The organism is Inquilinus sp. OTU3971 (genome assembly GCF_038440215.1).
Window position 1 is genome coordinate 1 of record NZ_JASATH010000024.1, and the last position, 55,161, is coordinate 55,161.

At 71.0% G+C, this 55,161-nt stretch carries 53 protein-coding genes and 1 pseudogene (1 of these 54 only partly in view); 31 read left to right on the forward strand and 23 right to left on the reverse strand.

All coding sequences use genetic code 11. The features are described from left to right. Positions 1-290, reverse strand: a pseudogene (locus tag AAHM41_RS08560) (hypothetical protein); the annotation flags it as partial. 133 nt (positions 291-423) lie between these two features. On the opposite strand from AAHM41_RS08560, the gene pip reads away from it, so the two are divergent. Beyond that, positions 424-1,374, forward strand: a complete 951-nt coding sequence (gene pip, locus AAHM41_RS08565) for a prolyl aminopeptidase (protein WP_342236111.1) — start codon at positions 424-426, stop codon at positions 1,372-1,374. Here pip and AAHM41_RS08570 read toward each other — a convergent pair. Next, positions 1,371-2,096, reverse strand: a complete 726-nt coding sequence (locus AAHM41_RS08570) for a HugZ family pyridoxamine 5'-phosphate oxidase (protein WP_342236112.1) — start codon at positions 2,094-2,096, stop codon at positions 1,371-1,373. The genes pip and AAHM41_RS08570 overlap by 4 nt on opposite strands. Before the next feature lie 141 nt (positions 2,097-2,237). Between AAHM41_RS08570 and AAHM41_RS08575 the strand changes: the two genes are divergently transcribed. The 10 genes from AAHM41_RS08575 to AAHM41_RS08620 all read left to right on the forward strand — a co-directional run bounded on the left by AAHM41_RS08575 (position 2,238) and on the right by AAHM41_RS08620 (position 11,930). Further along, positions 2,238-2,936 carry a response regulator transcription factor gene (locus AAHM41_RS08575; RefSeq protein WP_088151853.1) on the forward strand — a complete coding sequence of 233 codons (699 nt, stop codon included), beginning with the start codon at positions 2,238-2,240 and terminating at the stop codon, positions 2,934-2,936. 59 nt (positions 2,937-2,995) lie between these two features. After that, positions 2,996-4,747, forward strand: coding sequence for a stimulus-sensing domain-containing protein (locus tag AAHM41_RS08580; RefSeq protein ID WP_342236113.1), 1,752 nt, complete (start codon positions 2,996-2,998; stop codon positions 4,745-4,747). Positions 4,748-4,788: 41 nt separating this feature from the next. Next, entirely contained in the window at positions 4,789-6,216 is a 1,428-nt protein-coding gene (locus AAHM41_RS08585; RefSeq protein ID WP_342236114.1) for a pre-peptidase C-terminal domain-containing protein, read from the forward strand. 49 nt (positions 6,217-6,265) lie between these two features. Continuing rightward, entirely contained in the window at positions 6,266-6,727 is a 462-nt protein-coding gene (locus tag AAHM41_RS08590) for an HPr kinase/phosphorylase (RefSeq protein ID WP_342236115.1), read from the forward strand. A 264-nt stretch (positions 6,728-6,991) separates the two neighbouring features. Beyond that, positions 6,992-7,873 carry an RNase adapter RapZ gene (gene rapZ, locus AAHM41_RS08595; protein ID WP_342236116.1) on the forward strand — a complete coding sequence of 294 codons (882 nt, stop codon included), beginning with the start codon at positions 6,992-6,994 and terminating at the stop codon, positions 7,871-7,873. A 43-nt stretch (positions 7,874-7,916) separates the two neighbouring features. Beyond that, the gene (locus AAHM41_RS08600; protein ID WP_026869137.1) at positions 7,917-8,327 is read left to right on the forward strand and encodes a PTS sugar transporter subunit IIA; all 411 of its coding nucleotides are present in this window, start codon (positions 7,917-7,919) and stop codon (positions 8,325-8,327) included. Between the two features lie 26 nt (positions 8,328-8,353). Further along, entirely contained in the window at positions 8,354-8,626 is a 273-nt protein-coding gene (locus tag AAHM41_RS08605) for an HPr family phosphocarrier protein (RefSeq protein ID WP_342236117.1), read from the forward strand. 4 nt (positions 8,627-8,630) lie between these two features. Further along, on the forward strand, positions 8,631-10,418 hold the full coding sequence (gene ptsP / locus AAHM41_RS08610; RefSeq protein WP_342236118.1) for a phosphoenolpyruvate--protein phosphotransferase: 1,788 nt from the start codon (positions 8,631-8,633) through the stop codon (positions 10,416-10,418). Between the two features lie 10 nt (positions 10,419-10,428). After that, the gene (locus tag AAHM41_RS08615; protein ID WP_342236119.1) at positions 10,429-11,412 is read left to right on the forward strand and encodes an NAD-dependent epimerase/dehydratase family protein; all 984 of its coding nucleotides are present in this window, start codon (positions 10,429-10,431) and stop codon (positions 11,410-11,412) included. Positions 11,413-11,504: 92 nt separating this feature from the next. Continuing rightward, on the forward strand, positions 11,505-11,930 hold the full coding sequence (locus AAHM41_RS08620; RefSeq protein ID WP_342236120.1) for a hypothetical protein: 426 nt from the start codon (positions 11,505-11,507) through the stop codon (positions 11,928-11,930). Between the two features lie 9 nt (positions 11,931-11,939). Here the strand turns inward: AAHM41_RS08620 and AAHM41_RS08625 are convergent, their stop codons facing one another. Together AAHM41_RS08625 and AAHM41_RS08630 are read right to left on the reverse strand one after the other, a co-directional pair. Continuing rightward, positions 11,940-13,094: an MFS transporter gene (locus AAHM41_RS08625; protein ID WP_342236121.1), complete on the reverse strand. Its 1,155-nt coding sequence runs from the start codon at positions 13,092-13,094 to the stop codon at positions 11,940-11,942. 11 nt (positions 13,095-13,105) lie between these two features. Continuing rightward, positions 13,106-13,873: a DeoR/GlpR family DNA-binding transcription regulator gene (locus tag AAHM41_RS08630; protein ID WP_342236122.1), complete on the reverse strand. Its 768-nt coding sequence runs from the start codon at positions 13,871-13,873 to the stop codon at positions 13,106-13,108. Positions 13,874-14,078: 205 nt separating this feature from the next. On the opposite strand from AAHM41_RS08630, the gene ahcY reads away from it, so the two are divergent. From ahcY to AAHM41_RS08650, 4 genes are all read left to right on the forward strand, one after another. Then, complete coding sequence (gene ahcY / locus AAHM41_RS08635; RefSeq protein WP_342236123.1) at positions 14,079-15,383, forward strand: adenosylhomocysteinase; 1,305 nt, start codon at positions 14,079-14,081, stop codon at positions 15,381-15,383. A 199-nt stretch (positions 15,384-15,582) separates the two neighbouring features. Continuing rightward, entirely contained in the window at positions 15,583-16,680 is a 1,098-nt protein-coding gene (locus AAHM41_RS08640) for a calcium-binding protein (protein ID WP_342236124.1), read from the forward strand. Between the two features lie 49 nt (positions 16,681-16,729). Next, positions 16,730-17,779: a calcium-binding protein gene (locus AAHM41_RS08645; RefSeq protein ID WP_342236125.1), complete on the forward strand. Its 1,050-nt coding sequence runs from the start codon at positions 16,730-16,732 to the stop codon at positions 17,777-17,779. A gap of 198 nt (positions 17,780-17,977) precedes the next feature. After that, positions 17,978-19,030 carry a calcium-binding protein gene (locus tag AAHM41_RS08650; protein ID WP_342236126.1) on the forward strand — a complete coding sequence of 351 codons (1,053 nt, stop codon included), beginning with the start codon at positions 17,978-17,980 and terminating at the stop codon, positions 19,028-19,030. An 11-nt stretch (positions 19,031-19,041) separates the two neighbouring features. Here AAHM41_RS08650 and AAHM41_RS08655 read toward each other — a convergent pair whose 3' ends face one another. The 3 genes from AAHM41_RS08655 to AAHM41_RS08665 all read right to left on the reverse strand — a co-directional run bounded on the left by AAHM41_RS08655 (position 19,042) and on the right by AAHM41_RS08665 (position 21,828). Beyond that, complete coding sequence (locus AAHM41_RS08655) at positions 19,042-20,004, reverse strand: hypothetical protein (protein ID WP_342236127.1); 963 nt, start codon at positions 20,002-20,004, stop codon at positions 19,042-19,044. Positions 20,005-20,081: 77 nt separating this feature from the next. Continuing rightward, on the reverse strand, positions 20,082-21,218 hold the full coding sequence (locus tag AAHM41_RS08660; protein ID WP_342236128.1) for an aminotransferase class I/II-fold pyridoxal phosphate-dependent enzyme: 1,137 nt from the start codon (positions 21,216-21,218) through the stop codon (positions 20,082-20,084). A 10-nt stretch (positions 21,219-21,228) separates the two neighbouring features. Beyond that, positions 21,229-21,828 (reverse strand): helix-turn-helix transcriptional regulator, encoded by a 600-nt coding sequence (locus tag AAHM41_RS08665; protein WP_342236129.1) that lies wholly within the window; start codon positions 21,826-21,828, stop codon positions 21,229-21,231. Positions 21,829-21,960: 132 nt separating this feature from the next. On the opposite strand from AAHM41_RS08665, the gene AAHM41_RS08670 reads away from it, so the two are divergent. Beyond that, positions 21,961-22,566 (forward strand): LysE family translocator, encoded by a 606-nt coding sequence (locus AAHM41_RS08670; protein WP_342236130.1) that lies wholly within the window; start codon positions 21,961-21,963, stop codon positions 22,564-22,566. Here the strand turns inward: AAHM41_RS08670 and AAHM41_RS08675 are convergent. After that, positions 22,558-23,574, reverse strand: coding sequence for an NAD(P)/FAD-dependent oxidoreductase (locus AAHM41_RS08675; RefSeq protein WP_342236131.1), 1,017 nt, complete (start codon positions 23,572-23,574; stop codon positions 22,558-22,560). The two genes, AAHM41_RS08670 and AAHM41_RS08675, sit on opposite strands and share 9 nt — an antisense overlap. 98 nt (positions 23,575-23,672) lie before the next feature. On the opposite strand from AAHM41_RS08675, the gene tsaE reads away from it, so the two are divergent. From tsaE to trxA, 4 genes are all read left to right on the forward strand, one after another. Next, positions 23,673-24,143 (forward strand): tRNA (adenosine(37)-N6)-threonylcarbamoyltransferase complex ATPase subunit type 1 TsaE, encoded by a 471-nt coding sequence (tsaE, locus tag AAHM41_RS08680; RefSeq protein WP_342236132.1) that lies wholly within the window; start codon positions 23,673-23,675, stop codon positions 24,141-24,143. Then, positions 24,140-27,088, forward strand: a complete 2,949-nt coding sequence (gene addB / locus AAHM41_RS08685; RefSeq protein WP_342236133.1) for a double-strand break repair protein AddB — start codon at positions 24,140-24,142, stop codon at positions 27,086-27,088. Before tsaE ends, addB begins: the two co-directional genes overlap by 4 nt. Positions 27,089-27,275: 187 nt before the next feature. After that, entirely contained in the window at positions 27,276-30,731 is a 3,456-nt protein-coding gene (gene addA, locus AAHM41_RS08690) for a double-strand break repair helicase AddA (RefSeq protein ID WP_342236134.1), read from the forward strand. 75 nt (positions 30,732-30,806) lie between these two features. Next, complete coding sequence (trxA, locus tag AAHM41_RS08695) at positions 30,807-31,127, forward strand: thioredoxin TrxA (protein WP_342236135.1); 321 nt, start codon at positions 30,807-30,809, stop codon at positions 31,125-31,127. Positions 31,128-31,172: 45 nt separating this feature from the next. On the opposite strand, the gene AAHM41_RS08700 is transcribed toward trxA, so the two are convergent. Continuing rightward, positions 31,173-32,057 carry a LysR substrate-binding domain-containing protein gene (locus AAHM41_RS08700; RefSeq protein WP_342236136.1) on the reverse strand — a complete coding sequence of 295 codons (885 nt, stop codon included), beginning with the start codon at positions 32,055-32,057 and terminating at the stop codon, positions 31,173-31,175. Between the two features lie 97 nt (positions 32,058-32,154). Between AAHM41_RS08700 and pyrF the strand changes: the two genes are divergently transcribed. Continuing rightward, positions 32,155-32,982 carry an orotidine-5'-phosphate decarboxylase gene (gene pyrF / locus AAHM41_RS08705; protein WP_342236137.1) on the forward strand — a complete coding sequence of 276 codons (828 nt, stop codon included), beginning with the start codon at positions 32,155-32,157 and terminating at the stop codon, positions 32,980-32,982. 216 nt (positions 32,983-33,198) lie between these two features. Continuing rightward, positions 33,199-33,978 carry a class I SAM-dependent methyltransferase gene (locus tag AAHM41_RS08710; protein ID WP_342236138.1) on the forward strand — a complete coding sequence of 260 codons (780 nt, stop codon included), beginning with the start codon at positions 33,199-33,201 and terminating at the stop codon, positions 33,976-33,978. 108 nt (positions 33,979-34,086) lie between these two features. Here AAHM41_RS08710 and AAHM41_RS08715 read toward each other — a convergent pair whose 3' ends face one another. The 3 genes from AAHM41_RS08715 to AAHM41_RS08725 all read right to left on the reverse strand — a co-directional run bounded on the left by AAHM41_RS08715 (position 34,087) and on the right by AAHM41_RS08725 (position 37,130). Beyond that, positions 34,087-34,584, reverse strand: coding sequence for an SH3 domain-containing protein (locus AAHM41_RS08715; protein WP_342236139.1), 498 nt, complete (start codon positions 34,582-34,584; stop codon positions 34,087-34,089). 56 nt (positions 34,585-34,640) lie between these two features. Further along, positions 34,641-35,729 carry a DmpA family aminopeptidase gene (locus AAHM41_RS08720; protein ID WP_342236140.1) on the reverse strand — a complete coding sequence of 363 codons (1,089 nt, stop codon included), beginning with the start codon at positions 35,727-35,729 and terminating at the stop codon, positions 34,641-34,643. 273 nt (positions 35,730-36,002) lie between these two features. Then, positions 36,003-37,130, reverse strand: coding sequence for an iron-containing alcohol dehydrogenase (locus tag AAHM41_RS08725; RefSeq protein WP_342236141.1), 1,128 nt, complete (start codon positions 37,128-37,130; stop codon positions 36,003-36,005). Between the two features lie 128 nt (positions 37,131-37,258). On the opposite strand from AAHM41_RS08725, the gene AAHM41_RS08730 reads away from it, so the two are divergent. Further along, positions 37,259-38,077 (forward strand): hypothetical protein, encoded by an 819-nt coding sequence (locus AAHM41_RS08730; protein WP_342236142.1) that lies wholly within the window; start codon positions 37,259-37,261, stop codon positions 38,075-38,077. A 95-nt stretch (positions 38,078-38,172) separates the two neighbouring features. Further along, positions 38,173-39,405 carry a Zn-dependent hydrolase gene (locus AAHM41_RS08735; protein WP_342236143.1) on the forward strand — a complete coding sequence of 411 codons (1,233 nt, stop codon included), beginning with the start codon at positions 38,173-38,175 and terminating at the stop codon, positions 39,403-39,405. Here the strand turns inward: AAHM41_RS08735 and argB are convergent, their stop codons facing one another. The 6 genes from argB to rpmH form a co-directional block, all read right to left on the reverse strand. After that, entirely contained in the window at positions 39,406-40,320 is a 915-nt protein-coding gene (gene argB, locus AAHM41_RS08740; protein WP_342236144.1) for an acetylglutamate kinase, read from the reverse strand. A 71-nt stretch (positions 40,321-40,391) separates the two neighbouring features. Continuing rightward, positions 40,392-41,081, reverse strand: a complete 690-nt coding sequence (yihA, locus tag AAHM41_RS08745) for a ribosome biogenesis GTP-binding protein YihA/YsxC (RefSeq protein WP_446719437.1) — start codon at positions 41,079-41,081, stop codon at positions 40,392-40,394. Further along, positions 41,078-42,919 carry a membrane protein insertase YidC gene (gene yidC, locus AAHM41_RS08750; protein ID WP_342236145.1) on the reverse strand — a complete coding sequence of 614 codons (1,842 nt, stop codon included), beginning with the start codon at positions 42,917-42,919 and terminating at the stop codon, positions 41,078-41,080. Before yidC ends, yihA begins: the two co-directional genes overlap by 4 nt. Positions 42,920-42,982: 63 nt before the next feature. Beyond that, the gene (gene yidD, locus AAHM41_RS08755; protein WP_342236146.1) at positions 42,983-43,270 is read right to left on the reverse strand and encodes a membrane protein insertion efficiency factor YidD; all 288 of its coding nucleotides are present in this window, start codon (positions 43,268-43,270) and stop codon (positions 42,983-42,985) included. After that, complete coding sequence (gene rnpA, locus AAHM41_RS08760) at positions 43,267-43,692, reverse strand: ribonuclease P protein component (protein ID WP_342236147.1); 426 nt, start codon at positions 43,690-43,692, stop codon at positions 43,267-43,269. The genes yidD and rnpA overlap by 4 nt, the downstream gene beginning before the upstream one ends. A 27-nt stretch (positions 43,693-43,719) precedes the next feature. Continuing rightward, the gene (gene rpmH / locus AAHM41_RS08765; RefSeq protein WP_138887974.1) at positions 43,720-43,854 is read right to left on the reverse strand and encodes a 50S ribosomal protein L34; all 135 of its coding nucleotides are present in this window, start codon (positions 43,852-43,854) and stop codon (positions 43,720-43,722) included. A gap of 146 nt (positions 43,855-44,000) precedes the next feature. Between rpmH and AAHM41_RS08770 the strand changes: the two genes are divergently transcribed. Next, positions 44,001-44,765: a methyltransferase domain-containing protein gene (locus tag AAHM41_RS08770; RefSeq protein WP_342236148.1), complete on the forward strand. Its 765-nt coding sequence runs from the start codon at positions 44,001-44,003 to the stop codon at positions 44,763-44,765. Between the two features lie 27 nt (positions 44,766-44,792). Here AAHM41_RS08770 and AAHM41_RS08775 read toward each other — a convergent pair whose 3' ends face one another. Together AAHM41_RS08775 and AAHM41_RS08780 are read right to left on the reverse strand one after the other, a co-directional pair. Continuing rightward, positions 44,793-45,182: a type II toxin-antitoxin system VapC family toxin gene (locus AAHM41_RS08775; protein ID WP_342236149.1), complete on the reverse strand. Its 390-nt coding sequence runs from the start codon at positions 45,180-45,182 to the stop codon at positions 44,793-44,795. Beyond that, on the reverse strand, positions 45,169-45,444 hold the full coding sequence (locus AAHM41_RS08780; protein ID WP_342236150.1) for an AbrB/MazE/SpoVT family DNA-binding domain-containing protein: 276 nt from the start codon (positions 45,442-45,444) through the stop codon (positions 45,169-45,171). Before AAHM41_RS08780 ends, AAHM41_RS08775 begins: the two co-directional genes overlap by 14 nt. Positions 45,445-45,634: 190 nt before the next feature. On the opposite strand from AAHM41_RS08780, the gene AAHM41_RS08785 reads away from it, so the two are divergent. Then, the gene (locus tag AAHM41_RS08785) at positions 45,635-46,156 is read left to right on the forward strand and encodes a DinB family protein (protein WP_342236151.1); all 522 of its coding nucleotides are present in this window, start codon (positions 45,635-45,637) and stop codon (positions 46,154-46,156) included. 52 nt (positions 46,157-46,208) lie between these two features. On the opposite strand, the gene AAHM41_RS08790 is transcribed toward AAHM41_RS08785, so the two are convergent. Next, positions 46,209-47,468, reverse strand: coding sequence for an ABC transporter substrate-binding protein (locus AAHM41_RS08790; protein ID WP_342236152.1), 1,260 nt, complete (start codon positions 47,466-47,468; stop codon positions 46,209-46,211). 70 nt (positions 47,469-47,538) lie between these two features. Then, on the reverse strand, positions 47,539-48,726 hold the full coding sequence (locus AAHM41_RS08795; protein WP_342236153.1) for a class I SAM-dependent rRNA methyltransferase: 1,188 nt from the start codon (positions 48,724-48,726) through the stop codon (positions 47,539-47,541). Between the two features lie 104 nt (positions 48,727-48,830). Here AAHM41_RS08795 and AAHM41_RS08800 point away from each other — a divergent pair, with 104 nt between their 5' ends. From AAHM41_RS08800 to AAHM41_RS08820, 5 genes are all read left to right on the forward strand, one after another. Continuing rightward, positions 48,831-49,844: a P1 family peptidase gene (locus AAHM41_RS08800; protein ID WP_342236154.1), complete on the forward strand. Its 1,014-nt coding sequence runs from the start codon at positions 48,831-48,833 to the stop codon at positions 49,842-49,844. Positions 49,845-49,934: 90 nt separating this feature from the next. Beyond that, entirely contained in the window at positions 49,935-51,425 is a 1,491-nt protein-coding gene (locus AAHM41_RS08805) for an ABC transporter substrate-binding protein (RefSeq protein ID WP_342236155.1), read from the forward strand. Between the two features lie 229 nt (positions 51,426-51,654). Continuing rightward, positions 51,655-52,602: an ABC transporter permease gene (locus tag AAHM41_RS08810; RefSeq protein WP_342236156.1), complete on the forward strand. Its 948-nt coding sequence runs from the start codon at positions 51,655-51,657 to the stop codon at positions 52,600-52,602. 5 nt (positions 52,603-52,607) lie between these two features. Then, on the forward strand, positions 52,608-53,438 hold the full coding sequence (locus tag AAHM41_RS08815) for an ABC transporter permease (protein ID WP_342236157.1): 831 nt from the start codon (positions 52,608-52,610) through the stop codon (positions 53,436-53,438). A 95-nt stretch (positions 53,439-53,533) separates the two neighbouring features. After that, positions 53,534-54,151, forward strand: a complete 618-nt coding sequence (locus AAHM41_RS08820) for a glutathione S-transferase family protein (protein ID WP_342236158.1) — start codon at positions 53,534-53,536, stop codon at positions 54,149-54,151. On the opposite strand, the gene AAHM41_RS08825 is transcribed toward AAHM41_RS08820, so the two are convergent. Beyond that, a protein-coding gene (locus tag AAHM41_RS08825; protein ID WP_342236159.1) for a M24 family metallopeptidase crosses the window boundary here: on the reverse strand, positions 54,152-55,161 show its 3' portion. 151 nt of this gene lie beyond the right edge of the window; the window shows 1,010 of its 1,161 coding nt (coding positions 152-1,161); its start codon lies off the right edge, out of view — the gene reads right to left on this strand; it ends in the stop codon at positions 54,152-54,154.

Consider the following 55,161-nt stretch of genomic DNA (forward strand, 5'->3'; position numbering starts at 1 on the left):
TGCAGCTGGGCCGGCACCCGGCCGTAACGGTCGGGCGGCGCCAGCCGGGCCAGGCGGACCGAGCGGCCCTGCAGCAGCTCGGCCAGCGCCGCCCGGGCGAAATCGCGCCAGCGGCCGGCGGGGATGTCGAGCGCGCTCAGCCGCACCACCGTGCCGTCGGCCAGGGCGACGGTGCGGCCGTCGGGCACGGAATCGACCGCGACCGGCGGGCCGTGGTCGAGCCCGTCCGCCGGCTGGGCCCGGGCGCCGCCGGCGGCGCAGAGCAGGATCAGGAGAAGCAGAACGCGCATCGGTGCAGCATAGGACAAGCGCCCCGGTTCCTGCTGCGCTCTCGCACCGCAGAGCCTCGCTTCGATCGGCTTTTTGCAATGCGCCGCCGACCCCTTAGAGTGGGGAGCGAGACTCAGCCCGACAGCGAGACCCATGCCGCGCGACCTGATCTTCCCGACCATCGAGCCCTTCGCCACTGGCCTGCTGCCGGTCGACGACCTGCACAGCATCTACTGGGAGCAGTGCGGCAGGCCGGACGGCGTGCCGGTGGTGTTCCTGCATGGCGGTCCCGGCGCCGGCGCCTCGCCGACCCATCGCCGCTTCTTCGACCCCGGCTTCTACCGCATCATCATCTTCGACCAGCGCGGCGCCGGCCGGTCGCGCCCCCTGGGCGAGACCCGGCAGAACACCACCGAGCACCTGGTCGGCGACATGGAGCAGCTGCGCCGCATGCTGGGCATCGAGCGCTGGCACGTCTTCGGCGGCTCCTGGGGCTCGACCCTCGCCCTGGCCTACGCCCAGGCGCATCCGCAGCGCTGCCGGTCGCTGACCCTGCGCGGCATCTTCCTGATGCGGCCGGAGGAGATCGACTGGTTCTTCCATGGCATGGGCACCTTCTTCCCGGAAGCGCATCGCAGCTTCGTCGAGTTCCTGCCGCCGGCCGAGCGCGGCGACCTGACCCGTGCCTATCACCGCCGGCTGACCGACCCCGACCCTGCCGTGCACCTGCCCGCCGCCCGGGCCTGGAGCATCTATGAGGGCTCCTGCTCCACCCTGCTGCCGAACCCGGAGATCGTCGCCTCGGCCGGCGAGGACGCGCATGCGCTGGGCCTGGCCCGGATCGAGGCGCATTACTTCCTGAACAACCTGTTCACCCCGCCGGACCGGCTGCTGCGGCAGGTCGACCGGATCCGCCACATCCCGGCGGCGATCGTGCAGGGCCGCTACGACACGGTGTGCCCGATCACGACGGCGGACGAGCTGCACCGCGCCTGGCCGGAGGCGACTTATGTGGTGGTGCCGGATGCCGGCCATTCGGCGATGGAGCCCGGCATCCGCACCGCTTTGGTCGAGACCATGGAGCGGCTGAAAACCCTGGCCTAATCCGCCAGCCCGCCGCCGCGGGCGTGGCGGACCAGGCGCACCAGCTCCTTCCGCGCCGTCTCGGCATCGGTCACCGGCGCGGCAAAGGCCAGCCGGGCGACCGCGGGGCCGAGGCGCAGATCGGCGCCGTCGGCGTCGATCCCGGTCATCCGCCAGCCGCTGCCGCTGCGGCCGAGCAGCGCCTGGGCGTAGAGATCGATGGCATCGGCATGGTCGTCATTCATATGGCCGATGATGCCGGGCTCGGCCGCGGTCAGCGCCGGCGACGGGGCGACCAGCAGGTCGTCGGCATCGAAGCGGTGGATGGCGCCGAAGCCGGCGACCATGTGGCCGCGTTCGACCCGCACCCGCCACAAGCTGAAATCCGGAAAATCGGCATAGGTCGCGGCATCCGGATGCCGCGCCAGGTAGCGAGCGCGCAGCGCCGGGTCGTCCGCCGGCTCGGCCCGGCCGGAGACGGTCAGGCGCGGCCCGGTCAGCGGCTGGTCGAAGCCGGCCGTGCCGTCGAACAGCAGCGCCACGCGGGAGTCGCGTTCGAGGTTGCCGGTGTGCTCCGCCAGCCGCGAGATCAGCAGCAGCGGCTGCCCGGCCGGGTCGGTCGCGACCAGCACCAGCGAGGCGTAGGGGCCGCCATCGGCGTCCAGCGTTGCCAGGGCGGCGCGGTCCAGGCTGCGCAGCAGGATCCGGGCCTGTCCGGCCGGGGCGAGCTCTGATGGGGTCATCGCGCCGCTACCTCTCTGGTTTTCCTGGAGATTACCTCGTCCGAGTGACATTTCGGCCGCGAATACGCCATATTGGGCGTTCAGCGTCCCCGGCACTGTGACTGTGCCCGCCGGGGGCGGGTGGTGAGAGTGGAGGGGGCCATGGCCCAGACGATCGCGCTGGTCGATGACGATCGCAACATCCTGACGTCGGTCGCGATGTCACTGGAGTCGGAGGGCTATGAGGTGCGCACCTTCTCCGACGGCGACGAGGCGCTGCGCGGGCTGGCGCAGAAGCCGGTCGACCTGGCCGTGCTCGACATCAAGATGCCGCGCATGGACGGGATGGAGCTGCTGGGCCGGCTGCGCAAGACCACCAACATGCCGGTGATCTTCCTGACCTCGAAGGACGACGAGGTCGACGAGCTGCTCGGCCTGCGCATGGGCGCCGACGACTACATCAAGAAGCCGTTCTCCCAGCGCCTGCTGATCGAGCGCATCCGGGCCCTGCTGCGGCGCGAGCAGCTGGCGACGGACACCACCCCGGCCGATCCCGCTGCGGTGGTGACGCGCGGCGACCTGACGCTCGACGGCAACCGCCACGCCTGCCTGTGGCGCGGCGAGACCATCGACCTGACCGTCACCGAGTTCCTGCTGGTCAAGGCGCTGGCCATCCGCCCCGGCCACGTCAAGAGCCGCGACCAGCTGATGGACGCAGCCTATGGCGAGCACATCTACGTCGACGACCGCACCATCGACAGCCACATCAAGCGCATCCGCAAGAAGTTCAAGGCGATCGACACCGAGTTCGGCCACATCGAGACGCTGTACGGCGTCGGCTACCGCTACAAGGAGGCTTGAGCGTACCGGCGGCCGCCCCCTCCGCGGCCGCGGTCCGGAGCTGACCGCCGCATGATGCCATGACGGCCACGTTAAGAGCCTCCCGCGGCCCCGCGCCGCGCCTCGGCGAGCCGGCCGAGGCCAGCCCCGACGCGATCGGCGCCGTCCTCGAGGCCGCCGCGACGGAGCCGGCTGCCGAGCCGATCACCGCCACCCCGGTCGGCGGCCGCACCGTCGACGCGCCGGTCGCGCGCCTGCGCCGGCGCTTCTTCTCCAAGCTCACCGCCCGCGTCCTGGCCGTCAACATGATGGCGCTGATGATGCTGGTCGGCGGCATGCTGTACCTGTCGTCCTACCAGGAGCGGCTGATCGAGAACGAGCTGTCGTCGCTCGATGCCGAGGCCACGATCCTGGCCGCCAACCTGGCCGAGGCGGCGGTGGTCGGCGGCGTCGACACACAGCAGTCGCTGGACCCGGACAATGCCCGCCAGATCGTGCGCCGGGTGTACCAGACCAACGACACCCGGGCCCGGCTGTTCGGCGCCGACGGCAAGCTGGTGGCCGACAGCCGGATGCTGGGCCAGCCCGGCGGCATCATCGAGGTGCGGCCGCTGCTGGCGCCGCAATACAAGGGCTGGCTGCGCGGAATCTGGGACGCGATCTACGACTGGTCGACCGAGTTCGCCGGGCCGCGCAAGCGCTGGCCGACCTATGTCGAGCGCCAGGACCAGCAGGCCAACGACTATGCCAGCGTCCGCGCCGCGCTCAGCGGCGGCGTCGGCCGCCAGATCTGGACCCGCGAGGACGGCAAGCTGATGCTCGGCGTCGCCGTGCCGGTGCAGCGCGTGCGGCTGGTGCTGGGCGCCGTGCTGATGACCCGCGAGGGCGTCAACATCGAAGGCAACCTGCAGACTGTGCGCGAGGAGATCCTGAAGGTCTTCGCCATCGCGCTGGGCGTCACCATCATCCTGTCGCTGTACCTCGCCGGCACCATCACCCGGCCGATCCGCCGGCTGGCCCGGGCGGCGGAGCGGGTGCAGCAGGGCCGCGGCCGCAAGATCGAGATCCCGGACATGAGCGGCCGGCGCGACGAGATCGGCGAGCTGGCCTCGGCGCTCAGGGCCATGACCGCGGCGCTGTGGACCCGGATCGACGCGATCGAGCGCTTCGCCGCCGACGTGTCCCACGAGATCAAGAACCCGCTGACCTCGCTGCGCAGCGCGGTCGAGACCACCGCCCGGATCACCGACCCGGCGCAGCAGCGCCGGCTGATGGCCATCATCCTGGAGGACGTGCAGCGCCTGGACCGGCTGATCACCGACATCTCCGACGCCTCGCGCCTCGATGCCGAGCTGTCGCGGGCCGAGACCGGGACGGTCGATATCGGCCGCATGCTCGGCATGCTGACCGAGCTGTACAAGACCACGCTGGAGGACACCGGCCTCAAGATCAGCCTGAGCCTGCCGCCCGGCTCGGCCCTGACCGTGCCCGGCATCGAGGACCGGCTGGTGCAGGTGTTCCGCAACCTGATCACCAACGCGATCTCGTTCTCGCCGCCCGACGGCGCCATCACCCTGCGCGCCCGGCGCGAGGGCGCCTGGGTGATCGCCACGATCGAGGACGATGGGCCCGGCATCCCGTCCGGCAAGCTGGAGGCGATCTTCGACCGGTTCTACACCGAGCGCCCGGCCGGGGAAAAATTCGGCACCCATTCTGGCCTGGGGCTCAGCATCTCCAAGCAGATCATCACCGCCCATCGCGGCCAGATCTTCGCCGAGAACCGCGAGGGGCGCCCGGGCGCCCGCTTCACGGTGAAGATCCCCGCGAAGTGACGGCCGACATTCACGACATTCCGCATCGAAGGGGGACCCTCATGATATCGTGCCTGCGCGGGCTGCTGCTCGGCAGCGTCTTCATCCTGGCCGCGGCGCCGGCATTCGCCCAGGCGCCGGCGGCCCTTCCGGCACCTCCGGCGGTGCTGGAGGAGATGGACGCGCTGTCCTTCGTCACCTGGGCCAGCGCCTCGGTCCGCGACGCCCCGAACGGCACCGCCGAGCTGAAGGAGACGCTGCCCTTCGGGTCGCAGGTCATCGTCACCGGCCGGCTGGCCGTCGGCGGCTGGGTCCGGGTGCAGACCCCGAACACGCCGGTCGGCTACATGTGGGCGCAGACCCTGGCGCCGATGCGCATCGCCATGCCCGGCGCCGCCGCGGAGGGCACGCCCGGCGTGGCCCCGGCCGACGATTCCGCCGACGACACTGTCGGCACCGCGACGCCGCTCGGCACCGTGGGCTCCTCCCCGCTCGCCGCCGAGGGCCGGGTCTCGAACAGCGACCAGACCGACGTCTACGCCATCACCACCGACGGCTGGACCAACCTCTCGATCGACCTGACCGGCATGACCGGCGACGCCGATATCGAGCTGCGCGACGGCGACGGCGGCACCCTCGGCTCCTCGGCCGCCGGCGGCTCCGACGACGAGCACATCGCCGCGGTGGTCAAGGCCGGCACCTACTATCTCGTCATCACCAGCTATGGCGACGACACGCCGTACCGCCTCTCCGTCTCCGGCACGCCGGGCGAGGAGCCGCCGGCGGATTCGGCCGGGTCCAGCCAATCCGACGCCCGCGACCTCGGCGACGTCACCGGCACCAGCGCCGAGGCCAGCGACTGGGTCGGCCCGGCCGATGCCAGCGACTACTACGCCTTCAAGATCAGCGAGCGGCAGGCTGTCACCATCGGCCTGGCCGGGATGTCGGCCGATGCCGACATCAACCTGGAGGGCGCCGACGGCAGCAACCTGCTGAGCGGAACCAACACCGACACCGATGCCGAGGCGCTGACCGCGACGCTGGATGCCGGCACCTATTATCTGAGCGTCTATCCGGCCGGCAGCGAGGCTACCGAGTACCGGGTGACCGTGGCCGGCGCGCCCGCCGCCCCGCCGCCGCCGGACCATGCCGGCAACACCCCGGAGGAGGCCGGCACGATCGAGCGGGTCGGGCCGCAGGCCGTCACGGTCAAGGACTGGGTCGGCTTCACCGACCGCGACGACTATTGGCGCTTCACCCTGGTCAACCGCGCCGACGTCACCATCCGCCTGACCATGGACCAGGGCGACGCCGATATCGACCTGCTGCGCGCCTCGGACCAGGAGAGCCTGATCAGCGGCGCCGAATCCGGCACCGATCCGGAGGAGCTGCAGTTGCGGCTGGACCCCGGCACCTATCTGCTGCGGGTCTACTCCTACCAGGGCGATACACCCTACACGCTGGAGGCCAAGGCAGTGCCGGCGAAATAACGCGTCTTCTTGTCTGATGATTTGCCGTTGCGATTGACAGGGACCGGGGGTGCCGTCCACCTTCCCACCCGCGATGGCGACGATCCATGCGACCTGCGTCGCAGTCGACGGCCGCGGCGTGCTGCTGCGCGGGCCGTCGGGCAGCGGCAAATCCGACCTGGCCCTCCGGCTGATCGATGCCGGGGGGCGCTTGGTCGCCGACGACCGGGTGCAGCTCTCGCTCGAGGGCGGCGTCGTGGTGGCGCGCCCGCCCGCCGTCCTGGCCGGGCTGATCGAGGCCCGCGGCTTCGGGCCGATCCCGGTGCCGTTCGAGCCGGCCGCCCCGGTGCTGCTGGTCGCCGACCTGAAGCCGGCCGAGGCGATCGAAAGGCTGCCGGAGCCGGCGATCTGCGCCTATCTCGGCATCCGCCTGCCGCTGGTCTCGGTGGCGCCCTTCGAGGCCTCGGCGCCGGTCAAGCTGCGCCTGGCCCTGGCCGCGCTGGTCCTGCCCGCACACCGTCTCGCCCGATGACCACTAGCCTGCATTTCTCAGACCCCTTGTGCCCTGCGCCGGTTCAACATGCCGACAGGGCAGGAGGACGGCGCAGCGCGATGTGGTGCATCGCGCAAGCCGTTCGACGCACCATGTCGGCATGTTCAACCGGCCCGGAGGGTCGCCTTGCGGCGGCCGCCTGCGGGCGCGGGCCGCTCGACCGTATGGCCCGATACGCTCTTCGCGGCCCGCGCCCTCATTCGACTCACCGCAAGGCGACGCAGGGCGCAAGGGGTCTGAGAAATGCAGGCTGATCCCCAAGCGCCGGCGCGTCCCGGCGTCCGCCATCGTCTGGTGCTGGTGACCGGCCTGTCCGGCGCCGGCCATTCCACCACGCTCAAGACCCTCGAGGATCTCGGCCACGAGGCGATCGACAACCTGCCGATCGTGCTGCTCGGCCCGCTGGTCGACCATGCCGATCGGCCGATGGCGGTGACCATCGACACCCGCACCCGCGGTTTCTCGGTCGAGGCGCTGGAGGCCGAGATCGCGGCCCTGCGCGCCCGCGGCGACGTCGACGTCCGGCTGCTGTTCGTCGACGCCGACGACGAGGTGCTGCAGCGCCGCTTCACCGAGACCCGGCGGCGCCACCCGCTGGCGACCGACCGGCCGGTCGCGGACGGCATCCGGCGCGAGCGGCTGGAGCTGTATCCGCTGCGCCTCCTGGCCGACGTCGTGGTCGACACCTCGCTGACCAACCCGCAGGACCTGCGGCGCCTGATCGAGGGGCATTTCGGCCTCGACACCGCGCCCGGCCTGTACGTCACGGTGATGTCGTTCTCGTTCAAGCGCGGCCTGCCGCGCGAGGCCGACCTGGTGTTCGATGTCCGCTTCCTCGACAACCCGCACTGGGTGCCGGACCTGCGGCCGCAGACCGGGCAGGACCCGGCGGTGCAGGCGATGATCCGGCGCGACGCCCAGTTCGACCCGTTCATGACCTCGCTGTTCGGCCTGCTCGAACCGCTGCTGCCGCGCTACAACCGCGAGGGCAAGAGTTACCTCACCATCGCCGTCGGCTGCACCGGCGGCAAACATCGATCGGTGTTCGTGGCGGAAACGCTCGCGGCCTGGCTGGACGGCCAGGGCACTCGACGCGGGCTGGTCCATCGCGACATGCCGACGTAAGGGCTGACAGGAAGGCGTCCGGAACGACATGACCACCCACCCGATGATCGGCATGGTCCTCGTGACCCATGGTCGCCTCGCCGACGAGTTCGTCGCGGCGATGGAGCATGTGGTGGGCGCCCAGCCCCAGGTCGCCACGGTCTGCATCGGGCCCGAGGACGACATGGAGCAGCGCCGGGCCGAGATCATGGACAAGGTGTCCGCGGTCGATGGCGGCCGCGGCGTGGTGCTGCTGACCGACATGTTCGGCGGCACGCCGTCGAACCTGGCGATCTCGATCCTGGACCGCGCCAATGTCGAGGTGATCGCCGGCATCAACCTGCCGATGCTGATCAAGCTGGCCTCGGTGCGCAAGACCGACACCCTGACCGACGCCGTGACCGCCGCCCGCGAGGCCGGCCAGAAATACATCAGCGTGGCCTCGGCCCTGCTGAAGCCGGAAAAGCGCAAATGAGCGGGCCGGTGTCCCCGGACGCTGCCATGGACCGCCTGACGCGCACGGTCACGATCCGCAACCAGCGCGGCCTGCACGCCCGGGCGGCGGCCAAGTTCGTCAAGCTGGTGGCCGAGTTCGACGCCGAGATCTGGGTCGAGCGCAACGGCACCGAGGTCGGCGGCCAGTCGATCATGGGGCTGATGATGCTGGCGGCCGGGCCCGGCACGGACATCGCCATCGCCGCGGCCGGGCGGCAGGGGGCGGAAGCCCTGGCGGCGCTCGTCTCCCTGGTCGAGCGCGGCTTCGACGAGGACTGATCCTATGGCGACCCGGATCGCCGACCTCCCTGAATCGAAGCCCAGCCGGGAGATCGTGCTGAGCGGCCTCGCCGTCTCCGGCGGCGTCGCCATCGGCCCGGCCCATCTGATCGAGAGCGGCTTCGAGCAGGTGCCGGAGTACCGGCTGGAGGAGGCCGACTTGGCTGGCGAGCGCGAGCGCTTCGGCGAGGCGCTGGCCAAGTCGCGGCGCCAGATCAAGAAGCTGAAGGCCAAGGCCCAGGCGCTGCCGGAGCAGGCGGCCGAGGATATCGGCTACCTGCTGGACGCCCATGCTGCGATCCTGTCCGGCTCGCGCCTGTTGCGCGGGGTCGAGACCCGCATCACCGAGGAGCGGGTCAACGCCGAATATGCGGTGCAGTCGGAGATCGGGTCGATCGCCGCCCAGTTCGCGGCGATGGACGACAGCTACCTGGCCAGCCGCATCGACGACATCCGCGAGGTCGGGTCCCGGCTGATCCGCAACCTGACCAAGCGCCAGTTCCAGGCCTTGGCCGGCCTGCCCGAGGGCAGCATCATCCTGGCCGAGGAGATCACCCCCGCCGACACCGCGCTGATGGACCCGCGCCGGGTGATGGGCTTCGCCGCCGCCCTCGGCGGCGCCCAGGGCCACACCGCGGTGATGGCGCGGTCGCTCGGCCTGCCGGCGGTGCTGGGCGTGCCGGGCCTGCTGGCCGGGGTCCGCGCCGGCCAGACCGTGATCGTCGACGGCACCGCCGGACAGGTGATCATCGACCCGACGCCGGAGACCCTGTCCGCCTACCGCATCCGGCGCGACCTGGCGCGGGCCGACCGCAAGCAGCTCGAGGCCCTGATCGGCCTGCCGTCGCGCAGCCGCGACGGCGTCGACGTCACCCTGTCGGCCAATGTCGAGCTGGCGCGCGACGTGGAGGTGGCGACCGAGCTGAACGCCGCCGGGGTCGGCCTGCTGCGCACCGAGTTCATGTTCATGAACCGGGACGATCTGCCGGGCGAGGAGGAGCAGTATTCGATCCTGCGCGGCATGGTCGAGGGCATGGCCGGCAAGACGGTGACGATCCGCACCCTCGACCTCGGCGGCGACAAGATCGCGTCGGCCCTCGGCGGCCGCTTCGCCGAGACTGCCAACCCGTCGCTCGGCCTGCGCGCCATCCGGCTGTCGCTGAAGGAGCCGAAGCTGCTGGAGGCGCAGCTGGCGGCGATCCTGCGGGCCGGCGCGCATGGGCCGATCCGGGTGCTGCTGCCGATGATCACCACCATCGGCGAGGTCCGCGCGGTCAAGGCGGCGCTGGACCGGACGATGCGGCGGCTGAAGCGGCGCCGGGTGCCGGTACCGGCGGCGATGCCGCCGCTCGGGGTGATGATCGAGGTGCCGGGTGCGGCGCTGATCGCCGACGCCCTGGCGCGCGAGGTCGACTTCTTCGCCATCGGCACCAACGACCTGGTGATGTACACGCTGGCCGCCGACCGCGGCGATGAGGCCGTGTCCCATCTCTACGACCCGCTGCACACCTCGGTGCTGCGGCTGGTGCAGTTCACGGTCGAGGCGGCGCTGCGGGCCCGCATCCCGGTCAGCGCCTGCGGCGAGATCGCCGGCGACCCGCGCTTCACCGCGCTCCTGATCGGTCTCGGCATCCGCGACCTGTCGATGGCGCCGCTGCGGCTCTTGGAGGTCAAGCGCCGGATCCTGACGCTGGACAGCGTCGCCGCCGCCCGCCGCGCCCGGATGATGCTGGACCAGACCGATTCCGGCCGGATCGCCGCATTGCTCGACGATTTCAACGAGGGTGGGTAGAGAGCGGCCGATGAAGGTCCTGGTCACCGGCAGTTCCGGCCATCTCGGCGAGGCGCTGGTCCGCAGCCTGCGGGACCGGGGGCATGAGGCCATCGGCCTCGACGTGCTGCCGGGGCCGTTCACGGCCCGGGTCGGCTCGGTCGCCGATCGCGCCGTCGTGCGCCGGGCCATGGCCGGGGCGCAGGCGGTGCTGCACGCCGCCACGCTGCACAAGCCGCATGTCGCCACCCATGGCCGGCAGGACTTCGTCGACACCAACGTCACCGGCACGCTGAATCTGCTGGAGGAGGCGACGGCCGCCGGCATCGGCGCCTTCGTCTTCACCAGCACCACCAGCGTGTTCGGCGACGCGCTGGTGCCGCCCCCGGAGGCCCCGGCCGCCTGGGTGACCGAGGCGGTCGTGCCGGTGCCGAAGAACATCTACGGCGTCACCAAGGCCGCAGCCGAGGATCTGTGCCAGCTGTTCCACCGCAACCAGGGGCTGCCCTGCCTGGTCCTGCGCACTTCGCGCTTCTTCCCCGAGGCCGATGACGACGGCACAAAGCGCGCCGCCTATGCCGACGACAACCTGAAGGCCAACGAATATCTGTTCCGGCGGGTCGACATCGAGGACGTGGTCGACGCCCATCTGCTGGCGTTGGAGAAGGCGCCGGCGATCGGCTTTGGCCGCTACATCGTCAGCGCCACCACGCCGTTCCGGCCGGAGGACCTGGCGGAGTTGCGGCGCGATGCCCTGGCGGTGGTGCGGCGGCGGGTCCCCGGGCACGAGGCCGAATATGCTCGGCGCGGCTGGCGGATGCTGCCGAGCGTCGACCGGGTCTATGTCAACGACCGGGCCCGCGCCGAGCTGGGTTGGCAACCGCGCCACGACTTCCAGGCCGTGATCGAGCGGTTGCAGGCGGGCGGCGGGCTGTGGAGCCCGCTGGCCCGGCTGGTCGGGGCGAAGGGCTACCATGCAGAGACCTTCGCCGAAGGCCCCTACCCGGTGGGCTGATCGGCGAATCGCGAATTACACGCATTCTCTGTATTGCAATACATAATATTTTATACAAAACTGGGCGATGCCGACTCGTCGTGGGAAGTGGCATGCAAGGGATCGTTCATATCACGCCGGCGATCTGGCTCCGGAATGGGGAGCGGTCACTGGTCTGCCTGGGCGATGCCGACGATCTCGCCGACTGGCTGGGGCGAACATGCGCCCTGCTGATGCGGACCGCGACCGTCGGAGACCGCCAGATCCTGGAGCTCGAGGGCTTGCTGGCCCGGGTGGAGGCGGTGATCGACGCCGGCGACCCCTATCTGCCGGCTGAGCTTCGCCGGGACATCGTGGCCACCGTCGCCCGGCTGAACGGCGTGCTGGTGACCGCCGCCGTGCCGGACGACGGCGGATCCGCCCTGGTGTCGCGGACCGCTTCCCCGCCTGCGCCGGGCAGGACCAACGCGGCGCGGCAGCACGGCCATCCGCTGCTGCGGCTGCACAGCGTCACCGCCGCCGGACGGCGAGGGCCGTAGCCAGCCCGGCTAGACCCGCACCGCCCGGGCCGAAGCCGCCGTCGCGACCAGCAGCGCCGCCACGATTCCCAGCGCCGCCGGCAGGCCGAGATGGTCGGCGATGAAGCCGATCGCCGCCGGCCCGACCAGGATGCCGCAATAGCCGAGCGTGGCGATGGTCGAGATCGCCAGCCCGGGCGCCATGCCCGGCACCCGGCCGGCGGCGCTGAACAGCACCGGCACGACATTGGCGGCGCCCACCCCGACCAGGGCGAAGCCGATCAGCCCGGCCGCCGGCCAGGGCACCAGGATCGCCAGCAGGAAGCCGGCCGCCGCCAAAGCGGAGCCGAACCGGACCACGGTCTCGCCGCCGAAGCGGCTGGTGATGCCGTCGCCGGCCAGCCGCATCACCGCCATCGCCACCGCGAACATGGCATAGCCGAGCCCGGCCACGGCCGGGTCCTGGCCGCGGGCCTCATGCAGGAACACGGCGCTCCAGTCCAGCACCGCGCCTTCTGCCTGGAACAGCACGAAGGTCAGCAGGCCGAGCACCAGCACCAGGCCGCGCGGCAGGGTGAAGCGCATCCCGGCCTGGGCGGCGCCGCGCTCCGGCGGCAGCATCGACCCGGCCTGGGCGACCAGCAGCGCCAGCATCACGCCGCTGACCACCAGGGCCACGGTCAGGGGCGACAGGCCGAGGCCGAGCAGCAGGCTGGCGCCGCCGGCGCCGAGCAGCCCGCCGACGCTGAACATGCCGTGGAAGGAGGACATCAGCGGCCGGCCGCCGCGCGCCTCGACCGCCGCGGCCTGGACGTTCATGGCCACGTCCATCGACCCGGTGGCGGCGCCGAACAGGAACAAAGCGAGGCCGAGCATGAGGGCATCCGGCGCCAGGATGATCAGTGGCAGCGACAGGCAGATCACCAGCCCGCCGAGCGCCGTGATCAGCCGGCTGCTGAAACGGGCGGCCAGGAAGCCCGCCAGCGGCATCGCCACCATCGCCCCGGCGCCCATGCCGAGCAAGGCGAGGCCGAGCACGCCGTCGTCGATGCCGAGCCGGGCCTTGGCCAGCGGCACCTGCGGCGCCCAGCTGGCAGTGACGGTGCCGCAGATCAGGAACATGGCGCGGGTGGCGAGGCGCGCGCCGCGAAGATCGGCGATCTTGCCCTCGGCGAAACTGGTCATATCGGCTCCGGTCAGGCGAGGATCAGGGTGAGGCCGGCCTGGCGATAGGCGGCGAGGAGGGCGGCGTCGGCCGACCGTTCGGTGATCAGCGCGTTCAGCCGCCCGACCGGCAGGATCGGGAACGGGGCGGCGGTGCCCAGCTTGTCGGCGGTGACGGCGGCGGCGACCCGGCCGGCGCACGCGACCATGCGGCGCTTCACCAGCGCCTCCTCATGATCCATGCCGCCGAGCCCGGCCTCGACGTCGAGGCTGCACACCCCGAGCAGGCAGAGATCGGCGCGCAGGCCGTCGAGCGCGGCCAGCACCGAGGTGCCGACGGTGGCCTGGTCGGCCTTGTCGACCCGGCCGCCGAGCAGCACCACCTCGACCGCCGGGTGCCGGGTCAGGGCCAGCGCCGCCGGCAGGTTCGGGGTGACGATGGTACAGCGCAGGTCGGGCGGCAGGGCCTCGGCCACCGCCAGCATGGTGGTGCCGCCGTCGAGCAGCACCACCTCGCCCGGGCGGATCAGCCCGGCCGCCACCCGGCCGAGCGCGGCCTTGGCCTCCGGCCGCTCGGTCGCCCGGGTGGCGAAGCTGCCGGTGGCCGGGGTCAGCGGCAGCGCCCCGCCATGGACGCGGCGCACCGCCCCGGCACGGGCGAGGTCGTTGAGGTCGCGCCGGATCGTGTCCTCGGACACGCCGAGCACGGCGCTGGCCGCAGTGGCCAGGATCTTGCCGTCGAGGGCGAGCAGGTCGAGGAGGCGCTTGCGCCGTTCCTCCGGCAGCAGGATGTCGGTCATGGGCGTTGCCTGGTTTTGCCCGATCATGCACGATCAGGCAGAAACGCGCAACAGACGGCAGCGAACTTTCCTAGGCTCCGGTGTCTGCTCCCGCGGCCTCGACCCAGGGACCAAATCAAACATATAAAGATGTCTTTATGCTTGTGGCGGACGGGCCCGGCTGCTACACCCTGCGGCAATTCCGCTTTGCCTCGAGGAGCATCCGATGCCCGACGCCGCCACCTTCACCGACTACAAGGTCAAGGATCTCAGCCTCGCCGATTGGGGCCGCAAGGAGATCGCGATCGCCGAGACCGAGATGCCCGGCCTGATGGCGCTGCGGGCGGAGTTCGGCGCGTCGCAGCCGCTGAAGGGCGCCCGCATCGTCGGCTGCCTGCACATGACCATCCAGACCGCGGTGCTGATCGAGACGCTGACGGCGCTGGGCGCCACGGTGCGCTGGTCGTCCTGCAACATCTTCTCGACCCAGGACCAGGCCGCCGCGGCGGTCGCCGCCGCCGGCGTCCCGGTCTTCGCCTGGAAGGGCGAGACCGAGGAGGAGTTCTGGTGGTGCATCGAGCAGACCCTGCGCGGCCCGGGCGGCTGGACCCCGAACATGATCCTGGACGATGGCGGCGACGTCACCCAGATCATGCACGACAAGTATCCGGAGATGCTGGCCGAGGTTCGCGGCCTGTCCGAGGAGACGACCACGGGCGTGCACCGCCTGTATGAGATGATGAAGAAGGGCACCCTCAAGGTCCCCGCCATCAACGTCAACGACAGCGTCACCAAGTCGAAGTTCGACAACCTGTATGGCTGCCGCGAGAGCCTGGTCGACGGCATCAAGCGCGCCACCGACGTGATGATGGCCGGCAAGGTTGCGGTCGTCGCCGGCTACGGCGATGTCGGCAAGGGCTCGGCCGCCTCGCTGCGCAGCCAGGGCGCCCGGGTCATGGTCACCGAGATCGATCCGATCAACGCCCTGCAGGCGGCGATGGAAGGCTATCAGGTCGTGACAATGGACGAGGCGGCGCCGATCGGGGACATCTTCGTCACCGCGACCGGCAATGTCGACGTCATCACGCTCGACCACATGCGGGCGATGAAGGACCGCGCCATCGTCTGCAACATCGGCCACTTCGACAGCGAGATCCAGATCGACGGCCTCCGCAACTACAAGTGGGAGGAGGTCAAGCCGCAGGTCGACGAGGTGGTGTTCCCGGACGGCAAGCGCCTGATCGTCCTGGCCCAGGGCCGGCTGGTCAACCTGGGCTGCGGCACCGGCCACCCGAGCTTCGTGATGTCGGCCAGCTTCACCAACCAGGTGCTGGCGCAGATCGAGCTGTGGCAGAACCACGCCAACTACGAGCGCAAGGTCTACGTGCTGCCGAAGCACCTCGACGAGAAGGTCGCGGCGCTGCACCTGGACAAGATCGGCGCCAAGCTGACCCAGCTGACGCCAAAGCAGGCCGAGTATATCGGCGTGCCGACGCAGGGCCCGTACAAGCCGGACCACTACCGCTACTGATCACCCCTCCGGGGTTTCGATCGAGACCAGCCCCCGCCCTCCGGCGGGGGCTTTTTCGTTGTGCGTGGGGACACCGGCGGCTGGCCGCTTCCAGACGGTCCCAAAACTCAACATACTTGAGACAAATCCTGAAGCTTTCACATATATTGTCTTATCCGGATAAGTTTTGAAAATCTCATTCCCGATAATCGAGGTAATCATGGCTGCTTTCTCAGGAACTCCCTTCGACGACATCCTGCCGGGGAGCGGCGAGAGCAACGACGGCAACGACGTCATGGTCGGTCTGGAGGGGAACGATCGAATCGATGGAGGTTTGGGCAATGATGTCTGCGACGGCGGTCCAGGGGCCGATATCATCCAAGGCGAAGCCGGCAACGACTCCGTCGAGGGCGGATCCGAGGACGACATCATCTATGGCGGCGGTGGCGATGACGATCTGAGCGGTGGCGCCGGCGCCGACACCCTGATCGGCAATGGCGGCGACGACACCTATACCGTCGATGCCGCTGGCGACACGGTCACTGAGTCTTCGGCCTCGGAGGGCGCCGATACGGTCAGGTCCAGCGTGTCATACACCCTGCCGCAATTCGTCGAGCGGCTGATCCTGATCGGCAGTTGGAACACCAGCGCGACCGGCGGCGGCAATGCCGACACCCTGATCGGCAATGTCGGCGCCAACACACTGACCGGCAATGGCGGGGCCGATTTCCTGTCCGGCGGCAACGGCAACGACGTGCTGCGGGGAGGGGCCGGCGCGGATATCCTCGACGGCGGCAACGGCATCGATGCCGTCACCTACACCGAGACCAGCGGGGTGGGCGTGGTCGTGGATCTCGCCACCGGGTTCGGCTTCCTCGGCGCCCAGGGCGACAGCTACAGCAGCATCGAGAACGTCAACGGCGGCAACGGCGACGACACCATCATCGGCACCTCGGCGGACAATGTGCTGAACGGCTGGTTCGGCAAGGATCAGTTGACTGGCGGCGGCGGGGCCGACCGCTTCGTCTTCTCGGCTGCCGCGGCCACCGCCGCTGCCGACCGGATCACCGATTTCAGCCAAGCCCAGCACGACGTCATCGACTTGTTGCAGATCGATGCCAACGTCGAGGCTGCCGGGGATCAGGCCTTCATCCTGATCGGCAGCGGTCCCTTCACCGGCCAGGCCGGCGAACTGCGCTACGATTTCGGCGGCGGCGGCACCCTCATCGCCGGCGACGTCGACGGCAACGGCAGCTCCGACTTTTACATCCGGCTGGTCGGAACCATCGGCCTGACCGCCGCCGATTTCGCGCTCTAGCCCTGCGGCCCGCCAATACTGAACCCTCATTCCAGCCAGCGAGACAGTCATGACCATATTCACGGGCACCAGCGGCGACGACATCCTGCCGCCGATCGGCCAGAACAACAGCGGCGATGACACATTCTATGGCCTGGCCGGGGCTGACCAGATTTCTGCCGGCATCGGCAACGACATCGTCTATGGCGGCTCCGAGGCCGACGTCATCGACGGCGGCGGCGGCGATGATTTTCTCAGCGGCGGCACCGGCGACGATACCCTGATCGGCAATTTCGGCGACGACACCTACATCGTCGATTGGCACGGCGACACGGTCACGGAATATTCGGCCTCGGACGGCACCGACACGATCTATTCCGCCGTGTCCTACACGCTGCCGCAACATGTCGAGCGCCTGATCCTGACCGGCAGTTGGAACACCAGCGCCACCGGCGGCGAGGGCGCCGACATCCTGGTTGGCAATTCGGGCGCCAACACCCTGACCGGCAACGGCGGCGCCGACTTGCTGTCCGGCGGCGACGGCAACGACGTGCTGCGCGGAGGGGCCGGACCGGATGCCTATGACGGCGGCAACGGCATCGACGCCATCACCTACACCGAGAGCGGCATGGGCGTGTACGTGAATCTCACCACCGGGCTCGGCCTCTGGGGCGCGCTAGGCGAGACCTTCACCAGCATCGAGAACGTCAACGGCAGCAGCGGCAACGATCAACTCGACGGCGACTCGGGGGACAATGTGTTGAACGGCTGGGCCGGCAAGGACACGCTCACTGGCGGCGGCGGGGCCGACCGCTTCGTCTTCTCCTCCCTTGTCCACACCGTCGTCGGCGCCGCCGACTCGATCACCGATTTCGACCGCGCCCAAGGCGATCTCATTGATCTGTCGCAGATCGACGCCGACACGACGGTGGCGGGGAATCAGGCCTTCACCTTCATCGGCACGGGCCTCTACACCGGCCAGGCCGGCGAACTGCGCTATGCTCATGTCTACCCTGGCAATCACACCATTGCCGGCGACGTCAACGGCGACGGCATCTCCGATTTCCACATCTCCATGTGGTTTATCTCCGGTCTCGTGGCGGGTGATTTCGTCCTGTAGCTGCCGGCGGCCCGTCGGTCGTCGGATGCCGCCAGAGACCAGCCCCCCGCCCTCCGGCGGGGGCTTTTTCGTTGTGCACGGCAGGCGGCCGGAATCCTCAGTTTTAACATATTTAAAACAAACCCCGGCCCTTCCGCCGGATATACTTTCAGGCTCTTGCCAAATATTGAAACGTTATTCCTAACCAGCGAGACAACCATGACCATATTCACAGGCACCAGCGGCGACGACAGTCTGCCGCCGCCTATGGGCGACAACAGCGGCAACGACACCTATTTCGGCCTGGCCGGGGCCGACTACATCTCTGCCGGCGCTGGCGACGATATCGTCTATGGCGGCTCCGAGGTCGACTACATCGATGGCGGCGGCGGCGACGACTATCTCGACGGCGGCACCGGCGCCGATTCCCTGATCGGCAATTTCGGCGACGACACCTATATCGTCGACAACGCCGGCGACACGGTCACCGAATACTCGGCCATGGACGGCACCGACACGATCTATTCCAGCGTCTCCTACACCCTGCCGCAATATGTCGAGCGGCTGATCCTGACCGGCGGCTTCAACCTGAGCGGGACCGGCGGTAGTGGCGCCGACACCCTGATCGGCAATTCCGGCGCCAACACCCTGACCGGCAATGGCGGGGCCGATTTCCTGTCCGGCGGCGACGGCAACGACGTGCTGCGCGGAGGGGCCGGCATGGACGTCCTCGACGGCGGCAACGGCGTCGACGCGGTCACCTACACCGAGAACGAGGTGGCCGTGACCGTGAACCTGGCCACCGGCGTCGGCAGCGGCGGCAACGCCCAGGGCGACAGCTATGTCAGCATCGAGAACGTCAACGGCAGCACCGTCGGCGACATCATCATCGGCAATGCGGTCGCCAATGTGCTGAACGGCTGGGCCGGCAAGGATACCCTGACCGGCGGCGGCGGGGCCGACACTTTCGCCTTCTCCCAGGCCAGCCACAGTGTCGTCGGCGCCAATGCCGATCGGATCACCGATTTCAGCCATGCCCAGGGCGACCGCATCGACCTGTCGGCGATCGACGCCGACACGACGCTGGCGGGCAACCAGGCCTTCACCTTCATCGGCACCGCGCTCTACAACGGCGACGCGGGAGAGTTGCGCTATTCCGTCGCCGGAGGCGTCACCACCGTCGCCGGCGACGTCAACGGCGACGGCATCTCCGACTTCCACATCCAGCTGACCGGCGCCATCGCCCTGGTGGCCGCCGACTTCGTGCTTTAGCCGGGCGATCGTCAGTCGGTCGTCGGGATGCCGTCGAAGTCGCTCTCGACCGACAGGTCGTTCTGGTCGGCGCAGGTGAAGCGGGCCGAGCCGGCGAGCGGGTCCAGCCCCGTCAGGGTCAGGGTGCCGCTCGCCGACTGGTCGCAGCCGTCGATCGAGCCGTCGCCAGCCTCCAGGCTGAAGGAGACGCCGTAATCGGTCGCCGATTTGTCGGCCGCCACTGCCTGGGAGAACGGCTTCAGGTCGTGCGCGCCGAGGGTGGTGTCCTTCGGCAGCGCCACCACAACGGCGCCGACCGGCATCATCTGCTTGGTGCCGTGGACGTCGCGCTCCTGCTCCAGATACAGCAGCAGCAGACGGCTGCCGGCGGCCTGGCGCTTGGCCGAGCCGGTGCCGGTGATGGTGGCGTTGACCGGCGCGCCGACCTCGGTGCTGACCCGGCCCGGGCCGGCGGAGGCAGCCGCCGGCTCGGGCGGCACCACCTGGTTCGGATCGACCGGCACCGCGTCGAAGGTCAGCGACAGCGTCGCCTCCGACGAATCGCGGCAGGTGAAGTTCAGCGTGCCGGCGAAGGGCGAGACGGCGGAGATCTCCACCATCCCCTGCGGCACCAGCCGGCAGTCGCGCACCCGCGACCCGTCGGCGCCGATGGCGAGGTAGAGCGCGCCGGCCGCCTTGCCGTCCTTGTCGTGCCGGGCCGAATCGTAGCTGCCGACCGGGAGGTCGCCCGGCGCGACATCGGCCGGCAGCAGCAACTGGATCTGGCGGGCGCGGATCACCCCCTCGCCGGTCGCGGTCATGCCGAGGATGAAACGGCCGCGGTCGTCCTTCACCACGGCCGCGAAGCCTTCGATGGTCTCGGTCTCGCCGCCGGTGCCGGCGACCGTGCCGCGGAAGGTGCCGAGGGTCTGGTCGGCCGCCGCCGCGGGCACGGCCGGCAGCAGCAGAAGGGCGAAGGCGAGACGGCGCAGCATGATCACTTCCCGGTGGTCCGGCCGCACCCTACACGCTGCGGCAGTGCTGCGCCTCCCCGCCATCGCGTCGCAGGCCGTCAGGCGGAGAGATGCGCCTCCAGCGCCGCCAGGGCCTCCGGCATGTCAGCACGGCCGAAGCCGATGCGGAACCGGTCCCCCGGCACCGGGCCGAGGGCGGAGCGGTAGACCCGAGCCGGCAGCAGCAGCACGCCCGAGCGTTCGACCAGGTCGTCGGCGAAGGCGTCCACCCCCTCAGCCCCGAGATAGCGCGGGAAGGCGATGCAGCCGGCGGCGGGCACCTGCCATTCGAACCGGTTGGCGTGGCGGGCGAAGAAGGCGTCGAGCAGCGGCAGGTTGGCGGCAACCAGGGCCCGGCTGCGGGCCACCAGATGCTCGCGGGCGCCGATCGCGATCTCGCCCAGCGCCTCGCTCGGGGCCGGGGCGCAGAGGGTGGTGTAGTCCTTCTGCCGCACGATCCGGCGCAACAGCTCGCGGTCGCGGCAGGCGACCCAGCCGAGGCGAAGCCCCGGCAGGCCATAGGTCTTGGACAGCACCCCGACCGACAGGGCGCGCTCATACAGCTCGACCGCCGGCGGCAGGCGTTCATCCTCGCGCCGCTCCAGCCCGCGATAGACCTCGTCCGACAGGATCCAGATCCCGCGCGACCGGGCGAGCTCGATGATCGCGTCGAACACCGGCTGCGGCGGCAGGTAGCCGGTCGGGTTGTGCGGCACGTTCAGGATGATGGCTTTGGTGTTCGGCCGCAGCGCCGCCGCGATCCGCTCCGGGTCGAGCGACCAGCCGCAATCCGACTCCGGAGCGGGGTCGAGCGGCACGCCGGTGACGGCGCAGATGCCGGCGGCCACGGCCTCGAGCGACTGGTAGTTCGGGATCAGCGTCACCGCATGGTCGTCCGGGCCCAGCAGCGCCCGCACCGACTGGAAGATCGCCTCCCCCGCCCCGACCGTGACCGCGACGTCGTCGGCCTCGAGCCCGGCATACATGCCGGCGATGGCGGCCCGCAGCGTCGGCGCCCCGGCGGTCTCGGTGTAGCCGAGCCACAGCCGGTCCCAGGCCTCGCGCTGCTGCGGCGTGCCGAGGGCCAGGAGATCGGTCAGCGTCAGCGACTGCATGTCGGAGGCGCAGAGATTGTGGCGGGCGGTGAACTCCCAGCGCGCGAAATAGGCTTCGAGCGCGAATTCGGGCAGCGACATCGGGATCTCCTCAGGCGGTCCGGGCCGCAGCCCGGTCGGCATACAGGGTGGCGCGGGAGATGCCGAGCTGGGCCGCGACATAGGCGGCGGCGTGGCGCATCTCCAACAGGCCTTCGGCGTCGATCGCGGCGACCAGCGCGATGCGCCCGCCACGGTCGAGCCGGTCGGCGGACAGGCCCGCGGCGGCGAGTCGTTCGCGCAGGATCAGGTTGATCGCCTCGCGCCAGTCGCGCCGGAACAGCGGCTCCGGCCGCGGCGCCGGCGGCGGGAACAGCCCGGCCAGCAGCCGGGCGGCGGCATCGACCCGGCCGAGGCCGAGATTGACGCAGAGCAGCCCGGCGGGGCGGCCGTCGTCGCCCGGCAGCACGGCGCTGACCGAGCGGATGCGGTCGCCGGACGACCCGGCCTTCTCATAGGGGCCGAGCACGCTGCGGCCGGGCGCCAGGTCGCCCTCCTCCAGGTCCAGCAGCGACGGGTCGCCGGCCTGGCGGCGCGACAGCGGGTTGACGATCCGCAAGATCCGGTCGGTGGCGAGGTCGTGCAGCACCACCTCGGCCTCAGGGCCGAGCAAGGCGGCGATCGCTTCGGCGACCGCGTCGTATCGCGACATCCATTCCATACGAATTGTCTAGATCAGACAGTTCGTATGAGTCTAGCACGGAGATTGATCCCGCTCCATCGCCGAATTGTTCGGGACAATGTTCCGATTGTATCGACCTCGTGGCCACGCCACTGTGCGGCCATGACGCCCGAGCTGCTCTCCTCCTTCGTCCTGTTCGCCTTCGTCACCTCGATCACGCCGGGGCCGAACAACATCATGCTGACCGCCTCCGGCCTCAGCTTCGGTTTTCGTCGCACGGTGCCGCACATGGTCGGCATCGCCGCCGGCTTCACGGTGATGGTGGCCGCGGTCGGGCTGGGGCTGGGCGCCGCCTTTGCCGCCTGGCCGCTGCTGTACGAGCTGCTGAAATACGGCGGCGCCGCCTATCTGCTGTATCTCGCCTGGAAGATCGCGCGGTCCGGGCCGATCTCGGCCGGCGGCGAGGCCGGGCGCCCGATGACCTTCCTGGAGGCCGCGGCATTCCAGTGGATCAACCCCAAGGCCTGGGTGATGGCGGTGGGCGCCATCGCCACCTACACGCCGCAGGCGGGGTTCCTGGGCAACCTGGCGATCGTCACCGTGGTCTTCGGTCTGGTTAACCTGCCCAGCGTCGGCTGCTGGGCCCTGTTCGGCACGGCGCTGCGTCGGGTGCTGCACGCCCCGGCCGCCGTCCGCGCCTTCAACCTCGGCATGGCCCTGCTGCTGGTCGCCTCGCTGTACCCGATCGCGGCGGAGCTGTTAGGCTGACGGCACGCCCGAGGTGGTCGAGTATTCGAAATGCAGCACCTCGCCCGGATGGGCGAGCGGATGGATCGCATGGGCGGCCGAGGCTGCCTCGGCGAAGCCGGTCAGGATCAGCTTCAGCTTGTGCGGGTAGGTGGCGATGTCGCCGACGGCGAAGATGCCGGGCGCGCTGGTCGCCGCCGTCGCCTGGTCGATGGCGATATGGTGCTTGTCCAGCGCCAGGCCCCAATCGGCGATCGGCCCGAGATTCATCGACAGGCCGAAGAACGGCAGCAGCACATCGGCCTCCAGCCGCCGCACCTCGCCGTCCAGCGTCGCCACCGTGACGGCGGAGAGCTGGCCGCCCGCCCCCTCCAGCCCGTGCAGCTGGTAGGGCGTCACCAGCTCGATCTTTCCCGCCTCGGCCAAAGCGTGCAGCTTGGCGACGCTGTCGGGGGCACCGCGGAACTTGTCGCGCCGGTGCACCACCAAGACCTTGGCGGCGATGTCGGCCAAGAGGATCGACCAGTCCAGCGCGCTGTCGCCGCCGCCGGCCACCACCACCCGCTTGCCGCGCAGCGCCTCCTTCCGCGTCACCATGTAGAAGACCGACCGGTTCTCATAGGCCTCGATCCCGGCCAGCGGCGGCCGGTTCGGGCCGAAGGCGCCGACCCCGGCGGCGACGATCACCGCCGCGGCGTCGATCTGCGTGCCGGCGCTGGTGCCGACCAGCCAGCGGCCGTCCGGCTGGCGCGCCAGGGTCTCGACCCGCTGGCCGAGATGGTAGACCGGGGCGAAGGGTGCGGCCTGCGCCACCAGCCGGTCGATCAGCTCCGCCGCCTCGATCCGCGGCTGGCCCGGGATGTCGTAGATCGGCTTTTCCGGGTAGAGGGCGGCGCATTGCCCGCCCTGGACGTCGAGCACGTCGACGACATGGCATTTCATCTTCAGCATGCCGCATTCGAACACCGCGAACAGCCCGACCGGGCCGGCCCCGATGATGGCGACGTCGGTGCGGTGTGGGGTCGGCATAGCTGTCCTCCGGTGATCGAGACCCTCATGGGATAGCCGGTTCCGCGCCGCGGTGCACGGGGGTGACGCAGCGGACAGGCTGTGCGAACAATCGGCCGATGTTCCGATTCACCCTCGACCTGCCCGACGAAGCCGCGACCGCAGCCCTGGCGGCGCGGCTGGCGGCGCTGCTGCGGCCCGGCGACATCGTCCTTCTCGCCGGCGACCTGGGCGCCGGCAAGTCCTTCCTGGCCCGCGCCCTGATCCGCGCTGCGGCGGACGAGCCGGAGCTGGAGGTGCCGAGCCCGACCTTCACCCTGGTCCAGTCCTACGACCTGCCGGCCGGCCTGCTGTGGCATTTCGACCTGTACCGGCTGGCGGCGCCGGAGGAGGTGCTGGAGCTGGGCTGGGACGAGGCGCGGCTGGGCATCTGCCTGGTGGAATGGCCGGACCGGCTGGGCCCGCTGGCCCCGGCCGACCGGCTGAAGATCGAGCTGGCGCACGGCCCGGGCGACGGGCGCATCGCCACCATCATCGGCCTGGGCGGCCGCGGCGCGGCCCTGGCCCGGGCCCTGCGCGAGGGTGCATGACCCCGCGGGTGTTCACCATCCCGGCCGGCGGCGGCGTGGCCGACGCGCTGGCCCGCGGCCTGCTGGCCCAAGCCGCGGGCGATCCGCTGGCCTTGGGCGCCATGACCGTGCTGCTGCCGAACCGGCGGGCCGGCACCACCTTGCGCGACGCCTTCCTGCGCGCGGCCGAGGGCAGGCCGCTGCTGCTGCCCCGGCTGCTGCCGGTCGGCGACATCGATGCCGACGCGCTGGGCCTGGCGGCCGGCGAGACCCCGGCGGTGGCCGAGGCGCTGGAACTGCCGCCGGCGATCGCGCCGCGGCAACGGCAGATCCTGCTGGCCCGGCTGGTCCTGGCCCGGAAGGACCAGGAGGTCGGCGCCGACCAGGCGATGCATCTGGCGGCGGCGCTGGCCCGGCTGCTCGACGAGGTGCAGGCCGAGGGGCTGGGCTTCGACCGGCTGGACGGGCTGGTGCCGGCGGAGCTGGCCGAGCACTGGCAGGAGACGCTGAGGTTCCTCGGCATCGTCACCACCGCCTGGCCCGAGGTGCTGCGCGAGCTCGACGCGCTCGACCCGGCCGAATGGCGCGCCCGGCTGACCCGGGCCCAGGCCGAGGCCTGGCAGGCCGCGCCCCCGGCGGACCCGGTGATCGCGGTCGGCCTGCTGGGCACCAACCCGGCCGAGATCGCGCTGCTGCGCGTCGTCGCGGCGCTGCCGCAGGGCGCCCTGGTGCTGCCCGGGCTGGACCGCTTCATGGATGGCGAGAGCTGGGACCAGCTCGACGACGGCCACCCGCAGCAGCCGCTGAAGCGGATGCTGGAGGGGCTGGGCGTCGACCGCGCCGATGTCTCCGATTGGCCCGCCCCGTCGCCGGGCGGACCGGACCGCACCGTGCTGCTGCGCGAGGTGATGCGGCCCGCCGCCACCACCGATGCCTGGCGCAACCCGGCCGGGCTGGACGCCGCGGCGCTGGCCGGCCTGTCCCGGATCGACTGCGCCACGGCGCAGGAGGAGGCGGGCGTCATCGCCCTGCTGCTGCGCGAGGTGCTGGAGACGCCGGGCCGCACCGCCGCGCTGGTGACGCCGGACCGCGACCTGGCCCGCCGGGTGGCGGCACAGCTGACCCGCTGGCAGGTTGCGGTCGACGATTCGGCCGGCCGGCCGCTGGCCGACACCCCGGTCGGCGCCTATCTGCGGCTGGTCGGCGACGTCGCCTTCCGCGATGCCTCGCCGCTGTCGGTGCTGGCCCTGCTGAAGCATCCGCTGGCGGCCGGCGGCGAGCCGATCGGCCTGTTCCGCGAGGCGCTGCGCCGGCTGGAGCGCCAAGTGCTGCGCGGCCCGGCGCCGGAGGCCGGCCTCGCCGGACTGAAGGCGGCGCTGGCGGCCAGCGGCGCGGGGCCGTCGCTGGGCCGGTGGCTGGACAAGGTCGCCGACATCCTCGGTCCCTTCGTCGACGCGGTTCGCGCCGACGGCCAATCCCCGGCCGAGCTGCTGCGGCTGCACATCGAATGCGCCGAGGCCCTGGCCGCGACCGACGCCGAGCCCGGCCCTGCCCGGCTGTGGCGGGCCGAGGATGGCGAGGCGGCACAAGCCCTGGCCGAAGAGCTGCTGACCGGCTTCGACGGCTTCCCGGCGATCCCCGGTCCGGACTGGCCCGGCCTGTTCGAGGCGATGATGGACGGGGCGGTGGTGCGGCCGCGCTGGGGCCGGCACCCGCGGCTGGCCATCCTGGGCCCGGTCGAAGGCCGGATGGCGCGGTTCGACCGCATCGTGCTGGGCGGGCTGAACGAGGGCACCTGGCCGTCCGTGCCGGCCGCCGACCCCTGGCTGTCTCGGCCGATGCGGCGGGAGTTCGGCCTGCCGGCGCCGGAGCGGCGCATCGGCCTGGCCGCCAACGATTTCGCCCAGGCCGCCGCCGGCACCGAAGTCTTCCTGACCCGGGCCGAGAAGGTTGAGGGCACGCCGACCGTGCCGTCGCGCTGGCTGCTGCGGCTGCAGGCGGTGCTGGACGGCGCCGGCCTGGCCCTGGCGCCGCCGCAGCGCGACTGGCGCGCCCTCGCCCGACACATCGACCAGCCGGAGGCGGTGCGGCCGGTGGCGCCGCCCAAGCCCCGGCCGCCGGTCGCCGCCCGGCCACGACGCCTGTCGGTCACCCAGATCTCGGTCTGGATGCAGGACCCCTACGCCATCTACGCCCGGATGGTGCTGGGGCTGGAACGGCTGGACCCGATCGAGGCCGAGCCGGGGGCGGCCGAGCGTGGCACCGCGATCCACGACGCCCTGGCCGCCTTCCTGCAGGCCTATCCGGAGACGCTGCCGCCGGATGCGCTGGACCGGCTGCTGGCGCTGGGCCGGGCGGAGTTCGCGAAGCTGCCGCCGGGGCCGGATATCCGCACCTTCTGGTGGCCCCGCTTCGCCCGCATCGCCGCCTGGTTCGTCGAGACGGAGGCGCGGCTGCGCGCGGCCGGCCGGCGGGCGATCCTGACCGAGCAGAAGGGGCTGGTGACGCTGACCGCCCCGGCCGGCCCCTTCGCCCTGTCCGGCATCGCCGACCGCATCGATCAGGGCCCGGACGGGCTGGTGGTGGTCGACTACAAGACCGGCATCGTGCCGAGCAACCCGCAGATCCTGGCCGGGCACCAGCCGCAGCTGCCGCTGGAGGCGATGATGATCCGCGACGGCGGCTTCCCCGGCGTGCCCCAGGGCGTGCCGGTGGCCGGGCTGGAGCATTGGCGCCTGTCCGGCGCCGCCACGGCCGGAGAGATCAAGCCGGTGAAGCCGCCGGCCGAGAGCGATATCGCCGCCCTGGCGGAGCAGGCGCTGGCCGGGCTGCACGGGCTGGTCGCCCGCTTCGACCTGCCGGAGACGCCTTACCTGTCGCAGCCGCGCGGCCTGGCGCCGCGCTTCTCCGACTACGCCCATCTGGCGCGGGTCAAGGAATGGTCGGCAGGGGGCGGCGAGGAATGAGGATTGGAGGGTTCGGCTCGGGCGTTGGCCCCCCCCTCCCCCTACCCCCCTCCCGCAGGGGGAGGGGGGACTCGGTTGTGCTCACTGGCCACAGGCTGGGACCCATCACAATTTTGCCCCCCCTCCCCTTGCGGGAGGGGGTTGGGGGAGGGGGTTCGCGCCGAAGCTCCGGCCCCGAGGTCGCGCCATGAGCCTGATCCGTCCCGACCCGACCGCGACGCAGCGCGAGGCCTCCGACCCCGCGCACTCCGTCTGGGTCGGCGCCTCGGCCGGGACCGGCAAGACCAAGGTGCTGACCGACCGGGTGCTGCGGCTGATGCTGGCCGGCACCGCGCCCGACCGCATCCTGTGCATCACCTTCACCCGCGCCGCCGCGGCCGAGATGGCGAACCGCATCGCCGCCACGTTGGCACGATGGGCGACGATGCCGGACGACAGGCTCCAACTGGCCCTGGCCGACCTGATGGGCGCGCCGCCCGCCACCGCGGTGCAGACCGAGGCGCGGCGGCTGTTCGCCCGGGTGCTGGACGTGCCCGGCGGGATGCGGATCCAGACCGTGCACAGCTTCTGCCAGTCGCTGCTGCGCCGCTTCCCGGTCGAGGCCGGGCTGCCGCCGCAATTCGAGCTGATCGACGACCGCAGCGCCGCCGAGATGCTGGAGCGGGTGCGCCGCCAGGTGCTGGCGGATGACGGGCTGGGCTGGGCGGTGGAGCGGGTGGCGGCCGCGGTCGGCGCCGATGAGTTCGGCGAGATCGTGCGCGCCCTGGTGGCGGAGCGCGGCCAGCTGACCCGCCTGCTGGACGAGCATGGCGGGCTGGACGCCGTGGTCGCGGAGATCCGCCGCCTGCTGGACCTGCCCGAGGGCGCCACGGCCGACAGCCTGCTGCGCGACGCCTGCGCCGATTCGGCCGTCGATTGCGCCGCCCTGCGCACCGCCGCCTACGCCCTGCTGGACAGCGACAAGAAGAGCGACCAGGACCGCGGCACCGCCATCGCCAACTGGCTGGAGGATCCGGCGGGCCGGACCGGCCGGTGGGGCGAGTACCTGCGCGGCTTCCTGACCGACAAGGGCACCATCTTCAAGACGCTCGCGACCAAGGCCATCGCGGCCGTCCCCGGCGTGCTCGACGCGCTGCAGGCCGAGGCCGAGCGCATCCTGGCCCTGACCGAGCGGCTGCGCGCCGCCGAGACCGCCGACGCAACCGCAGCGCTGCTGGCCCTGGGCGCGGCGCTGATCGAGCGCTACCGGACCGAGAAGGCGCGCCGTGCCCTGCTGGACTACGACGACCTGATTCTGCAGGCGGGCGACCTGCTGGAGCGGCCGGGCAAATCGGCCTGGGTGCTGTTCAAGCTGGATGGCGGCATCGATCACGTGCTGATCGACGAGGCGCAGGACACCAGCCCGGAGCAGTGGCGCGTGGTCGAGGCCCTGACCGGGGAATTCTTCGCCGGGCTGGGCGCCCGCAGCGATGTCGACCGCACCGTCTTCGTGGTCGGCGACGAGAAGCAGTCGATCTTCAGCTTCCAGGGCGCCGACCCGGCCGAGTTCAGCCGCGTGCACGGCCTGTTCGACCGCCGCAGCCGCGAGGCCGAGCGGCCGTTCCGGACCATTCCGCTGGAGACGTCGTTCCGCTCCGTCTCCGCCGTGCTGGAGCTGGTCGACGCCGTGTTCGCCCGCGACCCGGCGCTGGACGGGGTGGCGCCTGAGCCGCCGCGCCATTTCGTGTCGGAGCGCCGGCGCCTGCATGGCGGGCTGGTCGAGCTGTGGCCGCTGCTAGGCCCGAGCGAGAGCGACGAGCCGCCGGCCTGGGAGCCGCCGACCGAGCAGCGCGGCATCAGCGACCCCGGCGCCCGGCTGGCCCGGCTGATCGCGGCCCGCATCGCTGGCTGGCTGCGCGAGGGCACCATCCTGGAGTCGAAGGGCCGGCCGATCCGGCCCGGCGACGTGCTGATCCTGGTGCGCACCCGCAACCGCTTCTTCGTCGAGCTGATGCGCGCCCTGAAGGCGGCCGATGTCCCGGTCGGCGGCATGGACCGCATGGTGCTGACCGAGCAGCTGGCGGTGATGGACCTGATGGCGCTGGCCCGCTTCCTGCTGCTGCCGGAGGACGATCTGTCCCTGGCCGAGCTGCTGAAGGGCCCGCTGGTCGGCTTCGACGACGACCGGCTGTTCGCCCTGGCCCATGGCCGGCCCGGCACGCTGTGGGCCGCGATGGCGGCGTCGGCCGACCCGGCGGTGAGGACGGCGCGGAACTGGCTGGCCGAGATCCTGAACCGGGTCGACTTCCAGGCACCGTTCGAGCTGCTTTCCGGCGTGCTGGCCCAACCCTGCCCGGGCGATCCGATCTCCGGCCGCCGCGCCATGCTGGGCCGGCTGGGGCCGGAGGCGGAGGACCCGCTGGACGAGCTGTTGTCGCTGGCGCTGGGCTTCGAGCGGCAGCTGCCGCCGTCGCTGCAGCGCTTCCTGCACTGGCTGGAGACCGGCGAGACCGAGGTCAAGCGAGAGCAGGAACAGGGCGACGGCCAGGTGCGGATCATGACCGTGCATGGCTCCAAGGGCCTGCAGGCGCCGATCGTGATCCTGCCCGACTTGGTCGGCATGCCGCGCGGCGGCGCCCGGGCCGGCGAGAAGATCCTGTGGCCGGAGCCGGATTCGACAGGGGGGGCCCTGCCGGTGCCGCTATGGGCGCCGCGAGCGGCGAGCCGGCCGCCGGTCTATCGCGAGGCGATGGAGCGCGCCGACCGCCGCCGCGACCAGGAATACCGCCGCCTGCTCTACGTCGCCCTGACCCGGGCCGAGGACCGGCTGTATCTGTGCGGCCACTACGCCACAGAGCGCGGCAAGCCCGCCGATGGCTGCTGGTACCATCTGGTCCGCGACGGGCTGGCGACCCTGGCCGAGGCAGCGACGGTGGCGATCGACGGCGTCGAAGGCGAAGGCCTGCGCCTGCACCGGCCGCAGGCCGATCGCCCTGCCGGGCCCGAAGCCACCGCGCCGCCCGCTGCGGCCGACGCGCCGGCGCCGGACTGGCTGCACCGTCCGCCGCCGCCGGAGCCGGACCCGACCCGGCCGCTGACCCCGTCACGGCCGGAAGCCGAGCCGCCGGCCCGGTCGCCGCTGGACGGCACCGACCAGGGCCGGTTCCGTCGCGGCGCCCTGATCCACGCCTTGCTGCAGGCGCTGCCCGACCTGCCGCCCGAGGCGCGCGAGGCGGCGGCGCGGCGCTACCTGGCCCGGCCGCAGCACGGCCGCGACGAGGCCGAGCAGGCGGAGATCGTGGCCACCACCCTGGCGGTGCTGGGCCAGCCCGGCTTCGAGGCGCTGTTCGGCCCCGGCAGCCGGGCCGAGGTGCCCGTGGTCGGCCTGGTCGAGGGCCGCGCCTTGTCCGGCCAGATCGACCGGCTGGTGGTGACGCCCGAGTCGGTGCTGGTGGTCGACTACAAGACCAACCGGCCGCCGCCGGCCAGCATCGAGTCGGTGCCGCGCACCTACCTGGCCCAGATGGCCGCCTATCGCGCCGCGCTGCGGCTGGTTTATCCCGGCCGGACAGTGCGCTGCGCGCTGTTGTGGACCGAGGGTCCGAGGCTGATGGAACTCCCGCCCGGGACGCTGGACCGGCATGCCCCCGGCGCATCGGCTTGACCTTGTTCCGTTCTCGTCCCTACCCTATCTCCACGTGGTGAGGTGGCGTCCCCGCCCCTAAGGCAAGGAATTTCCATGAGCACGAAGCCCGTCTCGGATAACAGCTTCGAAACCGACGTCCTGAAGGCCTCGGGTCCCGTCCTGGTGGACTTCTGGGCCGAATGGTGCGGCCCCTGCAAGATGATCGGCCCCTCGCTGGAGGAGATCTCCGCCGAGCTGGGCGGCAAGGTCAGCGTGGTCAAGCTGAACATCGACGAGAACCCGATGACGCCGCCGAAATACGGCGTGCGCGGCATCCCGACCCTGATGCTGTTCAAGGATGGCCAGGTCGCCGCCACCAAGATCGGCGCCGTGCCGAAGAAGAGCCTGCAGGACTGGGTCGAGAGCAACCTCTGATCCCGCTGCGATCCTGACGGAAAGCCCCGCTTCGGCGGGGCTTTTTCATGCAGCCGGAGGCCGCTTGGCCCGGCGGCCTTCCACCGCCAGCCAGAGGGCGAAGCGCTCCGCCGCGGGATGGCTCGCGATCGCGAGCCTCAGGCAGGTGAAGCGGGTCGCCAGGGGCCTGAAGCCCCAGGGCGCGATCAGCCGGCCGGTCTCGATGTCGGTCTGCGCGAAGGCCCAGGCGGTGACCGCGACCCCCAGGCCGGCGGCCGCCGCCTCGATCATGTAGGAATTGTGCTCGAACGACCGTTCGGCCGATGGCGAGGGCAGCTCGACGCCCGCATCCGCGGCCCATCGGGCCCACCCGTCTGCGAAGGTCTCGCTGTGGAGCCTGGGCAGGAGCAGGGCCGCCTCGCGGTCCGCCGCGCCGGACAGGGCGGGAGACAGCACCGGACCGTAGGCGTGATCGAGGAAGGGCGTCGCCGTCGCGCCGGGCGGCGCCGCCCCTCGGTGCAGCCGGATCGCGGCCTGGACGCCGCCATGGCCGAAGCTTGCCGTCCCGCCGTCCTCGAGGATCCGGACCTGGATGCCCGGATTGGCATCGATGAAGCCGGCGAGACGCGGGATCAGCCATTTCATGGCGAAGGTGCCCGGCGAGGAGACGACGAGCTCCGCCCCCGCCCCGGCCCCGGGCAGCCCCGCCGCGATCCGGTCGAACGCTGCGGCAAGGCTGGCGGCGAGCTCCCGCCCCGCCGGGGTGAGGGCGAGATCGTGCCGCGGCCCAGCCAGGAGCTTCGCGCCGAGCTGCTGTTCCAGCGCCTTGATCTGGCGGCTGACGGCGCCGTGGGTGACGCAGAGTTCGTCGGCCGCGCGCACCATGGACCCGGCCCGGGCGAAGGCCTCGAAGGCCTGCAGGCTCTTCAGCGAAGGTAGCCGACGCCTCACCCTGTGACTCCAGCTCACATCAACGACCGGTTTAGTCGATTGCCCGGCGGAGGCCAAGGCCCGATCAAGCAGGAGTGATCCAACCAGGAGCCCTGCCATGGCCAGTTTCGCCGAGCGTTTCGCCGATCTCTCCGCCCGCCGGTCGCCGCTCTGTCTCGGCCTCGACCCGTCGGAGGAGCTGTTCCGGCGCTGGGGGCTGGCCGATGACATCGCCGGCCTGCGCCTGTTCTGCCGGACGGTGCTGGAGGCGGCGGGCGAGCTGGTCGCCGTGATCAAGCCGCAGGCCGGCTTCTTCGAGCGCTTCGGGGCGGCGGGCATGGCCGAGCTCGCCGCAGCGGTCGCGCAGATCCGGAGCCAGGGGGCGCTGTGCCTGATCGACGCCAAGCGCGGCGACATGGCCGGGACCATGGCAGGCTATGCGGCCGCCATGCTTGGGCCCGGATCCGGCTTCGGCGGCGACGCCGTGACGGTCAGCGCCTATCTGGGGTTCGACGCGCTGCGCCCTGTGTTCGACCGCGCGGTGGCGACGGGGACGGCCGTGTTCGTCGTGGTGCAGCCCTCGAATTCGGAGGGGCGGGCGCTGCAGCAGGCCCGGCATCCCGACGGCCGCACCGTGTCGGAGGCCCTGGCCGACGAGATCAGCGTCTTCAACGCGGCCCAAGGCCCCGGCATCGGCGCGCTGGGCGCCGTGGTCGGCGCGACGACCGACCCGGCCGCCATCCTCGACCGCCTGCCGCAATCCCTGATCCTGGCGCCCGGCATCGGCGCGCAGGGCGCGGAGATGGCGGAGATGGGAGCGAAGTTCCGGTCCGCGAGCGGGCGGGTCCTGCCATCGGTGTCCCGCGCCATCCTCGGCCAGGGACCGGGCGTCGCAGCGTTGCGCGACGCGATCCTGCGCTGCCGCGAGGCGGCCTGGCCGGCCTGACGTCGACATCGCGCCAGCCGGCCTGGGCGGCCCCGTCGCCCTTCGCTATATCTCGGCGTTGCCCCAAGGGTGAAATTTCGGTGCTGCAAATGCTGAGGATGGCTTGGATGGAGGCGGCCGAAGCAGCCGGTGACGGACGCCCGATGAAGATGTAGCATCAGACACTTTGAGCACCGGAAGTCATGCCAAGAACTCGTTGACCAGGATAGGTGTGCAATGGCGTTGAATTGCGCCGACTTTTACGATGCCGAACTGCGCCGACACAACGAGATCTTTCGATCTGCCGTCAAGGCTGGAACGCGCGATCGCGTGCTCGATATCGGATGCGGTGCGGGACAATCCACTCGCGATGCTGCCCGCATCGCGGTGGAAGGCAGCGTGCTTGGCATGGACGTGTCGGCACAGATGCTCGAGATCGCCCGCCGGCGCAGCGCAGAAGAGGGATTGCGAAACGTCGTTTTTGAGCAGGGCGACGCACAACTGCAGGTGTTTCCCGCTGCCGGTTTCGATCTCTGCATCAGCCGATTTGGAGCGATGTTCTTTGCCGATCCGGCAGCGGCCTTCGCCAATATCGGCCGGGCGATGCGGCCTGGGGCGCGTCTGGTGTGGATGGTGTGGCAGGGCCAGGACCGCAACGAGTGGTCGACTGCCATTCAGCAGGCACTTGCACCGGGGACTGCGATGTCGGCGACAACTGCCCCCGCGTTTTCACTGGGTGACCCTACCGTCACGACGAAAATCTTGAATGCATCCGGCTTCGCCTCGGTCGACTTTGTCGAGGTACATGAACCCGTCTTCTATGGTCCGGACGTCGACGCGGCCTATGAGGCCTTGATGGGCTTGTACATGGTCAAGGATCCGCTGGCCCGGCCGGGTCTGGAGACCGATGCGGTGCTCCGGCGGTTGCGCGATCTGCTCGAAACGCACTTGACCGCGGACGGCGTGCTTTTTGACTCGCGGGCATGGATCATCACCGCACATCGGGCTGACGGCTAGCCAACACGCGCTTCGCGCCGCAAGTGGACGTTCGCCCGCCCTGGGGCAACGTCGGAATCGGGCCAAAAAAAACAGAAGTCCCCGTCCGGCCTAAAGGCGAACGCCGCCCTACTCCACCTTCTCGCCCGGATACGCTCCCCAGAAGGAGGCGCGGCGCATCCAGCCGCGATAGCCCTTGAGGTCGACATAGCACCAGTCGGCCTGCGCCCCGTCACCCGGGCAGCGCAGCAGCGAGCCGATCACCCCCGGCTCAGCCTTCGCCATCAGGCCGGAGCCCTCACTGGGCTCGTTGTAGATCGGCTGGTCCTCCTTGCCGGTGATCACCAGGCTGCGCCGGCGGGTCAGCAGGGCCTGGTGGACCCAGCCCTCGATCCCCTCCCAGTCGCGCACCCGGCGCCAGGTGTCGAACTCGGCGATCACCTCGACCGGCAGGCCCTTCTTGCTGACCACCCATTCGACCGGATACCGCTCGCCCGGCCCGGTGCGGAGGTTCACCTCGTCCGACCGCAGCGAGACGAATCGCGGCACCGGCTGGCCGCTGCCGGCGGCGTGGGCAGCCAACGGCAAGGCCGCGGCGAGGAGGAGGGCAGCAAGGAGGCGGCGCATGGGGCTCCGTCTGGCGGCGGTCGATGCCGACACAAGAATCCCGGGCGCCGGCGCCGTCAAGTGCGTCCGTAGCGGCGCATGATCTCGGGCAGCCGCTCGACCGGCAAAGCGTGGCTGACCCGGCCCTGGCGGCCCTTGGTGGTCTCGGCGGCGCAGAGCGAGTTCCAGATCGCCTCCTCCGTCGCCTCGACCACCGCCGCCATCAGCGGCTGCAGCGCGAAATCCGGCAGCATGCGCAGGTTGTCGAAGGGCAGCGCCCGGCTGGTGTCGGTGGCCTGGCCGAGATCATTGCCGGTGGAGAAGGCGATGAAGACGTCGCCGCTGCCCGGCCAGCCGAGGCCGCCGCAGCGGGCCAGGCCCAGCCCGGCCCGCTGGGCCAGCCGCTTGAGCTGGTGCGGGAACAAGGGCGCGTCGGTGGCGACCACCACAAGGATCGAGCCCTCGACCCGGCGCTGGGCGAAGCAGCTGGGCACGTCGGTGACCGGGATCTCGCGTCCGACCGGCACGCCGTCGAGCAGCAGCCGGTCGCGATCGCCGTAATTGGTCTGCACCAGGATGCCGACGGTCCAGCTGTCGCCGCCCTGGGCGACGATGCGGGAGGCGGTGCCGGTGCCGGCCTTGAACTCATGCGCGTTGGTGCCGGTGCCGCCGCCGGCGCAGCCCTCCGCCACCGGGTCGGCGGTGGCGCGGCGCAGCGCCTCCAGCGCGTGATGCGGCCGCACCGCGAAATGCTCGCTCTCGGACAGCCAGCCGTCATAGGTCTCGGACACCACCGGCATCTTGAAGTCGGCGCCGGTGGCCAGCGTCACCTCGGCGTCGACCATGCCCTCGTGCACGGCGCCGATCGAGAAGGTCCCGGTCAGGGACAGCGGGCCGCAGAGCAGGCCGAACTCGTTGATCCAGGTCAGGCCGGTGACCTCGCTGTTGCCGTTCAGCACATGGCCGGCGGCGAACAGGTTGCGGCGCCAGATCTCGCCGTCCTGCGGCACGATCGCGGTGATGCCGGTGCGGATGATGTGCGGCGCCTCCTCGACCAGGGTGACCTGGCCGACCAGCACCCCGGGCACATCGGTGATGCCGTTCTTCGGACCGGGCGGCAGCGTGCCGATCGACAGCCCCAGATCCCGCAGCCTCGCGCGCGCCATTCCACCCTCGCCGTAACGCCGGAGCTTAGCCCCGCCTCCTGGGTAACAGGCCGAGCGGGCCGGATCTACGCCCCGATTGGGGTGTATGGCGCACAAGAAAAAGGGCCGACCCGATGGCCGGCCCGAGTTGAACAGGGAGGTTCATGCACGATGCGGACGTGCACCCCTAGAACCCCTTGCCAGGGGGGAGGTTCCCACCCCCTTGAAAAATTTTGCCCGACGTGTAAGCGCCGCTGGAGTTTGCCTATCTTGTAAGCGCAACGCGCCCCGGCATCACCCGAGCGCGGCGTCGAACAAGGCCTCGTAATCGGCCCGAGACACCGGCCGGGCGTTGCTGGCGGTGGAGTGGTCGGCCACGGCGCCGGCGACCGCGCGGTCGCGATGCGCCTCGGTGACGCCCATCTCGCGCAGGCTCCTCGGCAGGCCGAGCCGGGCGTTCAGGTGCTCGATCGCGGCGGCGAGGTCGGCCTCCTCCGCCAGCCCCATGGCGCGGGCCAGCCGGGGATATTTCGCGGCCGCCGCCGGGGCATTGAAGCGCAGTACCGCCGGCAGGATCACGGCGTTCAGCGTGCCGTGATGCAGCACCGGGTCGGGGATCGCGCCCAGCGCATGCGACAGGCCGTGCACCGCGCCCAGCCCCTTCTGGAAGGTCAGGCCGCCCTCCAGCGCCGCCATCATCATCTCGGCTCTCGCCTCGCGGTCGCCGCCCTCGGCCACCGCCCGCGGCAGGAAGCGCATGGCCCGGCCGGCGCCATCCAGCGCGATGGCATCCGCCGGCGGGTTGATGCGCGGCGACAGGAAGGTCTCGATGCAATGGGTCAGCGCGTCCATGCCGGTCGCGGCGGTCAGGAGCGGCGGCAGGCCGAGCGTCAGCTCGGGATCGCAGATGGCGCGGCCCGGGATCAGATGACCGCTGATCAGCGCCAGCTTGCGGCCGTCGCGCAGGGTGATCAAGGCGGCGCGGCCGACCTCGCTGCCGGTGCCGGCGGTGGTCGGCACCGCGATCAGCGGCGCCACCGGGCCGATGCGGCCGGCGCCACCCTCGATCAGCGCGTATTCGGCCAGCTGCCCGGCATGGGTGGCGCGCAGGGCCACCGCCTTGGCCAGGTCCATGGCCGAGCCGCCGCCGAGCGCGACCAGCCCGTCACAGGCGGCATGCTGGAAGGCTTCGAAGGCCTTGTCGACCGCCGCCTCGGTCGGGTTGCCCGGCGTCTCGGTGAACAGCGCGTGCTCCGCGGGCAGCATCCGGCGCACCCGGTCGAGCAGTGGCAGCCGGGCGACGCCCGGGTCGGTGACCAGGAGCGGCTTGCGGATGCCGAGCTCGGCCAGCTCCTGCGGCAGCAGCTCGACCGCGCCCTCCCCGAAGCGGGTGGTGGTCAGATAGGTGATGGTGTCGGCCATCGGTGCGGTCCTTCTGCGAGGTCGATGGAACCCTAGAGGATGCCGCCCGGCACCGGAAGCCGGCGGCGATCTTCGCCGCACGACTCGCTAGGCTGGCATTGTCGCCACCCGAGTCGCGAGGGCATCAGATGCGGCGCCTGGCCTTCCTGCTGGCAGTCCTGGTCCTGACGATCCTGACCCAGGTCGGCGGCGCGGTGCTGATCCTCGCCTGGCTGCTGGGCCGCGCATTGCCGCTGACGGCCCGGCGGGGCGGGCTCGCGATCCTCGCACTCTTCGTCGTCCGCTATTCCGCCGCGACCCTAGTCATCATTCCGCCCCTGGCGGCGCTGGCCGGGCGGGTGCCCCTGCCCTGCCGGGCCGAGCCCGGCCGCCCGGTCGCCGCCGGCAGCCCGCTGTACTGCCTGCTGAACCGGAACTATGTCGACCCGCGGGTGGTGCCGCTGCTCGACGCCCTTGCCGCGGCCATGGACCAGGCCCATCCCGGCACGGTCACGCTGTATCTGGATGCGAATTTCCCATTCCTCGACGGCATGCCGCTGGTGCCGCACCTGTCGCATGACGACGGCCGCAAGCTGGACCTCGCCTTCTTCTATGCCGATACCGGCGGCGCCTATCGGCCGGGGTCGCTGCGGTCGCCGATCGGCTACTGGGCCTTCGAGCAGCCGGGACCGGACGACCCGCAGCCCTGCACCGAGCCGCGCTGGCTGACGCTGCGCTGGAACATGACCCTGCTGCAGGGGCTGTATCCCGATCGGCCGCTGGAGCCGGAGCGGACCCGGGCGGCCCTGGCCTGGCTGCTGGCCGAGGGACCGCGCTTCGGGCTGGAGAAGATCCTGCTGGAGCCGCATCTGGTTCGCCGGCTCGGCCTGTCCTCGCCGTTGCTGCGCTTCCAGGGCTGCCGCGCCGCCCGGCACGACGACCATCTGCATCTGCAGATCGCGCCCTGACGCGGCGCAAAGGCTTTGCGCGGCGCCGCGCAATACGCAAACCGATCGAGCGGGGCCGGCGATATGCTGCCGCGGCAACGACGCCGGACCCCGCCATGACTGCCCGTCCCGCCCTCGACCATGCCCGCCTGCTCGACCGGCTGCAGATTCTGGGCGGGGTCGGCCGAGGCCCGTCGGGCGGACCGACCCGGCTGGCGCTGACCGACGCCGACCGCGAAGGCCGCGACCTGCTGGCGGGCTGGATGCGCGAGGCCGGGCTGGAGGTGCGGGTCGACCGCATCGGCACCATCTTCGGCCTGTGGCCCGCCTCTGATGGCGCCGACCCGGTGATGATCGGGTCGCATATCGACACGGTGATCGACGCCGGCATCTATGACGGCTGTTACGGCGTTCTGGCCGGGCTGGCGGTGGTCGAGGCGCTGCGGGCCGCCGGCGCCGCCCCGGCGCGGCCGGTCGCCATCGCCGCCTTCACCAATGAGGAGGGGGTGCGGTTCCAGCCGGACATGATGGGGTCGCTGGTCCATGCCGGCGGGCTGACGCTCGACGCCGCCCTGGCCGCGGTCGACACCGACGGCGCCCTGCTGGGCGAGGAGCTGGCCCGGATCGGCTATGCCGGCGACCTGGAGCCCGGATCGATCCGGCCGGCCTGCTATCTGGAGCTGCATATCGAGCAGGGCCCGGTGCTGGAGGCGGAGGGGCTGGCGATCGGCGCCGTCGATTCACTGCAGGGCATCTCCTGGCAGCGCGTCACCATCACCGGCGCGGCCAACCATGCCGGCACCACGCCGATCGCCGCCCGCCGCGACGCCGGCCTGGCCGCTGCCCGGGTCGTCGCCCATCTGCGTGACCGGGTGGCCGGTGCCAATGCCGGCACGCTGGCGACGGTCGGGTCGCTGCGGCTGGAGCCGGACGCGATCAACGTGATCCCGTCCCGCGCCGTGTTCACGGTCGACCTGCGCGACCCGGAGGAGGAGCGGCTGCAGGCGGCCGAGGCGGCACTGGCCGACTATCTCGACACGCTCGCCGCGGCGGAGGGCGTCAAGGTCGAGACCGAGCGGCTGGCCCGGTTCAGCCCGGTGCGGTTCGACCCGGAGCTGGTGCGGCTGATCGCCGAGGCGGCGGAGCGGCGCGGCCATCGCTGGCGTCGCATCACCTCCGGCGCCGGCCACGACGCCCAGATGATCGCGCGGATCGCGCCGTCGGCGATGATCTTCGTGCCCAGCCGCGGCGGCATCAGCCACAACCCGGCCGAGTTCACCGCGCCGGAGCAGCTGGCCGCCGGCGCCGAGGTGCTGCTGGATGTGGTGGCGCAGCTGGCCGGGGCCTGATCAGGCCCGGATCAACGTCCCGATGCCGCCCTCGGTGAAGACCTCGAGCAGCACGGCGTGGGGCACGCGGCCATCCATGATCACCGCGCCCTCGACCCCCTGCTCGACCGCCGAGATGCAGGTTTCGAGCTTCGGGATCATGCCGCCGGAGATGGTGCCGTCGGTCATCAGCTCGCGCGCCCGGGCCAGCGGCAGCTCCTGGATCAGGGTCTTCTCCTTGTCGAGCACGCCGGCGACGTCGGTCAGCAGGAAGAACCGGGTGGCGTTCAGCGCCGCGGCGATAGCGCCGGCCGCCGTGTCGGCGTTGATGTTGTAGCTCTCGCCGCGCGGGCCGACGCCGATCGGCGCGATCACCGGGATGAAGTCGCTGTCCTCGAACGCCTCGAGGATCTCCGGGTTCACCGCCGCCGGCTCGCCGACGAAGCCGAGGTCGAGGATGCGCTCGATGTTGCTGTCGGGGTCGCGCTTGGTGCGCTGCAGCTTGCGGGCCGAGATCAGGCCGCCATCCTTGCCGGACACGCCGACCGCCTTGCCGCCGACCGCCTGGATGGCCGAGACGATCTGCTTGTTGATGTTGCCGGACAGCACCATCTCGACCACGTCGACGGTGTTGCGGTCGGTGACGCGCAGCCCGTCGACGAATTCCGACTTGATCTGCAGCCGCTCCAGCATCGCGCCGATCTGCGGGCCGCCGCCATGCACCACCACCGGGTTGATGCCGACCTGCTTCAAGAGCACGACGTCGCGGGCGAAGCTCTCGGTCAGCGAATCGTCGCCCATGGCGTTGCCGCCGTATTTGATCACGAAGGTGGCGCCGGCATAGCGGCGCATGAAGGGCAGCGCCTCGACCAGGGTCTGGGCCTTGTCGAGCGAGGCGGCGGGCAGGTTGGGCGGGGCGGCGAAGGGCTTGGTCATCGGGCTCGGGTCCTGCGAGCGGTTGCCGGCGCCCCTCTCATGCCCCAGCGCGCGGCCGCGATCAACCGCGGTCAGCCGTTCTTCGCGATCTCGGTGAGGAAGGCGCGCAACTCGGGGATGCCCTCGCCGCTGTCGCTGCTGGTCAGAAATACCCGCGGGAAGGCGGCCGGATGGCGCTTCAGCTCGGCCTCGACCTCCGGGATCCGGCGCTCGCGCTCGCCCTTGCCGACCTTGTCCATCTTGGTCAGCACCACCTGGGTGGCGACCGCGGTGTCGTCGAGCAGCTTCAGGATCTCGGCATCCGACTCCTTGATGCCGTGCCGGCCGTCGACCAGCACCAGGGCCCGGCGCAGCGTCGCCCGGCCGCGCAGATAGCCCTTCAGCGTCTCGGTCCAGCCGTGGGACAGCGACTTCGACACCTTGGCGTAGCCATAGCCCGGCAGGTCGACCAGCGCCAGCCGGCCGCCGAGGTCGAAGAAGTTGAGCTGCTGGGTGCGGCCCGGGGTGTGGCTGGTGCGGGCCAGGGTCTTCCGCCCGGTCAGGGCGTTGACCAGGCTGGACTTGCCGACATTCGACCGCCCGGCGAAGGCGATCTCCGGCAGGCCCGCGGGCGGCAGGTCGGTCAGCGCGGCCGAGCCCCAGGTGAAGCGGCATTCCTGGGCGAACAGCAGCCGCCCCGCCTCGATCGCCTCCGGCCCGAATGCCTCTCTCTCGGCAGCCTCTGGCTGCCTTACCCCTTTGGTCGCCTCCGGCTCCGTCACCCCTTGCGGCCCGCCGGCTTGCGGGGACCGGGCGCCTTCGGCGTGGCCGGCGCCTTGGCGGCGCCGTCGCCGTTCTTCTTGCGGGTGACCGAGGGCGGCAGGGCCGCCGGTGCCTCGGCCCCCTCCTCCATCCCGCCCGAGATCTTCACATGCATGCGCTTCATGATCGACCACTGCTGCAGGATCGTCAGCGTGTTGTTCCAGGCCCAGTAGATCACCAGGCCGACCGGGAAATGCGCCAGCATGAAGGTGAACACGACCGGCAGCAGCATGAACACCTTGGCCTGGACCGGGTCGGCCGGCGCCGGGTTCAACTTCTGCTGCAGGAACATGGTGACGCCCATGATGATAGGCGCGGCGCCGATCATCAGCATCGCCGGCGGCGACCAGGGGATCAGGCCGAACAGGTTGAACACCGTGGTCGGGTCGGGCGCCGACAGGTCATGCATCCAGCCGAAGAACGGCGCGTGCCGCATCTCGATGGTGACCAGCAGCACCTTGTACAGCGCGAAGAACACCGGGATCTGGATCAGGATCGGCAGGCAGCCGGCGGCCGGGTTGACCTTCTCGCGCTTGTACAGCGCCATCAGCTCCTGCTGCTGCTTCGCCTTGTCGTCGGCGAAGCGCTCGCGCAGCTTCACCATCTCCGGCTGCAGCGCCTTCATCTTCGCCATCGAGCGGTACGACTTGTCCGCCAGCGGGTAGAACAGCAGCTTCAGCGCCAGGGTGAAGATCAGGATCGCGACGCCGAAATTGCCGACGACGCTGTGGATCCAGGCCAGGATCTTGAAGAACGGCTTGGTCAGGAACCAGAACCAGCCGAAATCGATGGCGAAGTCGAACTTGGTGATGTTCAGCGTCTCGTGATAGCTGCCGATCAGGTCGACTTCCTTGGCGCCGGCGAACAGCCGACCGGTCGATTCCACGGTCTGGCCCGGGGCCACCGTCTGCGGCTCGGCCTGGTAAGTCGCGAGGTAGCGGCCACCGCCGTCCGACTGGTGCAGGAACTGGGTGTCGACCTTGACCGACTGGTCCGGGATCAGCGCCGCCAGCCAGTATTTGTCGGTGAAGCCGAGCCAGCCGCCGGTGGTGCTGTTCCGGACCGCCTTGTCGTCCTGGATGTCGTGGTAGGTCTTCTCCTCCAGCGTGCCGTTGAACACGCCGTAGGGGCCTTCGTGCAGCACGTAGTAGCCCTGGGTCACCGGCGTGCCGAAGCGCAGCACCCGGCCGTAGGAGGCCAGCTGCACCGGCTTGTCGCTGTTGTTCGCGACCCGCTGGACCACCGTGAACATGTAGTTGGCGTCGATCGAGATGGTGCGTTCGAACACCAGCCCCTGGCCGTTGTCCCAGCGCAGCACCACCGGCGAATCCGCAGTCAGCGTCTCGCGGTCCGCGGTCCAGACCGTGTTCGCGCCCGGCACCACGACCGAGGGATCGACCGGCGCCCAGCCGTAGTCGGCATAATAGGGAGACGGGCCGCCCAGCGGCGTCAGCAGCACGATCTCCGGGCTGTTCGGGTCGACCGTCTCGCGGTAGTCGCGCAGGGTGACGTCGTCGATCCGGCCGCCGGTCAGGTTGATCGAGCCATGCAGGCGCGGCGCGTCGATCTTGACCCGGCCGGTCTGGGCCAGCGCCTGGACACGGTCCATCGGCGCCTGGGCGGCGGTGCCGACCGCGGTCGGGGCCTGGGGCGAGGCAGTCGAGGTGGTGGTGCCAGCCGTGGTCTGCTGCTGCGGCGCCGGCGCGGGCGGCTTCGCCGACGGGAACAGGAACTGGAAGCCGAGAAGGATGGCCAGCGAAAGGGCGATCGCCAGGATCAGGTTCTTCTGGTCGGTCATCGCATCAGGGCTCCGGTCCCGGCCTCTGCCCTCACATCTGGCCGGCCGGTCAGTCGAATACGGTCATTTGTCGGTGGACCGGGCCGCACCGCCGCAGCAGGCGTCACGGCCGGGTTCACCGGCAGTCAGGGTGTCGGGCACGGGGTCATACCCCGACCCACCCCAGGGGTGGCAACGCGCGATGCGCCGCAGGGCCAGCCAGCCCCCGGCGATCGCACCGTGCCGCTCAATAGCCTCGATCGCATAGGCGGAGCAAGTGGGCGCGAAACGGCACTGGCGTCCGATCAGCGCCGACAGGCTGTAGCGGTAGCCGATCACCAGGGCGCGCAGCCCGTGGGCCAGCGGGCTCATGCCGCGCCCCCGTCCGCCTCCGCCGCCGGGCGCACGGCACCCAGCTTCTGCAGGGCGCGGTCGAGATCGGCAACCAGATCGGCGAAGGGCCGGCGGATGGTCTCGCCGCGGGCGATCAGCACCAGGTCGAGACCCGGCGCCGCCCGGCGGCCCAGCACCTCGGCGGCAGCGGCGCGCAGGCGGCGGCGCGCCCGGTTGCGGGCGACCGAATTGCCGACCTTGCGGCTGGCGGTGTAGCCGACGCGCAGGTCGCAGCCGGCAGTCGCCTCCGTGTCGTTCCCGGCCTGGTCCCAGCGGCGCAGCTGGACGATCACGCCCGGCTGCGCCCATTTGCGGCGCGTGCCGGCCACGGCCAAAAACTCGGCCCGCTTCTTCAGCCGGCCGAGGCGGATCAGGGAAGGATCGTCAAGGCGGACGCGCATCCGGTCACCCCGGCCGCGAGTGCCGGATTACGCGGAGAGGCGCTTCCGGCCCTTGGCGCGACGATTGGACAGCACGCGGCGGCCGCCGACGGTCGCCATGCGGGCGCGAAAGCCATGACGGCGGGCGCGCACCAGCTTGCTGGGCTGAAAGGTTCTCTTCACGATCGAAACTCCGGATGGCTCACCTGCGCCCTTCCGGACGCAAAACGGTCGCGGGTTATAGGCACGACCGGCGCCCGAGTCAATCGATCCGGCCGCGGATCGGTGCGGGGATGCGCCGAGGGCAGGTCTTCCGGTAGATTGACCCTATGGCATGGAATCCGACCCACACCCTGAAATTCGCCGGCCCGCGTCTGCAGCCCGGGCTCGACCTCATCACCCGGCTGCCGGACATCGAGGCGCGGCGGATCGTCGATCTCGGCTGCGGCACCGGCGCGCTGGCCGCCCAGCTGGCCGAACGCTGGCCGCGCGCCGCTGTGACGGGCATCGACCGCGACCGCAACGCCCTGCGCGAGGCGCGGGCGACCCATCCGGATTTGGACTGGGTCGAGGGCGACATCGCCGACTGGACGCCGGCGGAGCCGGTCGACCTGATCTTCTCCAACGCCGCGCTGCAATGGGTCGAGGGGCACGAGGCGCTGTTTCCCCGCCTGCTGTCCTGCCTTGCCCCCGGCGGCGTGCTGGCGGTGCAGATGCCGCGCAACCACGACGCGCCGAGCCACGTGCTGATGCGGGCGCTGGCGTCCGAGGCGCCCTGGTCCGGCCGGATCCCGCTGCGGCGGCCGCCGGTCGGCACGCCGGCCGCCTATTACGACCTGCTGGCGCCGCGCACCGCCGCGCTCGACATCTGGGAGACCGAGTACCTGCACGTGCTGAAGGGCGACAACCCGGTGCTGCACTGGGTGCGCGGCACGGCGCTGCTGCCGGTGATGGCGGCGCTGTCGGGGCCGGAGCTCGACGCCTTCATCGCCACCTATTCGGCCCGGCTGGCCCAGGCCTACCCGCCGCAGCCGGACGGCAGCACCCTGTTCCCCTTCCGCCGCTTGCTGCTGCTGGCCCGGGTGGGGGCGTGAGGGCGAATTCGGTTGCCCACCCGCCCTTCAAACTTCCCGGACACCCTCGCAGCCGGCAACCTTCGCGGCCCTGACGAATTTGCGGTCGAAGGTCGCGAAGCCTTCGCAATGCGCAGATCGGCCGAAGTGAAGCGCGTCGGCAAAATCCATTCCCTTATCGGCAAGGTCGAGGGCGGCGGCGACAATGCCTCCGTCCTCGATCGTCACCGTGGGAAGGCCTGCGAACGCCCGCATGGCGTGCGCTATATCTGCCGGGCGATAGCCGTAGGCGCTGCGCAGCACCCATTCGACTTCAAGCATGACCGTGACCGAAGCGAAGACCGGCCGGCCATCGATCAGCGCGCGGGCGCGGGCGGACTGGCCGGGATGGTCGCCGGTCAGGTAACGGACGATCAGATTGGTATCAATCGCGAGCATGCCGCCGCCGGGCCTCGGCGAGCACGCCGGCGTCCATCTCCTCCAGCGATTTGGGCTCGCCGTGATGGGGAAGCGAGCCGAACACATCCTCGGGCCGCGTCTCGGGAAAGGCCGGAACCGGCCGCAACAGCACGCCTTCGGGCGTTTCCTCGACCAGCAGCCGCGTTCCGGCCCGCCACTCCCGCCGCTGGCGGATGGCGCTGGGCAGGATCACCTGCCCCTTGGTGGAAACCGTGGTCGTGAGCTGATCCGCGCCGGCCATCACCCTTGCATCCCGGCAAAGTAAGACGATCGTAAGATAGGGGCTGGCAGCACCCGCTTCAAGTGCTGTCGCATGGCCCCGCCGCTCCCGCTTTGACCTCCGGCAGGATCGGCGCGAGACTGCCGGCGGGTGGCGTCCGACCGAGTCGGCATGGCTGCAGATCTTCCACGCAAGTCACGGACGGGACTCGATGACGACGCAATCGCTCCTGACATCACTGTTCCAGTACAAGGCCTGGGCGAATGACCGGTTGCTGGCCGCGATGGCCGCCCTGGACGACGAGATCCTCCAGGCGGAACGACGCTCGGCCATTCTCATCCTCAATCACGCCCACATCGTCGACCGGATCTTCGCCGCCAATCTGCAGAAGATCGAACACGGATACAGCGACAACGAACCCGACGATGCTCCGGCACTGGACGAGCTGACCGCCGCCATCCGGGACACCGACCGCTGGTATGTCGACTACGCCGCGCGGCTGAGCGTGGACGAGCTCGCGGAGGTGATCGCCTTCACCTTCACCGACGGCGCGCCCGGGCGGATGTCGCGCGAGGAGATGCTGGCCCATGTGATCGCCCATGGCGGCTACCACCGCGGCCAAGTGGGCCAGATCCTGTCGCAGATGCCGATCGCTCTTCGGCGCGAGAGCGTGTTCCGCGACACCTTCACCAGCTATCTGCATCGGCCCGGCGCGGCAGCCATGGCGGGGTAGGCGCTTTCACGACAGCGGGTCGGGCTCGCCCGCGGTGAGCCCGACCTGTCCCTCACTTCCCCGGCGGCTTGTACCAGGCGTCGAGGGTCTCCTGGACCTTGGCGCCGGCCTGGTCGGCGGTCATCGAGCCGTTCAGCACCTGGGCCGAGACGTTCCAGATCGCCTGGTCGACATTGGGCTTGCCGCGCGACAGGATCTGGTGCGCCAGGCGGATGTTGCCGCCGCATTTGTCCTTCCAGCCCTGGAACTCCGCCGCCAGCGGGTCCTTCAGCTCGACCTTGTGGGTCGAGAGGGTGAAGAAGCCCGGCAGGGCGTTGGTGTAGAGCGTCGCGAACTCGGCCGAGGCCACCCATTCCAGGAAGGCGCGCGCCGCCTCCGGATGCTTGCTGTGGGCGTTCATGCCGAAGCCGATATCGGTGTGGTTCGAGATGAAGCAGGGATCGCCCGCCTTCGCCACCGGCGGCGGGAAGGCGCCCATCGGGAAGTCGGCCTGGGCCTCGAACAGCGGGATCTCCCACGACCCCGCCGGGTAGATCGCGGCGCGGCCAAGGGTGAACAGGTTCTGGCTGTCCGGGTAGGACTGCGCCTCGTAGCCGTCGGCCAGATAGGGCTTCCACTTCGCCAGCTCGGCCCAGGCGGCGACATAGGGCGGGTCGGTGAACTTGGCGGTGCCGGCGATCAGGGCCTTGCGGCCGGGGTCGCCCTGCCAATGATTCGGGCCGATGTTCTGGAAGCCCATGGTCGCGGCCTCCCATTGGTCGGCGGTGCCGATCGACAGTGGGATCTCGCCGGCCGCCTTGATCTTGTCGAGCAGGGCGAAGAACTCGGCCTCGGTCTGCGGCGGGGTCAGGCCGAGCTTGTCGAAGATGCTCCTGTTGTAGATGAAGCCGCCGATCACCGAGCCGACCGGCACGCAATAGGTGGTCTTGCCGTCGTCGGTGCTCCAGGCCGTCCGCGACGCTTCCGGGAAGGCGTCGATGCCCTTGAGGTCGTTGACCGCCGCCAGATGGCCCTTCTGGAACAGCGCCAGCGAGGCGTCGAAGGCGCGGCAGGCGACGATGTCGCCGGCGACCCCGCCTTCCATCTTGGCGTTCAGCGCGGCGTTGTACTCGGTCGGCGCCGAGGGCGCGAAGTTCAGCTTGATCCCCGGATGCGCCGACTCGAAGGCCGGGATGATCTTGTCCTGCCAGATCTTGAGGTCGTCGTTGCGCCAGCTCTCGATCGTCAGGGTGACGTCCTCGGCACGGGCGGTGCCGGCCAGCGCGGCGAGCGCCGCGCCCATCAGCAGGACGCGGGATACGGTGATGGTCATTGTCTCGAGCCTCCCCTTTTGGCTGGTCTAGACCAGCGGGTAGGGGGCAGCTTGTCAACCCTGCCGCTCGTCAGTCGAGCTGCAGCACGATGCCCTTGAGATAGGCACTCTCCGGCAGCAGCGGATGCACCGGATGGTCCGGCCCGGCGCCGGACTGGCGCAGGATCCGGCCCATCCGCCCCGCATCGACCAGGCCGCGCGCCACCTGCTCGGCGAACAGCGCCGGGTCGACGTGATGGCTGCAGGAGAAGATGCAGAGGAAGCCGCCGCGCTCGGTCACCCGTGCCGCCAGACGGGCCAGCTTGGCGTAGCCGCGCGACCCGGCGGCGAGGTCCTTCTTCGATTTGACGAAGGCCGGCGGGTCGACCACCACCACCGGCCAGCGCTCGCCCTCGCCGTCGCGGCGCTCCAGCTCGGCGAAGGCCTCGCCGCGCGCGGTAGACACCCGTTCGGCGACGCCGTTGGCGGTGGCCGCCTTGGCCGCCAGCTCCAGGGAGGGGGCCGAGCGGTCGACCAGCGTCACCGCCTCGGCGCCGGCCAGCGCCGCCTGGATGCCGAAGCCGCCGGTGTGGGTGTAGACGTCGAGCAGCCGCCGGCCGCGCGCCAGCCTGGCCACGAAGGCGCGGTTGTCGCGCTGGTCGAAGAACCAGCCGGTCTTCTGGCCGCCGAGCGGATCGGCTTCGAACCTTGCCCCGTTCTCCTCCACCGCGATCGGACCGTCGACGGCGCCGCGGGCCACCCGCACCTCCTCCGCCAGCCCCTCCAGGCCGCGCACGGCGCTGTCGTTGCGCAGCACGATGGCGTGGGGCTTCAGGAGATCCTCCAGCGCGTCGCAGAGCGGCGCCTCCAGCCGGTCCATCAGCGCCGTGTTGCTCTGCATCACCAGCACGTCGCCATAGCGGTCGATGATCAGCCCCGGCAGCCCGTCGGCCTCGGCATGGACCAGGCGGTAGAACGGCCGGTCGAACAGCGTGTCGCGCAGCGCCAGCGCCGCGGCCAGCCGCCGGCGCAGGAAGGCGGTGTCGATCGCCGCATCCGGGCTGCGGTCGAGCATGCGCACGGCGATCAGCGCGTGCCGGTTGAAGCCGCCGACACCGAGGGACTTGCCGCTGGCCGCCTCGACCCGCACCGGGGCGCCGAGCGGCACCTCGCGCAGGTCCGGCGTCATGGCGATCTCGTTCGAGAAGATCCAGGGATGGCCGGCGGCGACGCGCTTGTCGCGGCCGGGCTGCAGGCGGATGAGCGGCAGGTCGGTCATGGCGGCGGAGCATAGGGGCGCGGCCGCGAGACGGGAACCGCGACGTTGACGCCGCCCAGCCCGGTCCTGTCTGCTGCCCCCTCGCCGCCACCGCAGAGACCGCCATGACCATCCGCCCGGGCCCGCGCAATTCCATCACCGACATCGCCGGCCTGCTGGTCGGCCAGGCCGAAGACCTCGCGGCACGCACCGGCGTCACCGTGCTGCTGCCGGAGATGCGCTGCACCGCCGCGGTCGATGTCCGCGGCGGCGCCCCCGGCACGCGCGACACCGACGCGCTGGATCCGACCTGCCTGGTCGAGGCGATCGATGCCGTCGTGCTGTCCGGCGGCTCGGTGCATGGGCTGGAGGCCGCGTCGGGCGTCGTCGCCTGGCTCGCCGCGCGCGGCCGCGGCCATCCCGTGGGCAACGTCCGGGTGCCGATCGTGCCGGCCGCGATCCTGTTCGACCTGACCAATGGCGGCGACAAGGGCTGGGGCGACACCCCGCCCTATCGCGCTTTGGCCCTGGCCGCCTGCGACGCCGCCGCGGCAGAGGTGCGCCAGGGCAATGCCGGCGCCGGCACCGGGGCCAAGACCGCGACCTGCAAGGGCGGCTTGGGCACGGCTTCCGCTGTCGATCCCGAGACCGGCGTCACCGTCGGCGCGCTGGTGGTCGCCAACCCGGTCGGCGCCGTGACCATGCCGGACGGTACCTTCTGGGCCTGGCCCTGGGAGCAGGCGGGCGAGTTCGGCGGCCCGCACCGCCCGACCGGCCCGGCAGAGCCGGAGCCGGTGCTGTTCCGCCATCCCACCCAGCCCGGGCCCGGTGGCAACACCACGATCGGCATCGTCGCGGTCGATGCCGCCCTGACCAAGGCCGAGGCGCAGCGCCTGGCGATCATGGCGCAGGACGGGCTGGCCCGCGCCATCCGCCCGGTGCACACGCCGATGGACGGCGACACCGTCTTCGCCCTGGCCACCGGCGCGGTGCCGCTGCCGGAGGCGCGGGCCGTGGCTCTGGCCCGGATCGGCGCCATCGCCGCCGACTGCGTCGCCCGCGCCATCGCCCGCGGCGTCTGGCACGCCGGGACGCTGGGGCCGCACACCGCTTGGCGGGAGAAATACGGCAAGCCTTGAACCCGCCCCGGCGGCACTGCCATCATCGCGGCGAACGCAAAGCGCCGGGATTCGCGCCGGCCGGCGACGGCACGGCCGAACAGGGAGACGATGATGGGGATCAGGGGCATGCTCGCCGCCGCCATGCTGGCGGTCGGGCTGATCGCAACACCGGCGCTGGCCGCCAAGGACCAGGCCGTGATCGGCATGGTGCTGGAGCCGCCGAACCTGGACCCGACCGGCGGTGCCGCCGCGGCCATTGCCGAGGTGGTCTATGCCAACCTGTTCGAGGGGCTGACCCGGATCGACGAGAACGGCCAGGTGCAGCCGGGGCTGGCCACCGAATGGAAAGTGTCGGACGACGCCCTGACCTACACCTTCACCCTGCGGCGCGGCACCACCTTCCACGACGGCACCAAATTCGACAGCGAGGCGGTGAAGTTCTCGCTGGACCGCGCCCGCGCCGCCGATTCGACCAATCCGCAGAAGGTCTTCTTCGAGCCGATCCAGTCGGTCGACGCGCCGGCCGCGGACCAGGTGGTGATCACCCTGTCGCATCCGGACGGGCTGTTCCTGTTCCATCTCGGTCAGGCGGCGGCGCTGATCGTGGCGCCGAACTCCGCCGCCGACAACGGCACCCACCCGATCGGTACCGGCCCGTTCAAATTCGTCGAATGGGTGCCGGGCGACCATGTCACCCTCGAGCGCACCGACGCCTATGCCGGCGACAAGCCGCAGCTGAACCGGCTGATCTTCCGCTTCGTCGCCGACCCGGCGGCGGCCTCGGCCGCGGTGATGTCGGGCGACATCGACGCCTTCCCGAACATGCCGGCGCCGGAGACGCTGGACCAGTTCAAGGCCGATCCGCGCTTCGCGGTCGAGATCGGCACCACCGCCGGCGAGACCGTGATGGCGGTGAACCAGCGCCGCAAGCCGTTCGGCGACGTCAAGGTGCGGCGGGCGCTGGCCATGGCGATCGACCGCCAGGCGCTGGTCGACGGCGCCATGTTCGGCTACGGCACCCCGATCGGCAGCCATTTCGCGCCCTATGAGGCGGCCTACAAGGACCTGACCGGCGCCTATCCCTATGACCCGGCCAAGGCCAAGGCGCTGCTGGCCGAGGCGGGTTATCCGGACGGCTTCAAGGCGACGCTGAAGCTGCCGCCGCCCGGCTATGCCCGCCGCGGCGGCGAGATCATCCAGGCGCAGCTGGCCGAGATCGGCGTCCAGGTCGAGCTGGTGCCGGTGGAATGGGCGCAGTGGCTGGAGCAGGTGTTCAAGGGCTTCGACTACGACCTGACCATCGTCGCGCACACCGAGGCGCTGGACATCGACATCTACGCCCGCGGCAAGGACAAGTACTATTTCGGCTACGACAACCCGGCCTTCGACCAAGTGATCCAGCAGTTGAACAGCACGATCGACCCGGAGCAGCGCAAGGCGCTGTACCAGCAGGCGCAGCAGATCCTGTCCGACGACGAGGCCGCGGTGTTCCTGTTCCAGCTGCCCAAGACCGGGGTGCGCAACGCCAAGCTGATGGGGATGTGGAAGAACAGCCCGATTGCCGCCAACGACATGACCAAGGCCTATTGGGCGGAATGAGAGGGACCCAGCGCAAATCGAGTCCCCCCTCCCCTCGCGGGAGGGGGGTAGGGGGAGGGGGTTTGCGCCGCCAGGACCGCCGATCCCGGAAAGGCCGGACACCTTCTCAGCACGTGGCCAGCGACATCGGCACTCTTCGATCGATAACCCCCTCCCCCTGCCCCCCTCCCGCGAGGGGAGGGGGGACTAAGAAGGGCTCTCGGCCTCTCTCCTCGGCCCGGAGCGCCTGATGCTCGGCTTCCTGGGGCGGCGGGTGGTGACGCTGCTGTTCACGCTGGTCGCCGCCTCGATCGTGGTGTTCACCGTGCTCGAGGTGCTGCCCGGCGACCCGGCGCTGCTGATGCTGGGCACCGAGGCGCGCGAGGACACGCTGGCCGCCCTGCGCAGCCAGATGGGCCTCGACCGGCCGGCGCCAGTCCGCTACCTCGACTGGGTCGGCGGCGCCCTGACCGGCGATCTCGGCACCAGCTACACCTACAAGCTGCCGGTGGCGAAGCTGATCGGCGACCGGCTGGCGGTAACCGCGCCGCTGGCGCTGTTCGCCCTGGCGCTGTCGACCGCGCTGGCCGTCCCGCTCGGCATGCTGGCGGCGGTCCGGCACAACCGGATCGGCGACTGGGGGGTGATGGGGTTCAGCCAACTCGGCCTCGCGGTGCCCAGCTTCTGGGTCGGCATCATGCTGATCTGGCTGTTCGCGCTGCAGCTCGGCTGGTTCGGCGCCGGCGGCTTCCCCGGCTGGTCCGCCGGCTGGGGACCGGCGCTGCAGGCGCTGGTGCTGCCGGCCGCGGCCCTGGCCCTGACCGAGGCCGCCATCCTGGCCCGCATCGTCCGCTCCGCGATGCTGGAGACGATGCGCGAGGACTATGTCCGCACCGCCCGGGCCAAAGGCCTGTCGAAGGGCCAGGTGCTACGCCGGCACGTGCTGCGCAACGCCCTGATCCCGGTCGCCACCATCGTCGGGCTGCAGTTCGGCTTCCTGATGGCCGGCGCGGTGGTGGTGGAGAACGTGTTCACCCTGCCCGGGCTGGGCCGCCTGGCCTTCCAGGCCATCGCCCAGCGCGACCTGATCGTGGTCAAGGACGTGGTGGTGCTGCTGGCCGCCATCGTCGTCACGGTGAACTTCCTGGTCGACGTGGTCTATGCCGTGATCGACCCGCGGCCGAAGCAGGCGGGGTGACGCGCATGCTCCGGCTTCTGGCCCATCGCGGCTTCGCCCTTGGCCTCGCCTTGTGCGTCGTCTTCATCGGCATGGCTCTGGTCAGCCTGGCCTGGACGCCCTTCCCGCCGAACGCCATCGCCATCACCCAGAAGCTGCAGACGCCAGGCGCGCTGCACTGGCTGGGCACCGACCAGCTGGGTCGCGACACCCTGTCCCGCATCATGGTCGGCGCCCGCACCTCGGTCGCGGTCGGGGTGGTGGCGGTCGCGATCGGCCTGGTCCTCGGCGTGCCGCTGGGCTTGTGGGCAGCCGCCCGCCGCGGCTGGACCGACGAGATCCTGGGCCGCGCCGTCGACCTGACCTTCGCCTTCCCGGCGATCCTCAGCGCCATCCTGATCACCGCGCTGCTCGGCCCCGGCGCGGTCAACGCCATCCTGGCGATCGGCATCTTCAACATCGCCGTCTTCGCCCGGGTGGCACGCGGTGCCGCGCTGGTGGTCTATGGCCGCGACTTCGTCCGCGCCGCCCAGTCGCTGGGCCGGTCGCGGCTGGACATCGCGCTGCGCCACGTGCTGCCGAACATGGCCAACGCCCTGATCGTGCAGGCGACGATCCAGTTCGCCATCGCCATCCTGGCCGAGGCGGCGCTGGGCTATCTCGGCCTCGGCACCCAGCCGCCGCAGGCGAGCTGGGGCAAGATGCTGCTGGACGCGCAGACCCTGCTGGCCCAGGCGCCGCTGCAGGCGGTGTTCCCGGGCCTGGCCATCGCCGTCGCGGTGCTGGGCCTCAACCTGATCGGCGACGGGCTGCGCGACCTGCTGGATCCGCGGATGAAGGTCGGGCGGCTCGGCTGACGCAAAAAACTTGCGTTGCCGCACGATCATCGCGCGCACCTCCCGCGAGCCCGCAGATAGGGTCACGGCAGCTCCATTCCAGGCCGGGACCAACCATGCAGCTGCTGTATCAGACCCATTCCCCCTATGCCCGCAAGGTGCTGGTGATGGCGCATGAGGCCGGGCTGGCCGGCCGGATCGAGGTGATCCACCACGAGACCAGCCCGACCCGGCGCAACGACGCCGTGTTCGCCGCCAACCCGCTGGGCAAGGTGCCGGTGCTGATCTGCGAGGACGGGCTGGCGCTGTTCGATTCCGTGGCGATCTGCGACCATCTCGACGGGCTGCATGACGGGCCGAGGCTGATCCCGCCGGCCGGCCGGGCGCGGGCCCTGACCCTGCGGCTGCAGGCCCTGGCCCAGGGTCTGGCCGATGCCGGCATCGCCCTGCGCTGGGAGACGGAACGCCGGCCGGAGGCACTGCGCTACCCGGCCCTGGCCGAGGGCCAGACGGCGAAGCTGGCCGCGGCCTATGATTTCGCCGAGCGCGAGGTCGACCTCGACGGCCCGGTCGAGCTCGGCCAGATCGCCCTGGCCACGGCGCTGAGCTGGCTGGAGTTCCGCGGCCTGCCGGCCTTCCGCCCCGGCCGGCCGCGCCTCTCCGCCTGGTTCGACGCCTTCAGCCGCCGCCCCTCGATGCTCGCCACGCCGCTGTCGGGCGAGACCCAGGATTGATCAGGCCACCACCAGCTCCGTCGGCGCCAACGTCAGCGGCTCGCAGCCGGTGTCGGTGACCAGCACGGTCTGGCCCGAGGTCATGGCCAGGCCCCGGTCGCTGTCGTAGAGGATGATGTGGATGAAGAACACCATCCCGGCCGCCGCCAGCGTCGGATTGCCGTGGAAGAACATCGACAGGCCGGGCGAATCCATCCAGTTCGGCGCGAAGGTGGTGCCGAGCGAGTAGCCGCAGGCGTTCAGCCGGGCGTGGCGCAGCCCGGCGGCATCCGCCACCCTTGCATGGGCGTCGAATACGTCACCGAGCGGCCGGCCGGGCTTCAGCGCCGCCTTCGCCGCATCCAGCGCCTCGACCGCCGCCTGGTGCATCGCCCGATGCTCCGGCGAGGCCTTGCCGACCAGGAGCGTGCGCATCAGGCAGGCATGGTAGTGGCGGTAGGTGCCGGCGAATTCCAGCGTCAGCTGGTCCTCGGCCGACAGGTGGCGCCGGCCGGTGAAGTAGCGGCACATCAGGGCGCCGGGGCCGGAGCCGATGATGAACTCGTTGGCCGGGTCGTCGCCGCCGCCGCGCCAGACCGCGCCCTGCATCGCCGCCAGGATGTCGCCCTCGAAGGCGCCGGGCCCGGTCAGCTTCACCGCCTCGTCATAGGCGGCATCGGCCAGCTTCGCCGCCTCGCGCACATAGACCAGCTCGGCCGGGCTCTTGATCAGCCGGAAGCGGGAGACGAGGTCGGAGGCGTCCTCATGCTGGGCGTAGCCGTCGAGCTTGGCCCTGAGGCGGAAGCCCAACGCCGCGGTCAGGCCGTAGGCGTCCCATTCGACGCCGATGCGCCCGCCACGGGCATCGTATTCGTCCAGGATCGCCAGCAGGTCGTCCGCCGGCTCGGAGCCCGCCCGGTCGACCCAGACGCGGACATCCTCGATCACCGAGGTGAAATAGGCCTGGCGCTCGTCGGCGGAGCGGGTCAGGAGCGTCATCCGCCCGTCCACGCCCAGCCACAGGCACTGGA

Bases quoted from the DNA above. Each gene is read 5' to 3' on its own strand.
- AAHM41_RS08790 (WP_342236152.1), bottom strand. From the start codon at position 47,468: ATGACCATCACCGTATCCCGCGTCCTGCTGATGGGCGCGGCGCTCGCC.
- AAHM41_RS08805 (WP_342236155.1), top strand. From the start codon at position 49,935: ATGATGGGGATCAGGGGCATGCTCGCCGCCGCCATGCTGGCGGTCGGG.
- AAHM41_RS08585 (WP_342236114.1), top strand. From the start codon at position 4,789: ATGATATCGTGCCTGCGCGGGCTGCTGCTCGGCAGCGTCTTCATCCTG.
- AAHM41_RS08575 (WP_088151853.1), top strand. From the start codon at position 2,238: ATGGCCCAGACGATCGCGCTGGTCGATGACGATCGCAACATCCTGACG.
- AAHM41_RS08600 (WP_026869137.1), top strand. From the start codon at position 7,917: ATGATCGGCATGGTCCTCGTGACCCATGGTCGCCTCGCCGACGAGTTC.
- AAHM41_RS08715 (WP_342236139.1), bottom strand. From the start codon at position 34,584: ATGCGCCGCCTCCTTGCTGCCCTCCTCCTCGCCGCGGCCTTGCCGTTG.
- AAHM41_RS08645 (WP_342236125.1), top strand. From the start codon at position 16,730: ATGACCATATTCACGGGCACCAGCGGCGACGACATCCTGCCGCCGATC.
- yidD (WP_342236146.1), bottom strand. From the start codon at position 43,270: ATGAGCCCGCTGGCCCACGGGCTGCGCGCCCTGGTGATCGGCTACCGC.
- AAHM41_RS08820 (WP_342236158.1), top strand. From the start codon at position 53,534: ATGCAGCTGCTGTATCAGACCCATTCCCCCTATGCCCGCAAGGTGCTG.
- AAHM41_RS08795 (WP_342236153.1), bottom strand. From the start codon at position 48,726: ATGACCGACCTGCCGCTCATCCGCCTGCAGCCCGGCCGCGACAAGCGC.
- AAHM41_RS08625 (WP_342236121.1), bottom strand. From the start codon at position 13,094: ATGACCAGTTTCGCCGAGGGCAAGATCGCCGATCTTCGCGGCGCGCGC.
- rapZ (WP_342236116.1), top strand. From the start codon at position 6,992: ATGCAGGCTGATCCCCAAGCGCCGGCGCGTCCCGGCGTCCGCCATCGT.
- AAHM41_RS08675 (WP_342236131.1), bottom strand. From the start codon at position 23,574: ATGCCGACCCCACACCGCACCGACGTCGCCATCATCGGGGCCGGCCCG.
- AAHM41_RS08605 (WP_342236117.1), top strand. From the start codon at position 8,354: ATGGACCGCCTGACGCGCACGGTCACGATCCGCAACCAGCGCGGCCTG.
- pyrF (WP_342236137.1), top strand. From the start codon at position 32,155: ATGGCCAGTTTCGCCGAGCGTTTCGCCGATCTCTCCGCCCGCCGGTCG.
- AAHM41_RS08570 (WP_342236112.1), bottom strand. From the start codon at position 2,096: ATGACCCCATCAGAGCTCGCCCCGGCCGGACAGGCCCGGATCCTGCTG.
- AAHM41_RS08730 (WP_342236142.1), top strand. From the start codon at position 37,259: ATGCGGCGCCTGGCCTTCCTGCTGGCAGTCCTGGTCCTGACGATCCTG.
- addA (WP_342236134.1), top strand. From the start codon at position 27,276: ATGAGCCTGATCCGTCCCGACCCGACCGCGACGCAGCGCGAGGCCTCC.
- AAHM41_RS08780 (WP_342236150.1), bottom strand. From the start codon at position 45,444: ATGGCCGGCGCGGATCAGCTCACGACCACGGTTTCCACCAAGGGGCAG.
- addB (WP_342236133.1), top strand. From the start codon at position 24,140: ATGACCCCGCGGGTGTTCACCATCCCGGCCGGCGGCGGCGTGGCCGAC.
- AAHM41_RS08775 (WP_342236149.1), bottom strand. From the start codon at position 45,182: ATGCTCGCGATTGATACCAATCTGATCGTCCGTTACCTGACCGGCGAC.
- AAHM41_RS08670 (WP_342236130.1), top strand. From the start codon at position 21,961: ATGACGCCCGAGCTGCTCTCCTCCTTCGTCCTGTTCGCCTTCGTCACC.
- AAHM41_RS08665 (WP_342236129.1), bottom strand. From the start codon at position 21,828: ATGTCGCGATACGACGCGGTCGCCGAAGCGATCGCCGCCTTGCTCGGC.
- AAHM41_RS08620 (WP_342236120.1), top strand. From the start codon at position 11,505: ATGCAAGGGATCGTTCATATCACGCCGGCGATCTGGCTCCGGAATGGG.
- AAHM41_RS08800 (WP_342236154.1), top strand. From the start codon at position 48,831: ATGACCATCCGCCCGGGCCCGCGCAATTCCATCACCGACATCGCCGGC.
- pip (WP_342236111.1), top strand. From the start codon at position 424: ATGCCGCGCGACCTGATCTTCCCGACCATCGAGCCCTTCGCCACTGGC.
- argB (WP_342236144.1), bottom strand. From the start codon at position 40,320: ATGACCAAGCCCTTCGCCGCCCCGCCCAACCTGCCCGCCGCCTCGCTC.
- AAHM41_RS08660 (WP_342236128.1), bottom strand. From the start codon at position 21,218: ATGTCGCTGCCCGAATTCGCGCTCGAAGCCTATTTCGCGCGCTGGGAG.
- rnpA (WP_342236147.1), bottom strand. From the start codon at position 43,692: ATGCGCGTCCGCCTTGACGATCCTTCCCTGATCCGCCTCGGCCGGCTG.
- AAHM41_RS08720 (WP_342236140.1), bottom strand. From the start codon at position 35,729: ATGGCGCGCGCGAGGCTGCGGGATCTGGGGCTGTCGATCGGCACGCTG.
- AAHM41_RS08810 (WP_342236156.1), top strand. From the start codon at position 51,655: ATGCTCGGCTTCCTGGGGCGGCGGGTGGTGACGCTGCTGTTCACGCTG.
- trxA (WP_342236135.1), top strand. From the start codon at position 30,807: ATGAGCACGAAGCCCGTCTCGGATAACAGCTTCGAAACCGACGTCCTG.
- AAHM41_RS08735 (WP_342236143.1), top strand. From the start codon at position 38,173: ATGACTGCCCGTCCCGCCCTCGACCATGCCCGCCTGCTCGACCGGCTG.
- ahcY (WP_342236123.1), top strand. From the start codon at position 14,079: ATGCCCGACGCCGCCACCTTCACCGACTACAAGGTCAAGGATCTCAGC.
- AAHM41_RS08785 (WP_342236151.1), top strand. From the start codon at position 45,635: ATGACGACGCAATCGCTCCTGACATCACTGTTCCAGTACAAGGCCTGG.
- AAHM41_RS08815 (WP_342236157.1), top strand. From the start codon at position 52,608: ATGCTCCGGCTTCTGGCCCATCGCGGCTTCGCCCTTGGCCTCGCCTTG.
- tsaE (WP_342236132.1), top strand. From the start codon at position 23,673: ATGTTCCGATTCACCCTCGACCTGCCCGACGAAGCCGCGACCGCAGCC.
- AAHM41_RS08655 (WP_342236127.1), bottom strand. From the start codon at position 20,004: ATGCTGCGCCGTCTCGCCTTCGCCCTTCTGCTGCTGCCGGCCGTGCCC.
- AAHM41_RS08650 (WP_342236126.1), top strand. From the start codon at position 17,978: ATGACCATATTCACAGGCACCAGCGGCGACGACAGTCTGCCGCCGCCT.
- AAHM41_RS08725 (WP_342236141.1), bottom strand. From the start codon at position 37,130: ATGGCCGACACCATCACCTATCTGACCACCACCCGCTTCGGGGAGGGC.
- AAHM41_RS08710 (WP_342236138.1), top strand. From the start codon at position 33,199: ATGGCGTTGAATTGCGCCGACTTTTACGATGCCGAACTGCGCCGACAC.
- AAHM41_RS08580 (WP_342236113.1), top strand. From the start codon at position 2,996: ATGACGGCCACGTTAAGAGCCTCCCGCGGCCCCGCGCCGCGCCTCGGC.
- AAHM41_RS08630 (WP_342236122.1), bottom strand. From the start codon at position 13,873: ATGACCGACATCCTGCTGCCGGAGGAACGGCGCAAGCGCCTCCTCGAC.
- AAHM41_RS08640 (WP_342236124.1), top strand. From the start codon at position 15,583: ATGGCTGCTTTCTCAGGAACTCCCTTCGACGACATCCTGCCGGGGAGC.
- AAHM41_RS08615 (WP_342236119.1), top strand. From the start codon at position 10,429: ATGAAGGTCCTGGTCACCGGCAGTTCCGGCCATCTCGGCGAGGCGCTG.
- AAHM41_RS08770 (WP_342236148.1), top strand. From the start codon at position 44,001: ATGGCATGGAATCCGACCCACACCCTGAAATTCGCCGGCCCGCGTCTG.
- ptsP (WP_342236118.1), top strand. From the start codon at position 8,631: ATGGCGACCCGGATCGCCGACCTCCCTGAATCGAAGCCCAGCCGGGAG.
- yidC (WP_342236145.1), bottom strand. From the start codon at position 42,919: ATGACCGACCAGAAGAACCTGATCCTGGCGATCGCCCTTTCGCTGGCC.